Origin of the sequence: Pseudomonas sp. UBA4617, assembly GCF_002386445.1 — a bacterium.
In the GTDB taxonomy this organism is placed as follows: Bacteria; Pseudomonadota; Gammaproteobacteria; order Pseudomonadales; family Pseudomonadaceae; genus Aquipseudomonas.
In genome coordinates, this window is the sequence record NZ_DGIR01000056.1 from 1 (window position 1) to 57671 (window position 57671).

Sequence of the window (57671 nt, forward strand, 5' to 3'; positions counted from 1 at the left end):
GTCCCGCGAAGAGGCCCGCACTGACGACACAAGGCTGCGCACTCACCGCCTCTCGGGTAAACTACGCCGCCCACGTGGAGGCATCATGCAAGACGACGATTTTTCCCTGTTCAAGGCTGAAGTGCGTGGCGTAAAGCCGATCAGGCACGACCGCGCCGACGTCGGCAAGCCCAAGGCCGACCGCCAGCAGCTGGCCGGCCTGCGTCAGGCGGCGACCGTGCGCAGTGACAAGGCGCTGGTGATCGATGGCATGTCTGACCAGTTCGTCATCGACGTCGGCGCCGAAGACGAGCTGCTGTGGCGTCGCGACGGCGTGCAGGAAGGCCAGTTGCGCAAGCTGAAGCTGGGGCAGATTCCGTTCGAGGGCAGCCTCGACCTGCACGGCATGACCGTGGAAAAAGCCCGCGAAACCCTGTGGGATTTCATCGCCGAAGCCACCCGGCTGGAGGTGCGCTGCGTGCGGGTTACCCACGGCAAGGCCGCGCGCCTGGACGGCAAGCGCCCGATGATCAAGAGCCACGTCAACACCTGGCTGCGCCAGCACCCGCAGGTACTGGGGTTTGCCTCGTGCAACGCCCGCCATGGCGGCACCGGCGCAGTCTATGTGATGCTCAAGCGAACCATGCTCGAAGGCCGCGACGAGTAACGCCGCGCTTGCAGCGCCGCCCTCGCCGCCGTACCCTTCGCCTTTGCGATTTTTTCCCACAGGTAGATCCATGTCCCTGGAACAGAACTACACCGAGATCCTCAGCCAGCTTGGCGAGGACGTCTCCCGTGAGGGCCTGCTCGACACGCCCAAGCGGGCTGCAAAGGCGATGAAGTACCTTTGCCGCGGTTATGAGCAAACACTGGAAGAAGTCACCAACAACGCGCTGTTCAGCTCTGACAACAGCGAAATGGTGCTGGTCCGGGACATCGAGCTGTATTCGATGTGCGAACATCACATGCTGCCGTTCATCGGCAAGGCCCACGTTGCCTACCTGCCCAAGGGCAAGGTCCTGGGCCTGTCGAAAGTGGCACGCATTGTCGACATGTACGCCCGCCGCTTGCAGATCCAGGAAAACCTCAGCCGCCAGATCGCCGAGGCCGTGCAGCAGGTTACCGGTGCGGCGGGTGTGGCCGTGGTCATCGAAGCCAAGCACATGTGCATGATGATGCGCGGTGTCGAGAAACAGAACTCGACCATGATCACCTCAGTGATGCTGGGTGAATTCCGCGAAAACGCCGCCACCCGCAGCGAGTTCCTCAGCCTGATCAAGTGACCGGCTGTCGCCCCAAGCCGACCCCGCCGGGTCGGCTTTTTCATGTTCAGGAGTTGCCCATGATCGTCAAAGCCCTGCGGGTTGGCCTCGGCCAACTCATCGTGTTCGGTGACTGGATCAGCCGCCCGGCCAAGCGCAAGCGCGACGCCGCTGCCCAGGCCCGCGTCGAACAGGCGGCCAAGGGCCTGGCGCTGTATCAGTTCCATGCCTGCCCGTTCTGCGTCAAGACCCGTCGCACCCTGCACCGCCTGAACGTGCCGGTGGCGCTGCGTGATGCAAAGAACGACCCGGTCCACCGCCAGGCCCTGGAGGAAGGCGGTGGCCGAGTGAAGGTGCCGTGCCTGCGCATTGAAGAGGCCGGCAAGGTGACCTGGCTGTATGAATCCAAGGCCATCATTGCCTACCTGAATGAGCGGTTCGCGTCGGCCTGACGCTTTGTAGGCAGCCTGTGCCGGCCCTTTCGCGGGTAAACCCGCGAAGAGGCCGGCACACGTTAAAGATCAGCCCGCCATCGGCACATGCCGCGGATGGTTGCTGACCCGCTCCAGCCAGGCCCTCACCGCCGGGTAATCGGCCAGCTCGAAGCCGCCCTGGTGCGCCACGTGGGTATAGGCATACAACGCCACGTCGGCAATCGAGTACTGCTCACCGACCAGGTATGGCGTCATCTGCAACTGCCGCTCCATCACCCTCAGCGCCTTGTAGCCGCCCTTGTGCAGCTTGCGATACTCGTCCACGCGTTCATCCGGCAAGCCCAGGTAGAACTGGATGAAACGCGCCACGGCAATGTACGGCTCATGGCTGTACTGCTCGAAGAACTGCCACTGGAGTACCTGCGTACGCAGGCGCGGCTCGGCAGGCAGGAACTCGCTGCCGTCGGCCAGGAAGTTCAGAATGGCATTGGACTCCCACAGGTAGCTGCCGTCTTCGAGCTGCAGTACCGGCACCTTGCCGTTGGGGTTCATCGCCAGAAACTCGGGCGTTTCCGTCTCGCCCTTGAGAATGTCCACCGGGTGCCACTCATACGGCCGGCCCAGCAGGCTCAACATCAGCTTGATCTTGTAGCAATTGCCCGACTGGTAGTCGCCATAGACCTTGTACATCGCCCCTTCACTCCCAAGCAGTTCTGCATTTGCGCCCAATAGTTGGCGACTGTACGGCTAAAAGCAATGGCCGCTGTATGGCAAGGATCATTCTTGCGCGCTGTAGTCTGAAAAAACTGCTTACACCTTTACAAGGATTTTGTTCATGACCGATGCCACTTCCGCTCGCCTGCGGCCACTGGCGGACAGCTCTCCGTCGGCGATCGTCGCCGGTTTCATCGCGATGCTCACCGGTTATACCAGTTCGCTGGTGCTGATGTTCCAGGCCGGCCAGGCGGCCGGGCTGACCAATGCGCAGATTTCCTCGTGGATCTGGGCGTTGTCGATCGGCATGGCGGTGTGCAGCATCGGCCTGTCGCTGCGCTACCGCACCCCGATCACCGTGGCCTGGTCCACCCCGGGTGCCGCCCTGTTGATCACCAGCCTGGGCGGGGTCAGCTACGGCGAAGCGATCGGCGCCTACATCACCTGCGCCGTGCTGGTGCTGGTCTGTGGCCTGACCGGTAGCTTCGAGCGCCTGGTCAAACGCATCCCGGCCTCACTGGCCTCGGCGCTGCTGGCCGGCATCCTGTTCAAGATCGGCAGCGAAATCTTCGTGGCCGCCCAGCACCGCACCTTGCTGGTACTGGGCATGTTCTTCAGCTACCTGCTGGTAAAGCGTCTGTCGCCGCGCTACTGCGTGCTGGCCGCGCTGCTGGTCGGCACGGCATTGTCCGGCGCCCTGGGGCTGCTGGACTTCAGCGGCTTCCGCCTAGAGGCCGCCACGCCGGTGTGGACCACGCCGAGCTTCTCGCTGGCGGCGACCATCAGCATCGGCCTTCCGCTATTCGTGGTGGCCATGACCTCGCAGAACATGCCCGGGGTGGCCGTGCTGCGCGCAGATGGTTACCAGGTACCGGCCTCGCCGCTGATCTCGGCCACCGGCCTTGCCTCGCTATTGCTGGCGCCATTCGGCTCGCACGGGGTCAACCTGGCGGCGATCAGCGCGGCGATCTGCACCGGGCCACATGCCCATGAGGACCCGGCCAAACGTTATACTGCGGCGGTGTGGTGCGGGATTTTCTATGGTATTGCCGGGGTGTTTGGCGCGACCTTGGCGGCACTGTTTGCGGCGTTGCCGAAAGAGCTGGTGCTGTCGATTGCTGCGCTGGCGTTGTTCGGCTCGATCATGAACGGGCTGACCGTGGCCATGAGCGAGGCGCGTGAACGGGAGGCGGCGGTGATTACCTTCATGGTTACCGCTTCGGGGCTGACCTTGTTCTCGATCGGTTCGGCGTTCTGGGGGATTGTGGCGGGGGTACTGGCCTTGATGATTCTCAACCCGCGCAGGGCCTGAAGGTGTTTGTTGCCTGTACCGGCCTCTTCGCGGGGTAAACCCGCTCCCACAGGGATCACTCATTATTCAGCCTTTTGGTATTCCTGTGAGAGCGGGTTTACCCGCGAAGAGGCGGGGACAGGCAACACACAGTTCAGGCACAAGTCACAATCTGAAATGCCCCACCATCCCCTTCAGGTCGGTACCCAACTGCGCCAGCTCGACACTCGACCGGGCATTGTCCTGCATTGCCAGGGCCGCCTGGTCGGCACTGCTGCGAATCTGCGTGACGCTGCGGCTGATCTCTTCCGCCACCGAGCTCTGCTGCTCGGCCGCTGCCGCAATCTGCTGGTTCATCTGCTGAATCAATGACACTGCCGCAGCAATGCTGCCCAGCGCGCTTTCAGTCTGCAATACATCGGCTACTGCCAGGCGCACCAACTCGGTACTGCCACGGATCTGCGCCACCGACTGCTGGGCATTGCCGCGCAGGCTGGCGACCAGGGTCTCGATCTGTTCGGTCGATTGCCGGGTACGCCGCGCCAAGGCGCGTACTTCATCAGCCACCACGGCAAAACCACGCCCCTGCTCACCTGCCCGGGCCGCTTCGATAGCCGCATTGAGCGCCAGCAGGTTGGTCTGCTCGGCCACGCTCTTGATCACTTCCAGCACGTCGCCAATGGTATGAATCTCGGCACTGAGGCTGTCGATGCCGGCGCTGGCCGTTTCCGCTGCCGCTGCCAATTGCTCGATACGCTGCATGCTCTGGCGCACCACCTGCTGCCCGGAATCGACCTTTTCGTCCGCCGCCTGGGCCGCCTGGGCCGCCTCCTCGGCGTTGCGCGCGACATCGTGAACGGTGGCGGTCATCTGCTGCATGGCCGTCGCCACCTGTTCGGTTTCATCCTTCTGGCTACCCACCTCGCGGTTGGTCTGCTCGGTCACCGCCGACAGCGCCTGGGCATTACCGGCCAGTTGCTCTATCCCCTGCTGCAAACCGCTGACGATCCCCGACAGCCCCTCCGCCATCTGCTGCATGGCCTGCATCAGCTGGCCCACTTCATCACGCCGGGGCGCCTGGGCGTCAAACCCCAGCTCACCGGCAGCAATGCGCTGCGCACGGGCGATCACATGCTTGAGCGGGCCGACCACGGCACGGGTAATCAACCAGGCGGCCAACACACCGACCAGCAGCGCCAGGGCTGTCGCCAGGCCAATGGCCACGGCGTTGCGCTGCAGTTCGCCCTGCAGCGCCTGCTCCTGTGCCTGGTAGGCCTGGTCGACGCGGCCGGTGACCCGCTCGGCACTGGCCTGCAATTGCGCCTTCAGCCCTTGCTCGCGGGCCAGCTGGTCCGTGTATTCGTTGAGTTTTTCCGAGAAACTGCCAATGTGCCCGGCCACTTCACCCAGCACGCTCTGGTAGCCGGCGTCGCTGACCGCGCCCTGCAACTGGCCGACCAGGCTGGCAGCCTCTACGGTCTGGGCGATGCGCTCCTGGCTGACGCCCTCTTCACCTTTGCGGCTTTTTTCCAGGCGTACACGCGCTTCGTCCATGGCCTGCAGCATCAGCCGCGACACCTGCGCCACCTGCGCAGCCTGTTCCAGGAAGGTACCCCCCTCCTGGCCTTGGGACTGCTTGAGGGTATAGACGCCATCGTCGGCCAGTCCGGCCTGCAGCACATCGAGGTTGTTGGCCACGCTGGACACCGACCAGCTGGCCATGTCCAGCGCCAGCTCCTTGGCCTGCACCGCCTCGACAAAGGCTTCGAACGCCTGCCCATACGCCGTCAGGTCGGCCTCCGCAGCAGCCAGTGCCGGCAGGCCCCGCGCGCGTTCGGCCAGGCTTTGCAGGCCGCTGCGCAAGGCCTCGGCCTGTTTTATGTCAGAGCGCAGGGCAAACGCCTGCTCATGTTGACGCAGGCGCAGCAGGTCGGTATTGAACTGGGCGAACTGGCGCAGGCTGTCGAAGCGCTGGCCAACGCTGTGCAGCGCAGCAATGCCGATGGCCGCCACCGCCAGGGTCAGCACCAGCACCAGGGCAAAACCCAGGCTGAGTTTGCGGGCCATGCCCAGGTTGGCCAGCACACCGTGCTTGCTCGCGCCCATTGCCGATTCCCCTTCTGCTGGCGAGGTTATCTTGAAGGTCCAAGGGTGGCAACGTTGCCAGCCGCTGAACAAGGGCCTGACGTCAGAATAGTGTCAAATAGCTATGAGCGTGTCGCTATCAGCTTTGCAGAGGTCGCCCTGCGTGCTGAAAGAAGGCTTGCGCGCGGGCGTCCTGCCCATAGGCGACATTGATGCGCAACCAGGCGCTGGCAGTGCCCTGGTAATCAAAGGCGCTGCCCGGGGTCAGCAGTACCGCATGCTGCAGCGCCAGGCGCTCCAGGCTGGCAAAATCGCGGCCTGGCACACACGCCCAGACGAACATGCCGCCATAAGGTTCGCAGAACACTTGCCAGCCCGCCAGTTCCAGCTGGCCAAGTATTTTCGCCATGTGCTGCCCCAGGCGTACGCGCAGGCGCTGCATGCTCTTGCGGTAGCTGCCGCTGGCCAGCATCTGCCCCACTACCTGCTCGGCAAAACGCGAGGTGCCGATACCGCTGACCATCTTCAACTCGGCCAGGCGCGCCACCAATGCCGGGTCGGCGACCAGATAGCCGACCCGCAGCGAGCTGCTGAGGGTTTTCGAGAAACTGGACATATAGATGACCCGCTGCTCGCTGTCGAGGGTGGCCAGGCGGGTAGCCGGCCCTTCCTGGAAGTCGGCATAGATATCATCCTCGATGATGCGCAAGTCGTGCTCACGGGCCAGCTCCAGCAGGCGGTACGCCACCTTGGGCGTCAGGCTGGTGCCAGTGGGGTTGTGGTACAGGCTGTTGATGAACAGGCAGCGTGGCTTGTGCGTGTCCAGCAGAGCTTCCAGGGTTGCCAGGTCGGGCCCCTCGGCGCCACGCGGAACTGGCAGCATCTGCACCTGGTGCTGGCGCAGCAGGTTGTAGAGGTTGTAGTAACCGGGGTTTTCCACCAGCACCGTGTCGCCAGGACGCAGAAAGCTGCGCACCAGCAGGTCGAGGCCATGGCTGGCGCCTTGGGTGGTGAGGATTCGTTCAGGGCCGGCGGCGACGCCCTGTTGCGCCAGGCGCTTGTGCAACTGCTGGCGCAGGCTGGCAAGGCCCAGGGGTGGGCAGTAGTCGAACAGGTCCTGGGGGTTGCCGCGGCTGACCTGGCGCACCACCTGGGCCAGCTCGGTGGCGGCGCGCCAGCTGCTTGGCAGCCAGCCACAACCCAGCTTGAGCAGTTCGTCATGGCCTTCGCGGAATTGCCGCCAACTGCCGTCTGCGGCTTCGCCCCAAGGTTGGGTGTCGTCTGCTGCCAGGCCCGGTTTGCGCTCGGCGACGAAAAAACCGGTGCCGTGACGCGCTTCCAGCCAGCCACTGGCAACCAGACGGTCGTACGCTTCGATCACACAGGACGCGCTGACCGCCTGGCTGCCGGCCAGGGCGCGGATCGACGGCAGGCGTGCGCCAGGGCGCAGGCGCTGCTGGTCAATCCAGGTTTGCAACTGGTCGGTGAGCTGCTGCACCAAGGGCGTGGGACTGGTGCGGTCGAGGGTCAGGTGCATGGGGCAAACTGTTTGCTGGTTTTGAGCGAACAGTTAAGCATAAATGCGGTAAGGGTGTATCTGGCGAGTGGCATGGGCAGGCACCAGAGTAGGCAGGGCCGGCCCTTTCGCAGGTAAACCCGCCAAGGTGGCGGCGCAAATACGACAAAACCAGGACCCTACCCATGCCTTTCGCTCCGACCCGCCTGGCCTTCGCCCTCTGCCTGATCACCATGGCCGTCAACCTGCCGGCCCCGCTTTATATCACCTACGCCGACCTTTCCGGCCAGGGCGCCGGGGCCACGGCAGTCGCATTCGCCGGCTATGTACTCGGGGTACTGCCGGTGCTGCTGGTCTTGGGCGGCCTGGCAGACCGGGTCGGACGTCGGCCGTTGATCCTGACCGCCCTGACCCTGTCGATGGTCGCCACCGGGCTGATGCTGCTGGCCCCCGGCTTGCAAACCCTGGGCCTGGCGCGCATGTGCCTGGGCCTGGGCACGGCACTGGCCACCGCTACGGCAACCGCCTACATGGGCGAGCTGATGGGCCGCGAGCATGGCCCGCGCGCCGCCACCTGGGTGACGGCCAGCACCTCGCTGGGCTTTGGCCTGGGCGCAGCGCTGACCAGCCTGTTCCTGCTGCGCGGCCCCAGCCTGACCCCAGGCAGCTTCTATCTGCAGTTGTTGCTGGCGGCGTCGGCAATGTCGCTGGTGTGGCGCCTGCCCGACCCTCGGCCGGCACAGCGCCTTCCCATGCTGCGCCTGCCCTGCTACCCGCGCGGCAGCGTGGGCTATGGCCTGGCCATCCTGCTGGCGTGGGCCTGCTCGGGGCTGGTCATCGCCCTGCTCCCCGGCATCCTGCGCGAGCATGGGCTTAGCGTCTGGTCGGGGTTCTCGACCTTTTGTGTCATCAGCTGCGGATTGCTGTTTCAGCCGATGGCACGCCGCCTGAGCAGCCGCAAGGCAACCTTGCTGGGGCTTCTGATATTGCCGTGCAGCTATGCCGTTCTGGCCTGGGGCGCGGCCAGCGGGCAGCTGGGGGCCGTGCTGCTGGGTGCGATAGCGGCCAGCAGTGCGTGTTACGGGTTTATCTACCTGGGCGGGCTGGCGGCGGTGAACCAGCTGGCTGGCAGCGAGAAGACCCGGGCCAGTGCCGGGTTCTTTCTGCTGGCGTACCTGGGGTTCAGCTTGCCGGTGATCTTCACCGGGCTGCTGAGTGACCGGCTCGGATCGCGGTTGGCCTTGCTGGTGTTCGGTGGGGTGCTGACGGTTGGGTGCGTGGCGCTTGGGCTGGCCTTGCTGTCCGGCTCGCTGAAAACCGCCCAGGCGGCACGCTCGGTCTAGGAGCCTGCGATACAGCGGCTCAGATCGCCGTAGCCCCGCCATCCACCGTCAGGCAGTGCCCGGTGGTAAACGCTGCGCCGTCACTGCACAGGTACAGGACGGCGCTGGCAATCTCCTCGACCTTGCCAATTCGCCCCACCGGGTGCATGGCAGCGGCGAACTCGGCCTTGCGCGGGTCGGCCTGGTAGGCACGGCGGAACATGTCGGTGTCGATGACCGCCGGGCACACCGCGTTCACACGAATACCCTTCTTGGCATATTCAATGGCAGCCGACTTGGTCAGGCCGATCACCGCGTGCTTGGAGGCGCTGTAGATGCTCATTTTCGGTGCCGCGCCAAGCCCCGCAACCGAAGCGGTATTGACAATCGCACCAGCGCCTTGGGCCAGCAGCAGCGGCAGCTGGTAGCGCATGCACAGCCACACGCCTTTGACATTGACGCCCATGATGGCATCGAACTCGGCCTCGCTCCCCTCGGCCAGGCGGCCCTGCTCGATCTCGATACCGGCATTGTTGAAGGCATAGTCGAGCCGGCCATAGGCGGCAATCAGGCGTTCGTGCAACTGGCGCACCTCGGCGTCGCGGGTGACGTCACACGCAATGAACAGCGCCTCGCCACCCGCCGCACGGATCAACGCCACGGTGGCCTCGCCGCCGGCCGGATCGAGGTCGGCCAGCACCACCTTCAGGCCCGCCTGGGCGAATGCCAGGGCGGTTGCCCGGCCGATGCCGGCGGCACCGCCGGTGACCAGGGCGACCTGGCCGGAAAAGGTCATGCTCATCGCGTGCTCCTGAGAGTACTGGGTGGGGTCCAGAGCATAGTCAGCCAGCACCCGGCCGGGCAGCATCATCACCCCTCCGGTTGGGCTACCATGCTTGTCAGTGATGTTACGGACCTGCCTACATCAACAGGGTAGATTGGATGCCTAACCTCCACACCGCCCACAAGGACCTGCCATGACCCAGACCAACCGTCGCTTCCTGCTCGCCAAACGCCCGGTCGGCGCCGTGCGCCGTGATGACTTCAGCTTCGAGACGGTTCCCGTCGAACAACCCGGCGAAGGCCAGGTATTGGTGCGCAACCTGTATTTGTCGCTGGACCCGGCCATGCGCGGCTGGATGAACGAAGGCAAGTCGTACATCCCCCCCGTGGCGCTGGGCCAGGTGATGCGAGCGCTGGGTGTTGGCGAGGTGGTCGCCTCCAACCACCCCGCTTTCAAGGCGGGCGACCATGTTAGCGGCGCCCTTGGCGTGCAGGACTACTTCACTGGCGATGCCCAGGGCCTGCACAAGATCGACCCCAGCCTGGCCCCCCTGCCCCGCTACCTGTCGGCACTGGGCATGACTGGCATGACCGCCTACTTCGCCCTGCTGGAAGTCGGCCAGCCCAAGGCCGGCGACACAGTGGTGATTTCTGGTGCGGCTGGCGCGGTGGGCAGCATTGTCGGACAGATCGCCAGGATCAAAGGCTGCCGTGTGGTCGGCATTGCCGGCGGGGCCGAGAAATGTCAGTACCTGAAAGACGAACTGGGCTTTGACGGGGTGATCGACTACAAGGCCGAAGAAGTGCTGGCCGGCCTCAAGCGCGAATGTCCCAAAGGCGTGGATGTATATTTCGACAACGTGGGTGGCGACATCCTCGACGCCGTGCTGACCCGCATCAACTTCAAGGCACGCATCGTGATTTGCGGCGCGATCAGCCAGTACAACAACAAGGAGGCAGTGAAAGGCCCGGCCAACTACCTGTCACTGCTGGTCAATCGCGCACGCATGGAAGGCTTTGTGGTAATGGACCATGCCAAGGACTATGGCAAGGCCGCGCAGGAGATTGCCGGGTGGCTGGCCAGTGGGAAGGTGAAGAGCAAGGAAGATGTAGTGGAGGGGTTGGAGACCTTCCCCGAGACGCTGCTGAAGCTGTTCAGTGGCGAGAACTTTGGCAAGTTGGTGCTGAAGGTTTGATTGCGGGGTTGGGCCTGTAGGTTTAGGGCTTGGGCGGTTTTGCGCCTGGTAGATCGAGCGCCGCGCTGGCGGCGCTCGGTTTCGCCGGCACTACGGCGCTCAAGGCGAGCACCTCAGGCAGGCAACTTACCCACGAATCTCCGCCACCACCGCGGCCAGCGCCTGCGCCGGGTCGGCGGCCTGGCTGATCGGCCGGCCGATCACCAGGTAATCCGAACCGGCATCCAGCGCCTGGCGCGGGGTGAGGATACGGCGCTGGTCATCCTGCGCACTGCCCGCCGGGCGAATGCCCGGGGTGACCAATTGCAGCGACGGGTGCGCTGCCTTCAGCGCCGGGGCCTCCAGCGCCGAGCACACCAAGCCGTCCATGCCAGCCTTCTCGGCCAGCGCCGCCAGGCGCAGCACCTGCTCCTGCGGGTCGATATCCAGGCCGATACCGGCCAGGTCTTCACGCTCCATGCTGGTCAGCACGGTCACGCCAATCAGCAACGGCTGCGGGCCGCTGCGCTTGGCCAGCTCCTCACGGCAGGCCGCCATCATGCGCAGGCCACCGGAGCAATGCACGTTGACCATCCATACGCCCATCTCGGCCGCTGCCTTCACCGCCATTGCGGTGGTATTGGGGATGTCATGGAACTTGAGGTCCAGGAACACTTCGAAACCCTTGTCGCACAGGGTTTCGACAATGCCCGAAGCGCTGCTGGTGAACAGCTCCTTGCCGACCTTGACCCGGCACAGCGCAGGGTCAAGCTGGTCAGCCAGCTTCAGGGCGGCCTCACGGGTAGGGAAATCCAGGGCGACGATCAGGGGCGTCTGGCAGGCGGACATGGCAGGGTCTCTTGGCAAGTCGAAAACGGCGCGCATTGTAAACGAACTGGCGCAGGCTTTGGGGCCCGCGGGTCACGGAATTGGCCCGGGACGGCCTGGCTCCTATAATTGAACCAACGGAACGGGTAATTGCTCAAAATTCGTACAAGCGCTGCCCCTCATCGGTAAAGGAGAACGACACATGCCCTGGTATGCCTGGCTGATACTCATCATAGCCCTCGGCTCTATCGTTGGCGGGCTGATGCTGCTGCGCGACACGGCCAAGAAGCTGCCGCTGACCGAGGAGCAGCTGCGCAAGGTGCACGAGCGCAATGCCGAAGCGGATGCCAAGGATGCACAGGATCGCTGAAGACCAAAGCCAATGGACTGAAAGCCCGACGTGTCAGATAGCACTTTGACGCGCTGTGCAGGTAAAAATAACTCCTTGTTTTCCCTGATATTTATTGCCTGTGCTTTGCACCCTGCCACGACAAAAGGCCGCTCCTGCAAAAGAATGATCCATTACGAGAGCGGCCTTGCACCGGACTGGCTTGTAAAGCGGCCTGAGGTTAAAGGCAACCTCAACGCAACAGCCGCCTCCCCCTTCCGCTTACTTCACCGTCAGCTTGTCCCGATTCCGCTCCAGCAGTGCGTTGCCAATGCCCTTGATCTCAAGCAGCTCATCCACCGAGGCGAAGGGCCCATTGGCCTCCCGATAGGCCACGATGGCCTCGGCCTTGGCCTTACCAATGCCATTCAGCTCCTTCTGCAAAACCGCTGCATCAGCCGTGTTCAGGTCCAGCCGCTGCGGCTGCTGGGCCTGATGCTCACTGACCATGGGTACCGGCTCGGGCGTTGCCGTTGCGCTGGCGGGGGCCGCGCTGACGGAAAAGGACAGGCTGGCGAACAGGGGCAGCAAAAGGTACGACAGTACGTTGTTACGCATGGTGAACACTCCTTGGGTTGGTCTTTTCCAGCAGCCGCTCTCCTTCGGCTGCGTAATCAACCCTAGCGGTTGTTCGATAATGCAAACAGGTTAGCGCGTGGGTTATTCGTTACTGAATCCGACAATAAACAAACCAAGTTCGACCACTGCAAAAACAATGGCATTACGCCATATTTCCGGTTAACTTCATGAAACCGGTGCGATGGCAAATCGCCTGCAGTTAAATTCTCGTTTAACCACCGTTTCATTCAGTCCAAAAGCCGTTGCTTTTCCTACAACCCTTATCGGTTAAGGCTTCCATCCATTCGTCGTATGTTTTCGTCGTATCAACCTTATTGGCATGATGCCTGAATAACATCAAACAATCGTTTTTCCTGATTTAACCTAACAGAATTGGATCCAATTATCCGATAGCAATGGCCAATTTCCTACACAAGAAGGAAAAAAACGTGCCAGAGAGGGTGTCACAGAGATGACGAAATGATAAATTTGCGTTCATTGGACGACCGCCACGCTTGAAGGATCCGAGCTCAGATGAATTTTTCTTCATGCCCCTCCAGGCTTCCAGTTCGCTTCGGCGTGCATGGAGTAGCCCAGGCCACCCCCCTTGGCCGTTTTGTGTAACACCCTCGAGCTTCACCCGTAGCACCCGATCCAACCGCCTTTACCCCCATACACAGAAGACCGTCGCCGTGCCCCTCAAGACCCTCACTGTATTCGGCACCCGCCCAGAAGCCATCAAGATGGCCCCGCTGGCCCTCAACCTTGCCCAAGATGCCCGTTTTGAGTCGCGCGTCTGCGTCACTGGCCAGCACCGCCAGATGCTCGACCAGGTATTGGAGCTGTTCGAGATCTCGCCCGCCTATGACTTGAACATCATGAAGCCAGGCCAGGATCTGACCGATGTGACCACTGCCATCCTGCAGGGCCTCAAGCCCGTCCTGGCCGAATTCAAACCCGACGTGGTGCTGGTCCACGGCGACACCGCAACAACCTTGGCCACCAGCCTGGCCGCCTACTACCAGCAAATTCCTATCGCTCACGTAGAAGCTGGCCTGCGGACCGGCAACCTGTATTCGCCCTGGCCGGAAGAAGGCAACCGCCGCCTGACCGGTGCCCTGGCCGCCCTGCATTTCGCACCAACCTCCACTTCGCAGGACAACCTGCTGAAAGAAGGCATCGACGCCGCGGCCATTCATACCACCGGCAACACCGTGATCGACGCGTTGCTGGAAGTGGTGCGCAAGCTGGAAAGCCCCCAGCTGAAAAGCCAGTTCGAAACCCGGTTCAGCTTCCTTAACCCGCAGCGCCGCATGGTGCTGGTCACCGGCCACCGCCGCGAAAACTTCGGGGGTGGCTTCGAGCGCATCTGCCAGGCCTTGGTACAAACCGCGCGTCAATTCCCTGACGTGGACATCGTTTACCCGGTGCATCTCAACCCCAACGTACGCGAGCCAGTCAACCGGCTGTTGGCTGATGTCAGCAACATTCATCTGATCGAGCCACTGGATTACCTGCCGTTCGTCTACCTGATGACCCGCTCGTACCTGATCCTGACCGACTCCGGTGGCATTCAGGAAGAAGCCCCTGCGCTGGGCAAGCCGGTACTGGTGATGCGCGATACCACCGAGCGCCCTGAAGCCGTCGCCGCCGGTACCGTCAAGCTGGTCGGCACCGACGTCGAGTCGATCACCGAGCACCTGGCGAAACTGCTAACCGACGATGCGACCTATCGCGAGATGAGCTTTGCCCATAACCCCTACGGCGATGGAAAAGCGTGCGCGCGAATCCTCGACGCACTCTCCGCTTTCTCTAACCCCAAGGACGCTGCATGAGCTTCAACAAGATTTCTGTCGTAGGCCTGGGCTATATCGGCCTGCCAACCGCTGCCGTTTTCGCCGCCCGCAAGAAGCACGTGATCGGTATCGATGTGAACCAGCATGCGGTCGACACGATCAACCGCGGCGAAATCCATATCGTCGAGCCTGAATTGGACATGGTGGTACATGCTGCCGTCACCGAAGGCTACCTGCGCGCCTCTACCGTTCCGGAAGCAGCCGACGCTTTCCTGATTGCCGTGCCAACCCCGTTCATGGATCACCACCAGCCGGACCTGAGCTATATCGAGTCCGCCAGCAAGGCCATTGCGCCAGTGCTGAAGAAGGGTGACCTGGTTATCCTCGAATCCACCTCGCCGGTCGGCGCTACCGAGCAGATGGCCTTCTGGCTGGCCCAGGCCCGCCCGGACCTGAGCTTCCCGCAAACTCACGGTGAAGATTCCGACATCCGCGTGGCCCACTGCCCTGAGCGCGTATTGCCAGGCCATGTGCTGCGCGAACTGGTGGAAAACGACCGGATCATCGGCGGCATGACCGCGAAGTGCTCGGAAGCGGCCGTGCGCCTGTACCGCACCTTCGTTGAGGGTGAGTGCATCGTCACCAACGCGCGCACTGCCGAAATGTGCAAGCTGACCGAAAACAGCTTCCGTGATGTGAACATCGCCTTCGCCAACGAATTGTCGATCATCTGCGACAAGCTGGACATCGACGTGTGGGAGCTGATTCGCCTGGCCAACCACCACCCGCGCGTCAATATCCTGCAGCCTGGTCCTGGCGTGGGCGGCCACTGCATTGCCGTCGACCCTTGGTTCATCGTCAGCCAGACCCCGGAGCAGGCGCGCCTGATCCGCACCGCCCGCGTGGTCAACGACAGCAAGCCCGAATGGGTGATCGACAAGGTCAAGATGGCCCTGGCCAACTTCCTCATCAAGAACCCGAGCAAATCGGCCCAGCAAGTGAAAATCGCCTGCTACGGCCTGGCCTTCAAGGCCGACATCGACGACCTGCGCGAAAGCCCGGCGCTGAGCATCGCCGAGCGCCTGGGCAACGAGCTGGAAGCCACCCTGCAACTGGTCGAGCCGAACATCGAAGCCCTGCCGCAGCGCCTGGCGCGCCACGCGCACGTGGAATTCGACTATGCGCAGGACAGCGCAGACATTCACGTACTGCTGGTGAAACACCGCGAGTTCCGCGGCACCTTCAACGTGCGTGACGCAGCATTCGTGATCGACGCCGCTGGCGTTACCCAGGCTTGATGGACCGAACCGCATGAACAACCCCACGCTTGAGACCCCTACCGTGAACACTGAGCTGCCTTCACCTTTGGCCGACATTCATGACCGCGTGATGGAAGCCTACTACGGCAAGCTGGGGGATCAGTTCATGCGCGAAACGCAGTCCCGCATCCACTGGATCTGCGCCCAGGTCAAAGGGCGTCGGATCCTGGATGTCGGTTGCTCGCAGGGCATCGTGCCCCTGCTGCTGGCACGGGAAGGCTGCCAGGTCATCGGTGTGGACACCAGCCCCCAGGCCATCGAAGAAGCCAAGGGCTACTTGTCCGCCGAACCGGCCCATATCCAGCAGAACGTCACGTACATCAATTCAGACTTCCTCGCGCTGGACACGCTCGAGGTTGAACCGGACACCGTCGTCATCAGTGAAGTGCTCGAACATCTGGTACGCCCGGAACTGTTCGTTGAAAAAGCCCATGAGCTGCTCAAGCAGGGTGGCCGGTTGGTGATCACCGTGCCGTTCGGGGTCAATGAGTTCATTGACCACAAACACACGTTCTACCTGATGGAACCGTTCCGGCTGCTGGCCGAGCATCTGCAAATCATCGAAGTGAAGATGCTTGGCAAATGGCTGGGTATCGTTGCGGTGAAGAGCGAAACGCACAAGCCAGGCGTTATCGACTCGCTGGCTATCGAACGCGTGCGTGAGCTTGAAAAAGCCTTCGAATCCATCGAGCGCGCTTTGCGTGGAAATCTTGGTGCGATCGCTAAGCAACTGGAAGATACGAACAGAAAGTATCGTACCGCCAACGAGCAGATTGCCCAGCTCAAGACCGAAGCCCAGAAGGCTGAAGCGCTTTCCAGACAGCTACAAAACCGCGATGCCGACCTTGCGGCACTGCAACAGTCCAGTGCGCGCAGTATTCAAGAGCTCAATGAAGTACTCAATTCGCTCAGGGCCGAGTTGAGCGAGGCGAATGAAAAGGCCCTCGCTACTGCCCAGCAGTGTGCTCAATTGGAACAGCAAAACGCCGTAACCAACGACCTGCTGGGACAGCGGAATCAGGAACTGGAGACTCTGCAGCAGTACCTCCGCAACCTTGAAAAACAACTGTCTTGCGCAAACCAGCAGCGTGTTGCGGCTGAAGGACTGGCAGCAGCATCCTCCGAGCAACTGCTGCAGGCCCGCCAGATCAACGACGGACAGGTAGAAACCATCACCAGACTTCGTGCGCAGCAAGCCGCCTTGCAAGCCAGGCTGGAAAATCAGTTGCAAGCGACCACTGAGCTGCGGACTCAGGCCGAGCAAACCAATGCTGGCCACATAGATACCATCACCGCCCTTCGTGCTCAACAGGCAGCGCTGAAAGCTGCCCTCGAAAGCCAGCGGCAAATGTCAGCCGCAACGCAGGCCGAGGCAGAGCAGGCAATGAGCCAGCTGCGAAACGCGAGCAATCAGGAGATTGCCGAAAAAGATGAGTGCATCACTACGCTGCGCATGCGCCAAGCGGAATTGGAAGCCGAACTTGAAAGCGAGTTGGAGTATATGAACGAATTGCAGGCCCAAACCCAACGGGCCGACGCTGCACAGGCCGAAACCATTGCCCTGTTGAAAGCACGTCAAGCCGAGCTGGAGGGCCAGTTGCAGGCTATGAGCGAAACACAGGCACGCAGCGAGCGTGAGCATGCCGCCCAAGCCAACACCATCAATACCTTGGTGGAGGTGCGCAATGGCCTGGAGGAGCAATTGCATGTACTGATGCAGGCAAGCACCCAAGCACAACAAGCCCAGGCAGAACAGGCAGAAACCATTGCCTTGCTGAATCAGGCAAAAGATGAGTTGGTCGAACAGCTGGCACTCGAAACTGCCAGTCGCCAGGCCGCGGAAGCGAGCCTGGCGGCTACCAATGAACAATGGCAGGTCCTGCGGATGCAGCTGGAAAGCGAGCTGAACTCGTCAAAAGCAGGCTTGGGCGCCGCAAATATGAAGTACCGTGCCCTGAGCAGTGAACAGATTCCGCAACTGAAGGCCAACCTCAATCAGTTGCTGGAGCGCAGCGCGGCACAACAGCGCAAGATCGACGAGCTCAACGCAAATCTGGAGCGTGCCAACACGCAACGCCATCTGGCTGAACAGCGGCTGGTCAAGACACGTGCCAGCATGACTTACCAGCTCGGCTACCAAATAAAGAACAGCGCCACTTCATTGAGCGGCCTGGTAAAACTGCCAGTGCGCTTGTTACGTCTCTACCGCAAAGCCAACCAGCAACGCCAGCAGAGTGAACAGAAACGTATTGCCAGCGAACCGCTGAAGGCCCTGCTGCCGCCAGCGCCAGTCGTCCAGGATGAGAATTACCTGAAACTGCCAGAAGCCTTGGAGACCAGCGCACAAAGCCGCTCTGCGCTGTTACGCCAGGCCGATCAGCCGGTAAGCCGCCTGAAAATGGCCTGCGTGATGGACGAATTCACCTTCGGCTCCTATCGCTACGAATGCGACCTGATGCAGCTCACCCCGAACAACTGGAAAGCAGAACTTGAAGCTTTCCGCCCGGAACTGCTGTTCATCGAATCAGCCTGGCGTGGCAAGGATGATCTGTGGGGCAGCAAGGTTGGCCATAACAGCCAGGAACTGCAGGACATCCTCACCTGGTGCCGTCAGAACAAGGTGCCCACCGTGTTCTGGAACAAGGAGGATCCCGTTCATTTCGAGACCTTCCTGACCACCGCCAAGCAGTTCGACCATGTGTTCACCACCGATATCGACTGCATTCATCGCTATAAAGGCGCTCTCGGTCACGAGCGTGTCTACCTGCTGCCTTTTGCCTGCCAGCCCGCGCTGCATAACCCGATCGAACTGTACAAGCGCAAAGACGCCTTCTGTTTCGCTGGCGCCTACTATGCTCGTTACCCGGAGCGCACCCGTGACCTGGGCAACTTCGTTTGCGAGTTGCCGAAGTTCCGTCCGCTGGAAATTTTCGACCGAAACTTCGGTAAGAACGACATCAACTACCAGTTTCCTGAGGAATACCAGCCGTATATCGTAGGCACCCTGCCCTTCGAAAGAATCGACACGGCATACAAAGGCTACCGCTACGCAATCAACCTGAACTCGATCAAGCAGTCGCAGTCGATGTTTGCGCGTCGGGTGTTCGAACTGCTGGGTTGCAACACTATTACTGTCAGCAACTTCTCGCGCGGTGTACGCTTGCTGTTCGGCGACCTTGTTGTCACTACTGACAATGGCGAAGAGATGTTGCGCCGCCTGCAATTACTGGCAGAAGACCCGCTCAACAGTGACAAGCTCAAGCTCGCCGCCCTGCGCAAAGTGATGCAAGAGCACACCTACACCCAGCGCCTGGATTATGTGCTCAGCATGGTGACAGGCACCGCCAAGGCCCAGCGCCTGCCGGAGATCGTCGTCGTCTGCGAAGCGCAAGATCGTCAGCAGTTCGACATGCTGCGCGCCCACCTTGACCGCCAGGCCTACAGCCAGGTCCGCATGGTCATCATCACCGATGCCTATCAAAGCAGCATTGTCAGTGATGACCCTCGCATTCTTGTGCTCAAACCGGCCCAACTGAAAAAATCCAGCCTTGGCGAGCTGGTCGGTAGTACGCCGTGGATTGCCGCGTTTGTACCGGGCGATTATTACGGCCCCAACTATTTGATGGACCTGGCGCTGGCGACACGCTACAGCAATGCACAGGTGATTGGTAAAGCCGCTCATTTCACCTGCAAGGGGCCGAATGCTGAGCTGCTGTCGGCTGAACTGGCATACCATCCGGTTCCGTCCCTGAGTGCACGACGCGCGTTGGTGGCGACCGAAATCGTTGCCGGTCAGCCATTACTCACCTGGTTGAAGAGCCTGCCATCGCTGACGTATGCGCATGAGCAAGGCTTGGCTATCGACCCATTCAACTATTGCGAGAATGGTGCGGCGAAACACGAAAAGATCAGTGTCAAGGTCGATGACCTGCAACTGGACCTGGGCATGACCATCGATCAATTGCAGGCTCGCGCCCAAGCCATTGCGCCGTTGAAAGTCAACCATGACTCGCCGGAAATCAGTGGCCGGGCCTTGGCCGACATCTTCGGCGCCAAGCACAACAAATTCCTCGACCTGAGTGTCGATGTGGATAGCTGGCGTGTAAATTCCAAGCTGGCAGATGGCAAACATGAATATGTATATGCACTGAACGAAATCAGCCTGGACGAGCTGAATATCCAGGACCGAAAGCTCAAGCTGTACCTCGACTGCTCGCCTGGCCTGAACCTGCAATTGGTGGTGCTGTTCCTCGATGCCGAAAAGCAGCGAATCAGCCACGTGATGCAGCATGCCAACCGTAATCAGACTTCCGAAGTGCCGCCCGAGGCCGCCTTCGTGCGTTTCGGCCTGCGCGCCTATGCCTCCGGCAATACCGAAATCAAGGCTTTGGTGCTTGGCCACCGCAACTTGCAACCTTCAGAGATGCTTGGCCGTTCGCAACACTTGGTAGTCACCAATCATTACCCGGCCTATGAAGACCTGTATCGCAATGGCTTTGTGCACAGCCGAGTAATGGCGTATCAGGAACAGAACCTGAACGTTGACATTTTCCGCCTGCGCAAGAATGAAGCCGTCAGCTATCACGAGTTCCAGAACGTGGACGTGGTAACCGGATGCCAGACCACACTCGTCAAGATGCTGGAAAGTGGCCAATACAAGAGCGTACTGGTGCACTTCCTGGATCCCGATATGTGGGCAGTGCTCAAGCGCTTCACCCACCTTGTCAAGATAGTGGTGTGGGTACACGGCGCTGAGATTCAGCCGTGGTGGCGTCGCGAGTACAACTATTCGGACGAACTTCAGTTGGCCCTGGCGAAAGTCGAGAGCGAAAAACGTATGGCGTTCTGGCGTGAGACGCTGACCAATATGCCAGCCAACCTGAAGCTCGTCTTCGTATCTCGCTACTTCGCTGAAGAGGTCATGGAGGATGTGGGCTTCCGCATTCCTGAGGATCGCTACGAAATCATTCATAACCCCATTGATACGGAACTCTTCTCGTACCAGGCCAAGCCAGATGCGCAGCGTATGAAACTGCTGTCCATTCGCCCCTATGCGTCGGCCAAGTACGCGAACGACCTGAGCGTCAAAGCGATTGAGTTGCTTGCCGGAAAACCCTACTTCAAGGACCTTGAGTTCCGCATGATTGGTGATGGCAACTTGTTCGAGGATACCCTCGCCCCACTGCGCAAATTCAGCAACGTGACCATCGAGCGCGGCTTCCTCAAGCATCAGGAAATTGCAGCACTGCACAAACAGTACGGCCTGTTCCTCTGCCCGACCCGTATGGATGCCCAGGGGGTTTCACGGGATGAAGCGATGGCCTCCGGTCTGGTCGCCGTGACCAACGCTGTTACGGCTATCCCTGAATTCGTCGATGACGAATGTGGGGTTCTTGCACCCGGTGAAGATGCCCAGGCGATGGCAGACGGTATCGCCCGGGTGATCGAATCACCGGAACTGTTCCGCAGACTGTCCGCTGCGGCTCGTATGCGTGTTGAAAAACAAACTGCCAAGCATTCAATCATCACCCGTGAACTTGAGCTGATTCGATAAGTGATCCGGGTGCCTAGCCAACTGCAGGTACCCTCGGCCGCGCGGCAGCAACACTGCCGCACCTGCCCTCGAGCAGCTGTCAGCGCCTTGTAGCGCCACTGGGGGCAGTGCCCTTTTTTTACTTTCAGAAAACACTACAAAGACATGCTTAAGATAATCCGCGACCACTTCTTGAAGGAAGATGAAATCGAGGCTACACCCATACCCGCGCTGGACAAGCCGGCGTTGGACTTCCTTTCCGACCGGGACATTCTCGACTACAGATCGTTCTGCAATCACGGCAGCGAAATCGACGAGCCTTTTAACCTTCAAGGCTTCAGTGGCAATGCGCGCGCCGCCATGCTGGATGGCAATCCGGTGTTCACTTTCAATGGCAACGCGAGCGTTTACCAGCTTCGTTTCAAGCTGCCACGGAGCTTCCATGGAAATGGTCTACACCTGCGGTTCCGCATCTCCGATTGGGAAAAGCTTAACTACGTCGGCGTGGGCTACACCTTCAAAGGCAGCTACCGCCATGTGAAGATCGTGAATGCCGCTCGACGCGAGTGGGTCGATTTCACTATCGGGCACAACGATTTGGCATTCGGCATCCAAAATGACTGGGATGTCCCAACCGCCTGCGATTTCGAGGAAATAAAGCTCTATTTCAAAGGTCAGCCGCGACATGAAGGCTCGACAGTGGAAATCGAGCGCCTCACCTGCTGGTACGAAAACGACAAGCCCCCTGCCTGGCTGACCGAAGGGTTCGCCAAAGAGCCACTGCCCGAAGCACTTCGCGATTCCCTGTATGCCTACATGGAGAAATGCTTCAAGGACGTACCGACTCAGGCCAATGATTACCTGCAAAAAGGCGTTTGCCCACTCTACGGAAACATTGGTCTGGACTGGGGCTGGCAGCTGACTCTGCCGGACGACCTTGATTCGGTTGGCACCTATCGTTTTTCGTGGCATTCGCTGCATCCAGCAATCATCCTGATGCTGCACGCACGGCAGGAAGGCAGCATCGCGCCGCTGTTCCCGGCGCGTGAATTCGTCAGCAACTGGCTGGAACGGAGCTATTTCAACGCTGATGAGGACCGGAAGTTTGCCTGGTATGACCACGGCACCGCCGAGCGATTGCTGGCATTCTTGATGATCTGGGATGTTGGTGCCCTGCACCAGTTCGACAACCGCTTCATGGTGCGCCTGCGCGCAGCCATCTTCAAGCATGCCCAGTTGCTGGCTTCGGAGATGTTCTACGCCTCTCACCAGGCATCTCGCTACCACAATCACGCCTGGTTCCAAGACATGGCGCTGCTGGCGACCAGCCTGGCCATGCCCGACTTCCCATGCTCCGAACGCTGGCAGTCACTAGCCTTGTCACGCCTGACCGATCAGCTGGACACCTTGATCGTTCGCGATAACGGTTATGCGGTGTTTGTAGAAAATTCCATCGGTTACCACCAGGGCGTGCAGCGGTTAATCGCCTTCGCTGGCGAACTGGCTCAGCAGAGCGCCCATACCACAACCATTCCAACGGTCGCTGAAGAGCTACTCAAGTTCTCTGACTTCTTGCGCTATCCGGACAATCGCTCCCCGGCACAGGGCGACACGTTCCGCCGGGCTAATCCGGACCTGGAAACGGTCCGTAACAGCAGCAATTACCCAACACCCTCCGCAACGATACTGCCAACCGCAGGATACGCGATCATCAAGGGCAACCACGCACAGACCGCTTACATGCTGACCCTGTTTGCGACCTCGCTGTGTAAAACGCACAAGCACCAGGACAATCTGTCTTTCACATTGTTCATGGATGGTATCGAGTGGCTCATCGACCCAAGCTTCTACTCGCACGAGTATCTCAAGCCAGTACAGAGTTTCCTGAGGGGTCCCTATTCGCACAACAACCCGGTTATCGGCGATGTACCCTATAGTATTGAACCTGGGCACGCTCAACTTATGGGGGAAGTCATTGGCAGCAGCTTTGCCTTGCATGGCTCGCATGACGCCTTTGCCGATACCGTCGTCAAACGCAGTATCACAGGTCACCTGGACCGCTTGCAGCTCGATATCAGCGACGAGATCCATACAGCGGTCAAGGACAAGCTTATGTTCAGCCTTTTCCATTGTGGTGACGGCACACAAGTGACAAAGACACAAGACGGCATTGAGCTTCGTCATCCGGCCTCAAACTACCGAATGACCATCGTCTCGAACTGCCCCTGCAAGATTGTCACTGGCTGGAATGATGATGAACTTGTCAAAGGCGTAAGCGGCATTGGTTTCATGCAACAGATGGATACGACGATGGTTGCATTTGAAATGAAGAATGCTATCAAAGCACAATTCACCATTACTGCTCACCAAAACTAAAGCTTCGGAAATAGTTATGAAGAAGATTGCTCTGTACTCGATTTTGGCCCTTTTCCTGACTGCTTGTAATGCACCTGACACGGCAGACATCAACCTCAAGGAAGGCAACAAGATTTCCTTCAGCAATGTCAAAAGCACGAAAAGCTACATGGCAACCAAGGATGATAAAGATCGTCAGTTCCATTACTTCGAAACCACTGCCGACCTGAAGACCGTTTACCAGGATTTCAGTCAAACACTGGAAAAAAGCGGTTACAAGGCAACCATTAAAAAACAAGACGACTCAAGTCTTCAGGCTTATTTCAGAAAGCCAAACGCCGCCATGATTGTTGCTAACTTCAAGCAATCCAACCCGAATAAGGCATCCACCCAGGCAGTAATTTCCTGGGCCGTAAACTAATGTAATGCCCCGGTATGTTCAGATGCGTATGAAACAAGGCCAGTTACCATGAGCGAAGCAAAAAGCGCACCCCTCAATTCAGGCCGCTGGATCTATTCCGTTGCTTCCAAAATAACTCGCAACATTCCGGGGCTGACTTTAACGATCATCACCTGCACTTTAGCGGCGCAGATCAGCTTATTGGCGGCTTCCTACCTGCCGTTGAAAGCCATTATTCTTATCGGCTCGCCCTCCATTCCTTCGTACTTTCCTGACTACCTCAAGGAATTTGAACAAAAGGATTTATTCATCGTACTCTGCGTTGCCGCCATTGCATTCTACCTGCTCTACCTTGCCTCTGAATCGATTACTAAAAAATTAACGACTCTCGGCAGCGAAAAGCTTGTCAGCAATAGCAGCAAACTCATTGTATTTGATGGACAGGACGATGTCGCACGTAAGGCATACCTCCGTCTGACACGTAGCTTGGCCGCTGTCGTATTTCTCGCACTGACCATCGCGGCTCTCGGGTTCATCTATCTAGAGCTTACGATTGCAGTCATCACGTTCTGGCTATGCATGGGCGTTGCAGCCAAAGCGATAACCGCAATAAAAAAGGGCCATCCAGCACCCATGACCGAGGGCACCCACGAACTTATCAACTCAATGGGGTCCTTTGGTTTCCTGGCAGCATTTTCGTATCTCGCTTATGACCTGCTCTCCGATACGCCTCCCAGTCTGCTGCCCGCCATCATCGGCGTATTGCTAACCCGTCAGATCATGCAGCGTGCCACGTTGCTCATCCAGGACGTGATGTTGCTCAAAGAACAGAAATTGCAGATCTCAGCCTTGTTTTTTAATGGTCATAAACTGACCACCGAATCCAAATCTAAAGCCACAAAGTTCTGGAACATTTTCACCCGAAGCCAGATTGACGAGTGGGTACCCGCTCTACTCAATCAAGCCACACAGAAATCATATACTGAACACCATGTGAACTGGCATCAAAGCGGCGTGCATGACGTTTTCGCTCTCGAGGTCATCTCCACGTGCCGCCTTGGAAGTGTGGACACACACCTTATCAAGATATTCAACACCAACCGAAGTACTTTGGCTATCAACGAAGCCACTTTGCTTTCCGAGCCCAATGTCCGCAACCTGCGTACCGTTCCTTTCATTCACGCAACTATCCTTGATGGCTTCCATTGTCATGTCTTCCGCCCAGAGCATCTCAACAAAATACCTGCGGTGGAGTTCGGCATACACCACCTTGAACTGACCAAGCTGCTAATGAGAAGTACGCCTTCTGCAGCACTGGTACAAAAATATACCCGCTCCAGGCCCCTGCTATGGGATCGCCTCAGCGATGCGGCCCTCGCCAATCTCGGCGAGGCACTCGACATCAGCAAGCACCAAGCCGCATTCGAGGTATTTATGCGAGACGTAGAAAGCATTCGCGTTCTGCTCCGCACACTTCCGCTCCATGTTTGCAACGCCCAGATAGGCAAGGACCAGATATTCATTTCCGATACCGGCGTCCTGACCGCCAGTTATTGGGGCAATTGGAGCCTAGAACCCGTCGGCGCCAGTTTGCAAGTATCCAGGAAGCTGGAACCGTTGCTACCAGAACTACTGTTTGATTTGAAGGAGCAACGTGCAGACATGCAGGACGTTACCGGACAGCATTTGCACCTTTCGGCATTGTGCTTCCAGCTCGATCAATGGCTGGTTAAGCAAAATTACTTATCGGCGGCGGAACTACTTCCGCAAATTTCACATTTGGTAAGTGCACTCAACCAAGCCGTGCCAGAGGGGGCCGCATGCAACGTATAGCCATGATCGTCTGGAATGAATTTCTTAATGATGCTCGTGTGCTGAAAGAAGCCCAAACCCTTCGGCACGCTGGCTATGAGATTAATGTCTTTGCTTTGCACACGCCGGGTGTTACCCGTCAACAAGAACGACTAAAAGATGGCATCAGCGTCTTTCGTGTTGCGCGTAGCCCATTATGGCGCTGGCGTAAGGGCAACAATGTTTCCCAGCAGCCCGCTCAAGCAAGCAAGATTCAGAACCCCGTAGGAAAACTGTCGCTCAGACATCAAGTGCTACGACTTGTCGCCCGAACCTGGACGCACGCCGCCCTTCTTTGGCATATGGTCCGGTATCGCCCTCACCTGGTGCACGCCCACGACGTGAACACGCTTCCAACAGCCTGGTTGGCAGCGCGTTTAAGCCGGGCTCGTCTGATTTATGACGCCCATGAAATCAGTACCAGCCGCGAAGGCTATCAAAGTTTTCGTCGCGTGGTGGGCTTCGTCGAAAAGCAGCTGATGCCGAAGGTAGATGGAAGCATAACTACCACCGACGCCCGGGCGAAGTACTTCGCCCGCGCCTATGGCGTAGCGCGACCTACGGTTCTACAGAACCGTCCCAGACTTACTCATTGCCGCGGATCCAACCGCATTCGCAACGAGCTGGGACTGAAAGCGCCATGGCCAATAATTATTTATCAAGGTGGTCTGCAGCAAGGCCGTGGGCTTGAAAAGCTCATCGAAACAGCGACAGCGGTGCCGAATGCCTACTTTGTGCTAATCGGCGGCGGTAGGCTGACTCAAAGCCTGAACCAACGCTGCGGAGAACTCGGCCTGCAGGAACGGGTGCATTTCATTCCGACAGTAGCCTTGTCAGAACTTCCAGAATATACGGCCTCCGCCGATATTGGCGTCCAGCCAATCGAAAACACTTGCCTTAATCACTACACGACTGATTCCAACAAGCTGTTCGAGTACCTGATCGCTGGTTTGCCTGTTGTAGCGACTGACTTCCCTGAAATACGTCGCATCGTGCGCAACAATAACGTTGGCATTCTCGTCCCCGCAAACAATCATGCTGCGCTAGCGCAGGCGCTAAACCAGCTGGTCACAAACCCTGACCTGCGCAAACGATTTGCCGACAACGCGCAACGCACCGCAAACACCTTGAATTGGGAAGAGCAGGAGGCTCGTCTGGTAAATCTCTACCAGCAAATACTCCCAGTAGCCACACCAGAAAAACAGGCCTGATGATGACTACGAAGATTCTTCTGCTGAGTTTCTATTATCCGCCAGACCTTTCGGCCGGCTCATTTCGTGCAGAAGCGCTGGTCAGCGCCCTACGGGCCGAATTGGGTGAGCAGGTGGACATAGACGTGATCACGACACGTCCTAACCGATACCATTCTTTTGTAGCCAATGCAGTGAGCCTCGAACGTTCACCGCTGCTGAGTATAAGACGGATCGATATTCCGACACATCGAAGCGGGATCAAAGACCAGGCCAAAGCCTTCGTCAGTTTTGCGAACAACGCGTTGAAGATTACGCGAAATCAGCACTACGATCTGGTCTTCGCCACATCGTCGCGCTTAATGACTGCATCGCTTGGTGCCCTTATCGCCCGGCGAAATGCGTGTGCGCTATACTTGGATATTCGTGACATATTCGTGGATACCCTACGCGATTTTCTGCCTTCCCGCTGGGGCCGTTTCGCAGCTTCAATTTTTTCGCCACTTGAACGCTGGACGATCAATAGTGCAACCCGGGTAAATTTGATTTCACCAGGTTTTTTGCCTTACTTTAATACCCGTTACCCCGGGCGAGACTTTACGCTTTACACTAACGGCGTCGATGATTTATTCATCAACCAACTCTCGGCCTTGCAGGCGCCGGAGCCCAAGACTCCACCTCGTCGAATCAAAGTAGTGTATGCCGGCAACATCGGAACCGGACAAGGGCTTCACCAGATACTTCCCGAACTTGCAAAAAGGCTTGCCGACCAGGTGGACTTTCATCTGATCGGGGACGGCAGCACATTGGAACACCTGAAAAATGCCTTGAAGCAGGCCCAGGTTGATAATGTATCCATTTCGCCACCGATGAAGCGAGATGAACTGCTTCGTGTTTATCATCAAGCAGACGTCCTTTTTTTGCACCTGAATAACCTGAAAGCTTTTCGCCGCGTTCTCCCCTCGAAATTATTTGAATACGCCGCCACGCATAAACCGATCTGGGGTGGCCTTTCCGGTTACGCGGCTCGCTTTGCACAAAAGCGAATTAAAAACGCTGCAATCTTTGGACCTTGCGATGTTGAGGATGCCATTGAAGCATTCCAGCGTTTGGAAATGCAGCAGATCTCACGGTCTGAATTTGTCGAGCAATTCTCCCGCCACAATATCAAGAAGGAGATGGCCAAGGACATACTGCAACTATCGTCCAAATACGCAGCTCGACCCACCTGCCAAGTGACCAAAAGCCAATTGTAGCGGATCAGTTATTTTGATGAATACGAACAGTTCGTGCTGAGTCGCCACCAATTTTATTGGCTTGATATCATTATTTGTGCTCTCCAGCTTACCCCCGCCCTGCCTTCACCGCTGCAGCGCTCGTGAAAGCTCAGGATAAGCACCCGCACCAGCACTTTCAACCAGGGCCGAAGTGAACTCTTAGCCCTCTCGTGGGTCTCATCCTGACGGCTGTGCCGGTATCACGCGATCGAGAGTTCACCAGACCGACCTGAGGGCCTGGCCGCACCCGATTTTATTATTGTGACGTACCATGAATTTTGAGTGCCTCGCAGGCGCCGCAGGGTCGTTGCATTCCCTGTTCCTGCTCGGGATAATGCTTTACCAGATCCCGAAGGGTGAAAATTGGATCCTAATATGACCGCCACTACTATGCAGCCCAATGAGTATCGAACGCGTAAGCCCTGCGCCAAGATTGCCCGTTCGGTTACGCCTCACAGCCTTATCAGCTTCGTAGTAGCGTCGTTTGATGCATGCCCAAGCTGCATCACTCCAGAAGGCTAAAACAAGACAGTGACTAAGAATTTAATTATTTACGGCAGCTGCGTTTCCCGGGATATATTCAACCTCGAAGAAAACAGCGACTTCAATCTGCTGGAATACTACGCCAGATCTTCCATGGCTTCGCTTTGCAGCGAGGCTTATGCCAACGAAGACGCATTACAACGTATTCCTTCTGCCTTTCGGCGCCGCATGGTCGCCTACGATTTTTCCAAAGCAATGTTTTCCGAGGCCAACCAATTCAACGACTCGGATATAATTTTAATTGATCTTATCGATGAAAGATTTGATTTAATAGCTTTACCTTCTGGCCAATTGATAACGCTTTCGAATGAACTCACCGAGAGCGGCCTCCTCGAAGATCCCTCCATAACGGGTTACAAAATAATTTCTCATGGGTCCCCGGAGCGCCGCAAACTTTGGCTCCAAGGAATGCAAAAGTTATTTTCCTTTTTAAAGGACCGGAACAAGCTTGACCGTGTCATTGTCAATAAAGTTTTCTGGTCATCGCGGTTTGAGAAGGAAACCGACACCCCCTTTCCGGTAGCCCCCACGGTCGTTGAAAAAGCCAATGCCGAACTGAACTGGATGTATAATGCATTGGCGCATGAATTGGCGGAGCAGCAATTCATCAGTTTTTCGCCTTCACTTCTAACTGCTGATGAACAACACAAATGGGGCGTTTCGCCTTTTCATTACTGCGAAGGCTACTACATAGAAGCGCTCACCCAAATCAGAAGAAAATTTGCGAATCTGCACGAGGCAGTTGCCGAATCCTCTTTCGTTCCCCGGCCACATCCGCCACTGATCTCCGGCGATGCAAAGCTGACCGTAGCCGCATTCCAAGCCGACGAAGAAGTCTTTGCACATTGCTCGTTAGTAATCGACGGACAGCTCCAGGAAAACGGAAATTTTGCTTTTTACCTTGTCATTGATGGCGCGCGTAGTGATGTACGCTGGTACGAAGCCTCGCCGGACGCCCGTTTTCGGATTCCTGGGAAGTACGACACATTGGAAATTATGGCTTTCTACAAAGATGCAGCCGAAGATCAGATATCCGCAAAATGCACGGTGGAACAGATCGGCGACTTTCAATGACCCCTGGCGATACTGTAAACGAGGCGTTTGCTAAACTTTAAGTGCTAACTCCTCCCGGACGACAAAGGCGGCTGGCCAGCCGCCTTTTCAGTTTCTATTTTTTAGAAAGCAATCCAGGCACATTTTTATCGGCAATGGATAGGCGCCCAATCTGCTCTGAGCCTGCCATGCTCAAGTGGCCAAGGTCAAAATAGATTGGTTTCCCTAGTAAATAAACAGAACACGTACCGTTATTGCATATATAGTCTCGCAACGTAAAAGTCTTCACATTGTTGTAGTTTTGGGCAATTTCGATAATCTGGTTATTTATCTCGGTTTCACCCGTATCGGCGTACTCACCCCGTGTCAGGCAATCGACCCCTGGAATCTTCATAGCTTTGAGGTCACACGACCTATCATAGGACTTGAAGATCGGGACCTTCAGGCCAATGATGATGTTCTTCCCGGTAGCTGATAGTTCCCTGATCAGGCCACTAATGTCTTCCACATAGTTTTTTGTTCTGTACCTGTAACCTTGCCAATCCGCACTCACAATGATGGTATCGTAGTCATCAAAATGTTCCCTGACTTGCGAATTGAACTTCTGACACGAGGCCCGGCTAGCCGCCTTTACATAAGGAAGACTCGTGCTACCTGCAAAGGGCACACAAGAATTGTGGGAGATATTGCGCATGGCGATACCACGGTCCTCAGCAATGACTTTCCAGTAGCCAACGTACTGGGCTGAATTCGAGTCACCAAAAATCAGCACACTTGGCTTTTTCCCGCCTGGGCCAATAATGCATCGCTCTTCCTCAATCAAACTGGCATCGTAGCGAGAGGTTTGACAATTGTACTCATAGCGGTAAGCCGCTTTGGTCTGATTGAAGTGCTCAGTCACCTTGGCATGATAACCCTCCGGCGAAAGCTCTTTTACAAGGCCTTTGGTACTGATAGCGTAATAACTAACGGAAACGGTCAGTACAGCAACCAGCGCTACCGCAAAGCCTTTGAGATTTAGCGGCCTTTGCGCAGGGCGCCGGAATGGCACTTCAACCAGGTAATAGGAGATCAACGTCATAGTTACCAGCAACACGACACAGATCAAATAGCCAGCGCCTGCCGGTTGACCATAGGCATAACGATAAAACGCCAAAATTGGCCAATGCCACAAATATAATGAAAATGATACAAGCCCGACAAACACAAGGAGACGCGTAGACAACAACGCACTGACTATGTTGTTACCCACCGCCCCGGCAAAAATCACACAGGCGACGCCTATTACCGGCAGCAGCGAATTGACGCCAGGGAAACCACCTGCCTCCGTTAGAAAAACCATTGACAAGCAGACTGCAAGCATGCCAATGACGGCCAAAACCTGGGAAATCTTTTTATTAACGCGGCCTTTCCATGCCTCGCTTGCGAACAATGCAAGCGCACCTATCAGCAATTCGCCCGCACGCGAAGGAAGCATATAATAAGCAAACTTAGGATCGGAAACCAGCTTGCTTTCAGCATATAGAACCGACACCGAGGCTAATAGCAGAGCAGTCAGGACCACCCCTTTCCGCCCCCCTAACCTATACAGCATCATCAGCAATGCAGGCCAAATCAGATAGAACTGCTCTTCTACACCCAGTGACCACATATGCAGAAGCGGCACCATATCTGAAGAGGCTGCAAAATAGCTTATATCCAAATACTTCCAGAAATATATATTTGCAAGCGAAACGGTTGAAGCGATTGCCGATGAAGCCAAATCCTTGGCATCCATCGGCACCATGAAGACCAACCCGAACAGCGTGGTAATAAAAATAAGAAAGAACGCAGCAGGGAAGATTCTTTTCATCCGCCTCAGATAGAAATTCGAAAAAGAAAACTCGCCTCTACGAACCTCTTTAAGAATAATACCCGTAATCAAATACCCTGAAATTACAAAAAATATATCTACGCCGACAAAACCACCTGGCAACCACCGTTTGTCAAAGTGAAAAATTACAACCGCCAATACCGCCAGAGCCCTTAAACCGTCTATATCTGGGCGGTAAGACATTTTTGCAACTTGCATCTGGGAATTCCCTTTCATAGGTCTTACGGTGAACCTGCAAATATACAGATTTGGCAGCGTTTACTACCTTTCTTTTTTAGAAAAGCGGCTCTGTTCTCAAAAATGGTGGCTGATCATGCGTTGGCGTATCGAGGCGGCATGGGTGAATCAGACATGCTCATTGGCTCTGCTGCGGGAGCAAAGGCGGTGATTTACCGCCTTATCGATTGGTCGCCCTGGGGTAGTTCAAGACGCCCTTCAATAAACGCGGTCCTGCACCAACCTCTTCAAATACTGCCCATAGCCATTCTTGGCCAACGGCTCAGCCAGCTTCAGCAACTGCTCCGCCCCAATCCACCCCTGCCTGAACGCCACCTCTTCCGGACAAGCCACCTTCAACCCCTGCCGCCGCTCGATGGTAGCGATGTACCCGCTGGCCTCCAATAATGAATCATGCGTCCCGGTATCCAGCCAGGCATACCCGCGCCCCATGATCTCCACCGACAACCGGTTCTGTTCCAGATAGGCGCGGTTCACGTCGGTGATCTCCAGCTCGCCCCGCGCAGACGGCCGGATTCCCTTGGCTATCTCGATCACATCGTTGTCGTAAAAGTACAAACCGGTGACGGCGTAGTTGGACTTGGGTTTGGCTGGCTTTTCTTCCAGGCTGATGGCCTTGCCCTGCGCGTCAAACTCGACCACACCGTAACGTTCGGGGTCTTGCACGTGGTAGGCAAAGACACTTGCACTGCCCTGCCGGCTCATGGCGCTGCACAGCAACTGCTGGAAGTCGTGGCCGTAATAGATATTGTCCCCTAGCACCAGCGCGGTGGGTGCACTGCCAATGAAGTGCTCGCCAATCAAAAAAGCCTGGGCCAAGCCGTCGGGGGACGGTTGTACAGCATAGGTAATATTGATACCCCAGCAGTGGCCGTCGCCCAACAATTGCTCGAAGCGCGGGGTATCCTGCGGGGTGGAGATGATCAGAATGTCGTGGATACCCGCCAGCATCAGCGTGGTCAGCGGATAGTAGATCATCGGTTTGTCGTACACCGGCAGCAGCTGCTTGGAAATTGCCAGCGTCGCCGGATGCAAACGGGTACCTGACCCACCCGCCAGAATGATGCCTTTACGCTTGATAGTGTTCATTTCTCATGTATTTCCGTAAGCATGCGAGCCACCCCCAGGCGCCAGTCTGGCAGGGTCAGGGCAAACGCTCTCTGAAGTTTGTGGGTGTCCAGACGCGAATTGGCCGGCCGCTTGGCCGGGGTCGGATAAGCAGCGGTGGTCAACGGGTTGACCTGTTCTGCATGGGCTTTCAGGGGCACGCCCTGGGCAGCTGCATGTTCCAGTACGTAGCGGGCATAGCCACACCAGGTGGTTTCGCCGCCAGCCGCCAGGTGGTAAAGACCGGCCAGGGCCGGATCGGCCTGGGTGGCAGTGATAGCGTGGGCGGTGATGTCGGCGATCAGCTCGGCGCCGGTCGGGGCGCCATGCTGGTCGTCAATCACCCCCAGGCTGTCACGCTCCGCAGCCAGGCGCAGCATGGTCCTGGCGAAGTTGTTGCCACGCGCGGCATACACCCAGCAGGTGCGGAAGATCAGGTACTGGCAGCCGGCAGCCTGAACGGCCTGCTCGCCGGCCAGTTTACTTTCGCCATAGACATTCACAGGGCCGACAAGGTCTTCTTCATGCCAAGGCCGGTTCCCCTGCCCCGGGAACACATAATCGGTGGAATAATGCACCAGCAAAGCACCGCAGTCGGCTGCGGCGCGGGCCAGTACACCGACAGCTTCGGCGTTTACCTTGAAGGCTTGCTCGCGCTCGCTTTCCGCCTTGTCCACGGCGGTATAGGCGGCAGCGTTGACGATTACATCAGGCGAATAGGCGCGTACAGTTTCGGCCAGGCCCGGCAGGTTGGCCAGGTCGCCGCAGTGCGCCTGGCTGCGTGAGTTCAGCGCCAGCAAATGGCCCAGCGGGGCCAGGCTGCGTTGCAGCTCCCAGCCGACCTGGCCGTCCTTGCCCAATAGCAGAATCTTCATGCCGAGCGCTCTGCATAGTTCTTCTCGACCCAGTCTCGGTAGCTGCCAGACTGCACGTTCTGCACCCACTCCTGGTTGTCGAGGTACCAGGCCACGGTCTTGCGGATGCCGGTTTCGAAGGTTTCGGCAGGTTTCCAGTCCAGTTCACGCTCGAGCTTGCGGGCATCGATGGCGTAGCGGCGGTCGTGCCCGGGGCGATCGGTCACGTAGGTGATCTGTTCGGCGTAGGGTTTGCCATCCGGGCGCGGGCGCAGTTCGTCCAGCAGGGCACACACGCGGTTGACGATTTCCAGGTTGGGCTTTTCATTCCAGCCGCCCACGTTGTACACCTCGCCGGTTTCACCGGCTTCCAGTACGCGGCGGATGGCGCTGCAGTGGTCCTTGACGTACAGCCAGTCGCGAATTTGCTGGCCGTCACCGTACACCGGCAGCGGTTTGCCGGCCAGGGCGTTGACGATCATCAGCGGGATGAGCTTTTCCGGGAAGTGGTACGGGCCGTAGTTGTTCGAGCAGTTGGTGGTAAGCACCGGCAGGCCATAGGTGTGGTGGTACGAACGCACCAAGTGGTCGCTAGCCGCCTTGCTCGCCGAGTATGGGCTATTGGGCTGGTACTGGTGGGTTTCGGTGAAGGCGGGTTCGTCGGCAGCCAGCGAACCGTAGACTTCGTCGGTGGACACGTGCAGGAAGCGGAATGACTGGCGTGCCTGGTCATCCAGGCCGCCCCAGTAGGCGCGTACCGCTTCCAGCAGGCGGAAGGTACCGACGATGTTGGTTTCGATGAAGTCTTCGGGGCCGTGGATCGAGCGGTCGACGTGCGACTCGGCAGCAAAGTTGACGATGGCCCGCGGCTGGTGCTCCTGCAGCAGACGGGCTACCAGCGCGGAGTCGCCGATGTCACCGTGTACGAAGATGTGCCGCTGGTCGCCTTGCAGGCTCGCAAGGGTCTGCAGGTTGCCTGCGTAGGTAAGTTTGTCGAGGTTGACCACAGCCTCATCACTGCCGGCCAGCCAGTCCAGCACGAAGTTCGCGCCGATAAAGCCTGCGCCGCCGGTTACCAGAATGGTCATGTTCGTCTGCTTCCGCTGTCATGGTCTGCTGTTGCATCTTCTGGATTCTAGCCGCTCGGCGCTGCAGCCGAGCAGGAAGATGATATCGTCGTGCTACTTCCCTACCCCTGCATGGACTGTTTGCTCAATCGAAGCAATCCAGATCCCGCAGCGCTGTGCCAACCTGGTCCTTGCCTGACAGCAAAGGCCGCTCGACAGGCCACTGAATACCGACGTTGGGGTCATTCCAAGCCAGGCAACGCTCGAACTTGGGGGCATAGTAATCTGTGGTCTTGTACAGGAATTCCGCATGATCGGACAACACGACAAAACCGTGGGCGAAACCTTCCGGAATCCACATCTGCTGCTTGTTGTGCGCTGAAAGACGGGCCCCGACCCACTGGCCGAACGTAGGCGAAGAACGGCGCAAGTCTACCGCGACATCGAACACATCACCGGCGACTACCCTTACCAGTTTGCCCTGTGGTTGATGCACTTGGTAATGCAAGCCGCGCAGTACATGTCGGCGCGAGCTGGAGTGGTTATCCTGGACGAAATTGACGGGGCGCTGTACCAGGCGCTCGAAAACTGTGTGGTTGAAGCTTTCGAAGAAGAACCCGCGGTCATCGGTGAATACGTTTGGCTCAAGCAGCAGGACTTCGGGTATTGCGAGGGGGGTTGCTTTCATTTAACTGCCTTGAAAAATAGTTACATGCCGGCTGCCCCCCGAAGGCACCGCGCAACGCCGGGGACAACTGGTGACCCTGGCGTTGCACTTCGGCGGGTCAGGGCTCGAGACGTCGTTGCTGGTAAATCCAGTCCACAATCTCGCCTTCCGGTGCATAGCCGCTGACGGTTTCACGCAGCAACTGGCGTACCCGCATGAAATCGTCTGCTTCCACTGCCGCCAACAACTGGCGCAGCGTGTCCTTGAGTGTGTCCCAGGGCAGGAAGTCTTCGTTGGCGCTCATGATCATCGGGTGGCGGGTAGCAATCACGTTATCGCCAATCAGCAGTTCTTCATAAAGCTTCTCGCCTGGCCGCAACCCGGTAAATTCGATGGCGATATCACCCATCGGGTTACGCTCGGAACGCACGCTGAAACCGGACAGGTGAATCATCTTCTCGGCCAGCTCCACGATTTTCACTGGTTCGCCCATGTCGAGCACGAACACATCACCACCCTTGCCCATGGAACCCGCCTGGATAACCAGCTGTGCTGCCTCGGGAATGGTCATGAAATAGCGGGTGATCTTCGGATGGGTGACGGTCAGCGGGCCACCGGCCTTGATCTGCTTGTGGAACAGCGGAATTACCGAACCCGACGAGCCCAGTACATTGCCGAAGCGGACCATGGTGAAGCGAGTCTTGTTCACCTGCGAGACATTGCCGCTGTCGCCGAACAGTACCGGCGCCACTTCGCGGCTCAGGGCTTGCAGGGTCATTTCCGCCAGGCGTTTGGTGCTGCCCATCACATTGGTCGGGCGTACAGCCTTGTCGGTTGAAATCAGCACGAAGTTGGCAACGCCTGCCTGCAATGCAGCCTGGGCAGTGTACAGGGTGCCGATGACGTTGTTCATCAGGCCTTCGGCAATATTGTGCTCTACCATCGGCACGTGCTTGTAGGCGGCGGCATGGTAGACGGTGTCAACCCGCCAGGTACGCATGATGTCGAGCAACTGCGCCTGGTTACGGACCGAGCCGAGGATCGGTACCAGGCACACCGACAGCGACTCGCGGGCAATGCGCTGTTCCAGTTCCGACAGGATGCTGTACAGGTTGAACTCGCTGTGGTCGAACAGCAGCAGGGTTTTCGGCGTCTGGCCCAGAATCTGCCGGCACAGCTCCGACCCGATCGAGCCTCCGGCTCCGGTTACCAGCACCGTCTGCTCAACGATGCAGCGCGCCAGCAGGTCAGCTTGCGCTGGCACGGCATCGCGGCCCAGCAGGTCGGCGATGTCCACCTCCTGAATATCATCGACCTTCACCTTGCCGCTGGCCAGTTCCATGAAACTGGGAATACTGCGCACATGCAACGGGAAGCCTTCAAGGAAGTTGAGAATCTCCCGTCGGCGAGTGCGGGTGGAAGATGGAATGGCCAGCAAAATTTCCTGTGCGCCGGTGGCATCGATCATCTCCTGCAACTGATCGGGGCGATATACCTGCAAGCCGGCAATTACCCGGTCGGTAATGCTGGGATCGTCGTCGATGAACGCCACCGGGCGCAACGCCCTATCCGCACGCAGCGCCGCTACCAGCTGGTTGCCGGCACCACCGGCGCCATACACGGCCACCCGGGGCAAGCCATCACGGTTGTTGCCGGTAAAGGGGACGTGTTGTACGGCGGCGGCAAACCAGTCACCGAGGAAGTACTGGCGCATGGCCAGGCGCAGGCCGCCCACCATGATCAGGCTCAACCACCAGTAGTTGAAGGTAATGGAACGTGGCACCACGTTCTGGTGGTTGCTTGCCCAATAGATGATAAAACCGAGGATCAGTGCGGACAGGGTTACGGCCTTGGTGATTGCAATCAGCGCGTCGGTGCCGAAATAGCGCAACACCGCACGGTACAGACCAAACCTGATGAACAGAGGAATGCCTACGACCGGCGCTGTGAGGAACAGCCAGCCATGATCCAGGATTGGGTTGGCCAAGTCATCAATACCAAGCCGAACCACGAATGCCATCCACAGGGCAACCCAGATCAGGACAACGTCGGTCAATACCTGCAGCAAGCGTTTGTGTCTACGTGGTAGAGCAAGCAGTTTAGCGCGCACGGTGTCCATCGCTCCTCTGAAACGTTTCCAGAAATTCCCTGACATCAAGTCGCTCACTTTACCTTTGGTGTCTATCTTCGATTTGACCTGCGCGGAAACGCACGGCCAGCAGCAACAACGGGATATAGGCCAGCACTACACCTGCGGCACCATCCAGGCCGAGCCGTGCAACGCAAAAGGCTATCGGCAGCAACCAGCACAGGTTCAATACCGCAACAGCCAATGTGACTGGCAAGTGCCTGCCAACCTCACGCGAAGCGAACTGGTAGGCGTGGCTGCGGTGAGCCTCGTACACCTTGTCGCCCCGCAACAAACGACGAACCAGGGTGTAGGTGGCGTCGACAATGAACACGCCGAGCAGGATCAACCAGCACCAGAGCATCTCAGGTGCCACCCAGGCGGCTTGCAGCGAAAGACCGCCCAGAACGATGCCGAGGAAGCCGCTGCCAGCGTCGCCCATGAAGATCTTTGCCGGGGGAAAATTCCAGAACAGAAACCCGGCAACTGCGGCGGCCAGCAGCAATGGCAGTACTGCATGGCTGCCAAGACCCGCCATCCAGTATAGCCAGGCGCCACCCAGGCACACAGTGATGGCTTCGATACTGGCGATGCCGTCAATCCCATCCATGAAGTTGTAAAGGTTGAGCAGCCACACCAGGTACACCGCAGCCAGTACGCCCCCCAGCCAGCCCAGGTCCACTTGCAAGCCGAACAGGGCCAATGGCGGCAATCCTCCCATCCAAGCCAGCATCCAGGCGGCGGCAATGAAATGCCCGAGCAGACGCCAGCGGGCCGGAATATGGCCGTGGTCGTCCATGAAGCCGATAACGGCAATCAGCGCACCGCTGCCGCCCAGTGCCACCAAGGTGCGGCTATCCCCCGCGCCGTCTAGCATGAGACCGGCGATGGCCAGCAGGAATGTCAATACGATTGCAACCCCGCCACCGCGAGGCGTAGGCACTGTGTGCGAGCTACGCCCGTTAGGCACGTCGATGATACTGCGCGCCAGCGCGTATCGACGCAGGCCGGCAGTCATCAACAAGGACAGCAGCAGTACTGCGGGTAAAGCCAAGAAAAGCGTCATTGGTGGTTGTTTTCCTGAAAATGCCTTGCTGCAGCCAGAAGCGCCGCATCCACCCGAACCGGAGGCTGCCAGCCAAGCAGTTCGCGGGTTTTACCGATATCGACCTGTAGCGAGCCGCACAATCGCTGGGAAAGCGCCCCTTTGCCGAGCGCCTTGGCGCCACTGCTTAGCAACCAGGCTGGCACCGGTAGCAGGCGGGCCGGTTTGCCGAGCGCCCTTGCCATGCGAGTAAGCAGTTCGGTCGTGGACAGGTCCTCTCCATCACTGACCAGAAACACCTGGTTGGCTGCGCCCGGGTGATCAATGCACCTCAGAACCAGGTCTACCAGATTGTCCAGCGCCACCAGGCTCCGACGATTATGTATGGCACCGAAGGGCAATGGCACACCACGGTCCAACCAGCGCATCATGCTGAGAAAATTGGCTTTCACCCCCGGCCCGTATACCAACACTGGACGAATGATGACAATTTCCATCCCTGTTTGCGCGCCGAGCGCCAGCAAACCTTGTTCCGCTTCATGCTTGGAAATGCCATAGGGATCGACCGGGTGCGGGGTGTCGTCGGCACGGTAGGCAGCGCCAGGGCGGGTCTGTTCGCCATTGACCTTGATTGAACTGACAAACACGAACCGGCGGGCGCCGGCCGCGCTGGCGGCCCGGGCGAAGGCCAGGGTACCGTCAACATTGATGCGGCGAAACTCTGCCAGCGGGTCGCTGGCGGTATCGCTCATGACGTGCACGCGCGATGCGCAGTGCACCACAACATCGGGGCGGTGAACCTGTAACTCGGCGCTCTGGTCATCGGCAAGGTCGCCAATCGGGTAACTGGCAACGCCGGCAGGCATCTCCAGCAAAGGTGAACGCAACGGTAGGACCGTTTCAACGTTTGCGTTGCGACTGAGCGCTTTCAGAACCGCCCCTCCGACGAAGCCGGACGCACCCGTCAAAATTACTTTCATTCTCACCTGATCGCTTATTGGGTTTATTGATGTCTACTATCGGACAGATCGCATGCCAACGGAAGACACGTCGGCAACTCTCAGAAATTACTGACAAATATCCCTCGAAAACGCCAACACGGCAGTGTGTAGCGCGGGGTGAACACGGTAGTTACTCGAGACCCTAATGAATCTGGAGCAAAACTACAAATCGGCTGTCCGAATACCCGGCCTGGCCCTGATCGATATCAACTCCCCTGATGTCGAAGCGTCCAGAGCATGGACAGCCCATGCAAAACAAAACAGAATCCGTCCTCCCCCAAAGGTATCTATAAGAACTCATGTCCACAGGGAAAGTCACCAACGCGCTTTCTTCTCCGATCGCGGCAAGCATAGCTGCGATATTTGGCCGATTCCTGTTGTTGGGCACCGGCGCCCTGACCGGCATCATCATTCCTCTGACCATGTCGCAGACTTCGGTCGGGTTGTTCTTTCTGGCCCAATCGCTTATCGCTGCACTGGCCACCTTGGGCCAGCTCGGCCTGAGCATTACCGCGCCTGCCTGCATCTCCACCGCGCAGGGGCACCGCGACGGGGGCCAGGTAAAGCAGCTGTTACGCCGCACTCTGCTGTTGGCGGTGCTGTCGACCATTGCCCTGGCAGTGGGGTTCAATATTTTTATGCAGGTACTGTCACGTTACGAAGGTGACGACCTGCTGCGGATGCTGCATGGCATTGCCCCGCTGGTGTCGCTAAGCATGATCCTGGCGGCGATCAGCACCGTTCTGGCCGAGCAGCATCGTGCCTTGGGCCATTTCGTGCAGGCCAGCTTCCTGACCACCGGGGCCAGTCTGGCCAGCGCGGCTACGGTTATCCTGGCCTGGCGCGGCGAGCTGCACATTGAACTGAGCACGCTGATCCTGGCTGGCGCCGTGGGCGCCGGCTGCACCACCTTGCTCGGGGCCTGGAGCCTGTGCCAATGGTATCGGGCGCAACCCCGGGGCAAGCCGAATACCAGTATCGGCTATAGTACATTGCTGCGAGAAACCCGGCCCAATCTGACAACCACCGCAGTGCTGTTCGTAATGTCGCAGGCCGACCTGTGGATCATCGCCTGGTTCGGTGATGCGCCCGGGCTGGCCATCTATGGTCTGGCTTCACGCCTGGCAGCCTTGGTACTGATCCCGCTGGCAGTGATCAACACCGTCGTCGCGCCCTCGATTGGGCGTATCTGGGTGCGCGGCAAGAAACGTTATCTGCAGCGCGTAATGGGGGTAGGTGCGGGAGCGGCGACGCTATTGGGGCTTGCAGGCTATCTGCTGTTCATTGCGTGTGGCCAGTTCGTGCTGACGCATGTGTGGTCCAGTGAATATGCCGATGCATACTATATATTTGCCATCTTGGGCATTTCGCAACTGGCGCAGACTTACGCCGGTACTGCCGGCTTCGTGCTGATGATGCTACAGAAACAGCACGTGGCCATGCGTATTTCGGTCATCAGCGGGCTATGCATGATTACCGCCGGACTGCTGGCAATGTGGTTGTATGGAATCATCGGTTTGGCCGTGGTATACAGCCTCGGCGGTATCTGCCAGTCGCTGGCACAGATTCACTGCGTGAAACGGATATTCAACCTCAGCACCACCGCCGATTACGTTTCATTGAGCCGGTTCGTGCACCTCTATTACCGTCGAAAGGTATCTCATGGTCGCTAGCAACATACAGCCCAAGGTTTCGATCGTCATTCCTACCTACAACACCGGGCGCTATGTACTGGATGCGATCGACAGCGTGCTGCAGCAGACCTATCCGAACGTGGAACTGATCGTCGTCGATGATGGCTCCACAGACGACACTCCTGGGCTGCTGGAGCAACACCCGGGCCATTTCATTCGCCACCGTCAGGCCAACGCTGGGCAGAGCGCGGCGATGAACTTCGGCTGGCAGCAGAGTACGGGCGAGTTGCTTGGCTATCTGAGCGCCGATGACCGCTTGCACCCGCGTGCCGTCGAGGCCATCGTCGCAGCCATGGCCAAGGCCCCTGAGGCTGTGCTGGCCTACCCGGACTTCTGCGTCATTGATGAACATTCCAAACATGTGCGAACAGTTCAAACTCCCGATTACGAAGAGCGGCTGCTGATCGCCAACTTCCAGTGCCTGCCTGGCCCCGGTGCGCTGTTCCGCCGCGCCGTGTGGGACAAGGTCGGTGGCTGGAACACCGGGCTGCGCAACATTCCGGACATGGACTTTTTCCTGCGTCTTTGCCAGTACGGGCCATTTATTCGAGTAGCCGAACCCCTGGCGGACTTCCGTATTCACTCAGGCTCGACCACCTATAACCCGTGCAACGCCGAACGCTCCGACGAGCCACTCAAGGTAATCAACAGCCTTTACCAGACCAATGGCCTCTCGCCCTCCATTCTTGGCTGGAAACGCAAGGCCATTGCCAATGCCCATATGCTTTCCGGCTTCATGCACGGGTTTTCCGGGCGCTATGCGATGTTCTTGGTACGCATGGGCAAAGCCGCTCTGCTGGATCCTCCGTCGATTCTTTCACGCAAAATGGTCAGTTACGTACTAACCATTTTCAGGCCCAAGTCCAAAGCCTGAAGCCTGCTGCAGTATCTGTGGGTGCAGCGGTCCCACAGGTACCGAGACACATCTAAACAGCTATTCCCCACTTGGAGTGCGCGGATGAATCAGATCGTGCAGGCTCACCCGCTGGATAACCGCTACCTGCAAGCCAGTGCGTTACTGCTGATTGCCATGGCGACCCTTGCCGCAGCCGCAAGTTACCCGGCGTCCCTGACACCGCTGCTGCTCAATGGTGTTCTGGCCGGCTTGCTGGTACGCAGCGTGCTGACCAACCGCACCAGCTTCTTCTCGTTCTTCCTGCTGACTTTCCTGATTCTCGGTTGCTGGGCAAAGCTGGTTCTGCACTTCATTTTTGCCACGCAGTTCATCGAGCCGATCGGTGCCTTCGATAACACACCGCAGGCTTGGGACTCGGCCATGCTGGCCCTGAACACTGCATTTGCCACATTACTGGCTTGTCAGGCCTTTGCCGCGCGCCTGCAACCGCCTGCGACCATTTCCATCGATCGGCCACGCGCGTTGCTCAAACCGTCCATGTGGTTGGCAGTTTTGCTCACCGTCGTGCTGCTGGCCGTCAATTTCAGGTTCGCTGTTCTAAAGGTCGGTACCGAGCCTACGCTCAAGCTACACAGCTACGTCTACGTACTGGTTTCGTTCATGATTGCCTGGGGCAACCTGATCCTGCTCGCCACGCTGGGCTATTGGTTGGTACAGACGCGCCAGATGAAACTGGAAACACTTTTCTACATTCTCATCGTTGAAGGCGCGGTTACGGCGGTGTCCATGGGCAGCCGGGCGCAGATGATTCTGCACGTGGCCGCACCGTTGGTGGTTTATCTGGTACATGGTCGCGATCTGGCAGCGGCATTGCGCCTGGTCCAATGGGTCAGGATCCTGCTGGTGACCGGGGTATTGTTCGTGGCATCACTGCTGCTGGTGTCTGCTGACCGCCTGCACTCCTTCGCCCAGGCCCGGCCAATCACGACGCCAGTGATTAGCAGCGAGGAGCCGGCGAGCGATATCAGCCTGACAGCTGCTCGCCCTGTGAGCAGCCTGCTCATTACCTCAGCCGAGTCAGCACAGGCGATCGCAGGTGTATTGGTTCCGGCGATGCCTCTGTTATCCATGATCGCCAATCCTGTAACAATCGCGCCTGTCGGCGCGGAGCCGGATCCTGTGACGGTAGCTCCCGTTGCCGAAACTACTGAGCTAAAGCGTGCCCGCTGGAAAGGTATGCTATTGGAACTGAGTAAGCTGGTAGTGGACCGTTGGGTTGGCCTTGAGGGTGTATTGGCGGTGGTCAGCCACGAACAAACCGGCTGGCCACTATTTCAGCGCAGCCTGACCGAACGCCCGGAAGCCGGCACTCAGGCCATCTACCAGCGCATGTCGAACGCGCAGTATCAGACCTTCGAAAACTTCACTTTCATGACCATCCCCGGCCCGCTGGCCATCTTGCTCTATAGCGGCAACCTGGCCGTACTGGTCGTAGGTCTGGCGCTGTTGTTCTTCGCTGGCATTCTTGTCGAACGGTTTGCAAGCCTGCTGGTCGGTAATATCTTTACTCGCGCTGCCATTGGTGTGGCCCTGGCCTATCTGCTAGTACAGACCAACTTCCCACGGGTGCAGATGTTCTTCCTTATAGAAATACTCGGGTTCATCGCCGGCTTGTATCTGGCACGCATTATTGTCACCTCCCAGACAACCGAAAACGTCGCGCTCATACCAACCCTTTAGTGCATTCATTCCTTTAAAAGACAGAAAGGCTTTGCCGTAGGTATCCGACGAACGTGGGGTGGAAGACTGCACCCTTGCGCTCGCTCCTTGTCACAGTCAGGTCAACCTCCCAATCCTGAGCCGGGTCAAACCCGAGATTGTCCGGTAGTCGGCATGGCTCAGATTTGATAAGGCAGGACCCCTCACGATGACAGTAGCTATCAGGACTTATGGTAATTTCGCGGCCATTGACGTCATGCTGGCACCGCTTTTTGCGCTTTGCGCCTGGGTAACGTTGAATCCGTATTTTCTCTGGCATTCGCTGCGTCATATGGCCATCGCTGGCATGGTTTCCGGTTGCCTGGCCATTGTTGCCCTGCTGCTCGGCGACCGACCGCGGCGGGGTGAGGTTCCCGGTTTTATCCTGATCTGTCTGTTCGTGCTTTATATAAGCATGTTGCCAAAGATTGATGGCAGCACGACGCGCTGGTATTTCGTACTACCAACCCTGTTTGCCCTCGCAGTATTCTCCGACCAGCGTCGCGGCAAGATACTGCAATGGTTTGGCTGGTTCTTCGCGCTCAGCCTGATCCCGGGCATCTTGGTGTCGCTGTGCAAGATTGTCGGCTTGCCACTGCAAATGGACCACCTGCCTCTCCTCAACCCTGCAATGGCAGAGGCCGGGGGGTTCTACTTGCATGCGCCGGGGGCACTGTTGTTGTCTGGCAACCACTTGTCGCTGCCTTGGGGGGGCGAACTCTACCGGCTGTGCGCAGTGTATGACGGACCCGGCATGGTCGGCACGTTGTCAGCATTCTTGCTGGCGGGCAACCGCTTCCGACTCAAGCCTTTCCCCTTTTTCGTCATCTTCATTGGTGGTGTGCTGTCGTTTTCCCTTGCCTTCATCGTCATGGCTTCCCTCGGTTTCCTGTTCCGCCTGGTACAAGCCCGCTCGCCACTACCCCTGCTGCCGCTCGCCATCCTCGGGCTTTTCGGCTTGCTGGTACTGGGCATCCTCAAGCCCAAGGGGCCAGACCCGCAACCAGCTCTGCCTGTGGCAACGCAGGCACGGTTAATGGAACCGGACCCTTCCCTGCAGGAAGAACGGGTTGACCCCTTGGGTAAACCAGCCTCGTCATCGGCGGCCAGCACTGGCACCGCAGTGCCTATCGCACCGCTTGCAGTGCAACAGCCAGAACCTGACCAACAATTGCGCCAGACCCAGTACATCAATAACCGCTCGTTACCGGAGATGGACAAGCTCTTCGCTCGCTACCTGGATGCAGACACCCGCACCCTGCTGTTCGGCATGGGTGCCGATTCCAGTGTGGTCCATGGCGGCGTATCACAGGTAGTGACTCGCATACTCACAGACTTCGGCCTGATCGGTGCCCTGCTGTTCGCGCTGGCCATGATCAGCCTGAGCCTGGCCATAACCCATAGCGCCAAGCGCCGCTTGTGGGTATTGCTGTTCTTCGCGCTGTTTGCACTGAGCATCTACCAGCGCCCGATAGTATGGATGCCTTATGCATTCACAATGTTCATCTGCAGCTCAACCCTGGCTGGGCGCCGCAAGTCGACCAGCGAAGCGCAACCGGCAAGCTGAGCCTCATTTTGCAGCGCTCAGAACGACGCTTGCGTCGTCAGCCAACGCTGGCGACGTGGCCACTTCCGGGTGCGGACCTCTGGCGATAGCCAGCGCAAACAGCGATGCCAGCAATGTGTCATAAGCCGGGGTCAGTAAAACCACCTCGAAAAGGCTCCACAGCAGCGTAACGGCCGCCCCTATGAACACCGAGCGCCAGAATGTCGAGCTGCTTGCCAATTGCGAAAACAGCCGCATGACGCAGTAAAGGTAAAACAAGTACACTGCAGTACCGCCTACCCCCAGCAACAGAAGCATGTTCAACACCGAATTATGCGGATCCCATGCCAAACCGTTGAAAATATAGAAGTATTCAGAGCGTGGTGTGCCGATCAGTGGATGATCGACAATGTGGTATACCGCTGCATGCCATAGGCCCACGCGAATGGACAGAGACTCCGGCAGCCCACCTTTCATGAAAAAAGCAGTAAGGAACACCATCAGGCTGCAGATAATGAACGCGAAGGCAAAAAAGCGCGGATAACGGGAAAGCAGGGTTGTTCTGGTGTCGAGCAACCAGATGGCCACCGCGATGACCAACATCGCGTACCCGGTACGCGAAAATGTGAACATGAACGCCCCAACCAGTGCAATGGCACAGAGGTACTGCCTGGCATACAAGGCCACCAGAATGCCAAGCAGCAGGAACACGGCCAGATAATTGGAGCTGCCCAGAGGCGTCGCAACCAGGTTTTTCAAGGTGTAGAAATCGAGTTGCTCACGGTAACCGAGCCCGATATGTGACAGCATGATGAACGCAATCAATACACAGCCGAAGAGCATGCAGTTCTGCACTAGTAACTCGCCGACGCTACACCTGCTTACCACCATGATGGCTACCGCAGAGTAAAAAAAACAAAAGTAGACGGAGATATCATTCTTGATAGGCGGATACCCGCCGAAAAATTGAAATACCACCGGTAGGCAAGCCAGCGCAGGCAATACCGCCTGCCACCTGAGCGACCTGATCGGCCTGATCTTCAGGCGCAACGCCAGGAGCGGCAGGATATACATCGCAAGCGGTAGTGTGACCCTTGCATAGACATTTCCATAAAATATCGCCATGAAAAATAACGCCAGCAGCACGTGCTCCTGGGTAGCTCTTTTATACCAACGCTCAAGCACCGACATTTCAAACCTGACCGCCATGAACCATTAATTGGACAGCTGCGCCCCTTTATCCGGCGTTGCCGAAGATCACACTGCGGCGATGGCCGTCAGCGGAGCCGTCGGGCGCGCCTACTCCACCATCGACCCCGTACGCAACAGCCGGGCAAAACGCTGCAACATCACCTGCACCATGGCTGACCAGGTGTAATGTTCGGTAATGTAAGCCTTGAGTCGCCCGCCTTTTGCCCTGAGCTCGGCAGGGTCAGCCAACATACGCTCAAGACCCGAAGCGATGCCCGCTGCACTGGCTGGAACCACCAGCCCTCCTTGCACCTGCTCGACCTGATTGAAACCACAGGTGTCGGTGAGCAAAACCGGTAACCCGACAATCCCGGCTTCCAGTGCGACCAGCGACATGGCCTCCGAACGCGAAGGGATGACCAGCATCATTGCCTGACGGTACACCTGGGTACGCTGTGCTTCATCAAGAAAGCCGATGAAGTGAATGCGTCCAGCCAGCCCCGAGGCATCCACTTGAGCCTGCAGGTCCTGCTGCATGCCAAAGTCCGGCCCAGCCATCACCAAGGGGTATCGTTGCGCCGCAGGCGTGTCGAGATAGGCCTGGATCAGGAAGTCAGGCCCTTTGACTGGTGCCAGCCGCCCCATGAACAGGATAAAGGGCTCGCTCGGCAGTTGTACAACCTCTGTCCGTCGCGCCGGAGCTGGGTCAGCCACGGCGTTGCCGATAACCGGAATGGAAGCTGCCGGCACGCCTGCCACCTGCGCAATCAGCCCTTGTTCCAGGTCGGTAATGGCGATAAAACCTGCGGCCCCCTTGATCAACCAGCGGCCCAGCAGCAGGTGAAACACCTTCATGATCGGACGCGGCGAACCCACTGACGCGAATTCGCCTGCCGGACACAGGATATAAGGGCGCCGACCCAGCAACGCCAGCAGGCCCATGGCGATACTCAACAGGTTCCAGTAGCCCATGATGTGCAGTACATCCGCCCTGCGTACAGCGCGCCAAGCTCGCCAAGGGTTGAGCAACGGGATCGGGAAGCGCGAACCGATTCTCCCCGTGACGTAGCTTTTTACCCCCTGCTCATCAAACTCCCGTTGCCATGAATTGCCGGTCATGGCTACGGCTTCGCAGGTGCTACCGGCTTTGGCCAGGTGCAGCGCCAGGTGCCGGGTGCGCTCGGCTGTACCACCGCCAAGCTTGGCATCCAGCGAAATATTCACCAACAATACCCTCATGCCGATGCCCTCAGCAGGGCAATGTAGCGCTGCAATTGTTGCTTGAAGTCTGCCGTGGGCGGCTGCTGCCACTCGGCAAGCCGCTGCTCGCTGAAGCGACGCATGGGGTTGGCATTGCTGATACGGCGCATACGCAACAGCAAGCCGAGCAATGCCGGCGGCAGATGCGGCAAGTAGCTGATCGAGGGCCGGCCAAACGCCTGCATCAAGGCATCCTGCAGGTGACCAAAGTTGTTTTCCGGCGCCGCATCATCCGTTACTAGCACCACTTCCCCTTGGCTTACCTGTGGCACGTAGGCTACGAATGCCAAGGTTTGTGCGACCTTTTCCACACTGACCAGATGCATGCGGCGCGGGCCATAAAGGATCCGCCGCAACGCCAGCTTCCAGACGGGCGCGACGGACACCTCACGAACAAACGACACGATGTTCAGCCCACCATCACCAAACACCGCGCCCAGACGCAACACCAGCACTTCGAAGCTGTCAGCCGGCACCATGCGCGCCAACGCTTCAGCAGCGGCGTGCTCACGTTCATAAGGCGTCCTGGGTTCGAGCTGCGTGTCGGCGTCGACCACGGCGTCCGGCGCAGCACCGAATACATCGATACTCGATACGTGCACATAGCGCTTGATGCGTGCTTCGTTGCAAGCGGCGAGCACATTGGCGATAGCCGGCTCGAACCAGCCACTGCCATCGGGCCGCAACAGGTTGATCACTGTGCAGCCGGGCACCAGTATGGCTGCGAGGCTCGTGGATTCATTCACGTCAAAGCGGGCCACTTGCACCGTGGCATTGGTCAACCATTCGGGTTCGGTACGGTGGACCGCATAGATGACTTCCGTGTCTTTCAACGCGTCGCATACAGTCAGGAAATGTCGGCCAACAAAGCCGCTTCCCCCAATTACCACCAGCGTGTTCATAGGCCGTTCGCTTCTCCATCAGCCAAGGCGGGGTACAGTGTGGGCCTGATACCTGTCAGCAGACCAGAAGGGCCACTTCGCCGCCCAGTGTCGGCAAGCCCGACAGAGAGCTCGCCATCGACAATTTCTGCTCATTACTTGTGGCACCGGCTTGCCGGGCAATGGGCTGCAGAGCAGCACCGATCAGCGCGGGGTGACGGGATCAGCCTCGGGTCGCTTACTTGGACCACACCGTACGATTGATGTAATCGGTGTAGCTGTACACGATCCGTACCACCTGCTTGGAAACCGGCCCGCCCAGGTAATCCTGCACCACCGGGATCACCCGCTGGTTGCGGTCATGTTGGCTGATCACCACGCGCACCGCGTCCAGCACACGGCCCGGTGTCAGGCCGCACATGATCAGGGTGCCTTCATCCATCCCCTCCGGTCGCTCATGGGCGTTGCGGATGGTGACCGCCGGCAGGTTCAGCAAAGAAGCCTCTTCGGTGATGGTACCGCTGTCGGAAAGCACGCAGAGCGCCCCCATCTGCAGCCGGATGTAATCCAGCAAGCCGTAGGGTTTGACAAAGCGGATCAGTGGGTGGTCCAGGCTTTCGCCCAGGTCCTCGAGGCGCTTGCGGGTACGTGGGTGGGTGGAAAAGATGATCGGATGGCCATAGCTGTCGGCCAGGGCGCGCAGCGAGGCCAGCAGGTCACGCAGGTTCTGCGGGGTATCGACGTTCTCTTCGCGATGCGTGCTGACGATGAAGTACTTGCCCTCTTCCAGCCCCTCGCGTTCGAGCACCGTGGAAGCGTCGATCCGAGGCCGATAGTAGTCCAGCACTTCCTGCATGTGCGAACCAGTCTTGATGATGGTTTCCGGACGAATGCCTTCATCCAGCAAATAGCGCCGGGCATGCTCGGTCAGCACCATATTGATGTCGCTGAGGTGATCGAGCACCTTGCGGTTCAACTCTTCCGGCACGCGTTGATCGAAGCAGCGGTTACCTGCCTCCATATGGAACACAGGGATCTTTCGGCGCTTGGCAGCGATCACCGCCAGGCAGGTGTTGGTGTCGCCGTACAGCAGCAAAGCGTCGGGTTTTTCCAGCTCGAAGATTTCATCGGACTTGGCGATGACTTCGGCGATGGTCCCGGCAGCCGTGGCTCCCACTGCCCCCAGAAAATGGTCCGGTTTGCGAATACCCAGGTCATCAAAGAATACCTGGTTGAGCTCGTAATCGTAGTTCTGGCCGGAATGCACCAGCACATGGTTGGCCTGCTCGTCGAGCTCGGCGATGACGCGGCTCATCTTGATCAGTTCAGGCCGGGTACCGACCAAGGTCATGACCTTAAGCATTGAGTTGTTCCTGGATATAGTCGAGTTTCAGCAACAGAGCCTTGATGCCATCGATGTCGAGCCGCTCGGTGTTGTGTGAGGTGTAGTCGTCCAGCTCGGAGATATGCTGCTCACCTTCGACAAAGTACTTCTTGTAATTCAGGTCACGGTTATCGGCCGGAATACGGTAGTAACGGCCCATGTCGTCGGCCTTGGCCATTTCCTCACGAGATATGAGCGACTCGTAGAGTTTCTCACCATGCCGGGTACCGATTACCTTGATCGGGTTTTCCCGCTTGAACAGCTGGCGCAGCGCTTCGGCCAGCTCCTGCACAGTGGACGCTGGCGCTTTCTGCACGAAGATATCACCTTGCTGGGCGTTCTCGAAAGCGTGCAGCACCAGATCCACCGAGTCCTCCAGCGACATCAGGAAGCGAGTCATGTTCGGGTCGGTCACGGTCAGTTCATTGCCGGCCTTGAGCTGATCGACAAACAGCGGAATAACCGACCCTCGTGAGGCCATTACATTGCCGTAACGGGTGGCGCAAATCACCGGGCCGTTCTGCGGAATCATCCGCGATTTGGCAACCATCAGTTTTTCTGCCATGGCTTTGGAAATGCCCATCGCGTTGATTGGGTATACCGCCTTGTCGGTACTCAACACCACCACGCGCTTCACCCCGTTGGCGATGGCCGCGTTCAACACGTTTTCGGTACCGATGACATTGGTCTTCACGGCTTCCATCGGGTAGAACTCACAGGACGGCACCTGCTTCAACGCAGCAGCATGGAAGATGTAGTCGACCCCGACCATGGCCTCTGACACGCTTTGATAGTCACGTACATCGCCGATATAAAACTTCACCTTGTCGTTGGACAAGGCAATACGCATATCTTCCTGCTTTTTCTCGTCGCGGCTGAAAACACGTATTTCCTTGACGTTGGTGTTGAGAAAACGCTTGAGGACAGTATTACCGAAAGAGCCGGTACCACCAGTAATCATCAGGATCTTGTTATCGAACACGGGTACGCTCCTTGTTGTTCGTTATTGACGCTGTGCGTGCATGAATTGTATGAGCGCCGGCCAGGAAGGTGGCTGGTAGCCCGCATCCGCGCGGAAGCGAGTAGAGTCCAGCGAACGATCGATTACCAGTTTGTCATCCGGTACGATCTGGGTATCCTTGCCATAAACCTTCGCCACTTGCTTGAGCAGCTCATACTTGTCGATCGGCTCTGCAGAAACGTGGTAAAGACCCTTCAGCGAAGGATTGGGAAGAACGTAGTCCAGCATCACCCGAGCCAGTTCGGCAGTCGGCAGGCCTGAAAAAATTGCCTTGGTAAAGCCTTTGACGCAGCCTTGCTGAGAGAGGAACCAGTCGACCAGCGATGCATTGCTCTGCAACTCATGGCCAATAATTGATGTGCGCAGGGTTATGGCGTGGTCCAGGTCATGCAATTCGCCAATGTATTTGGATTTGCCATACAAGTCGGTGCAGTCCGACTCGTCCTGTTCCCGATACATGCCCTTGGTACCCGAAAACACACAGTCAGTACTGACGTGGATCAGGCGCGCACCAGCTACCCGGCACAGCGTTGCCAGACGATGCGGAAGCATGGCGTTGATCGGCAGCGCGGTGAGCGGGTCCTTGGCATCAGCAAGTTGCTTGATCAAGCCCACGCAGTTGACCACCACATCCGGCCGGGCCTTGGCGAAGGCCGCCATCAGCGCATCGGCATCGAGCACATCTACACCACAGAGCAGATGCTCGGCCTGATCTGGCGTGAAAAACCTGCACCCGGACGATGAACGCAACGTGCCCATCACCCGGTGTTGCGAATTGGCCGAGAAATACCGGAAGACGGCGTTGCCCAGCATACCCGAGACACCCAGTACCAAAATGTTCATTGCGTCGCCTTGTCCTGTTCAATCCGTTGTTCAAACATACGCACCAGCGCCTTGCATTGGGCCTTGAGTTCGAAATGTTTCAAGAAGTAGTCCCTGGCCCTGGCGCCCATCTGCTCTCGCTGAGCTTGCGGCATGGCCAGCATCGACTTGATGCACGCCGCGAGCCCGGTCGGATCATCGGCAGGGCAGGTAATACCGGCACCGGCTTCGTTGATGACGCGGGCACCTTCGCCATCCAGGCTGCCAATTATCGGTCTGCCCGCTGCCAGGTAAGCCTGCACCTTGCTTGGGATGGTAAAGCTGAAAATCTCGTCTCGCTTGAGTGTAACCAGTAATACGGCACTAAGTTCGAACAGTTCGGCCATCGCCGAGCGTGGATAAGCACCGGCAATGATCAAGTTGTCCAGGCCCCACTTACGCTTCTCCTCTGCCAGCCATTCAGCCTTGCTGCCGGTACCGACCATCACGATACGGGACTGTGAATGTTCGGCTTGCAGCAATCGCGCCGCCCCGACAACAGTGGCCAGCCCTTGCGCGCTGCCCAGGTTGCCGGCGAACACGACGCAGAAGTGATCACGCAACAAAGTGGTCAATGACTCAGGCAACCTGCCGATCTCGCCGGAATCATCCTGCTGCAGATAAGAGTTGGGGTAGTAGCTTATTTTGTCTGCCCGCGCGTAGCGCTTGACCGGGTCGATGAATGCTCGTGACTGCACCAGCAGCACATCCACGGCCCAGTACAGACCGCGTACCAGCAAGCCCACGATCGTTAACAGGTACTTGTTACGTACGAAACCGGTGGCAGCCAGGCTCTCCGGCCACAGGTCCTGCACCCAGAGGAAGACGGGGGCAGGATGGGCACGCTTCATGGCCAATGCCGGAATTACAGAAATGATGGGCGACGGTGCGAACACGAAGTACACATCGAATTTTCCGCGTCTGGCATGACGAGTGAAATGCCTGACGCCATTGGCGACAAATGAAAAATAATTAAGAATTAGATTTTTTGCTCCGCCTTTTTTACGCGGACGCAAAGGCGCCCGATGAACAACCACGTTCTCGGCAAAACGATCTTCAACTGCACCGTGAGCGGTATATCCGGGAAAAACCTCACCCGCAGGGTAGTTAGGCTTACCGGTAAAAACTTCAACATGCACACCCATCGCGCTCAGTTCCTGAACAATATCATTGATAATGAAGTTCTCAGGAAAAAAATACTGGCTGACCACAGCAATTTTCAAAGGTACTTGCGTCACACTGACTTATCCTTCTGCGTGTGGCGATTTCGGTGCTGCATGAAATGCCTGAACCCTCGCGGCGGCCCCGCTTGATGGCGAGACTGAATCTGGGCGGCTGTTTTGCCGCCATTCCAGGAAACACGGAAAACCAGGAGACAAGCCTCCCACCACCATCCCCGGGATCAATTCCGATGTTGGCGCATGTTATTGCAGTTATCGGGTGACCGCCATCCTTTGGCCATCATAAAAGTATGTAGCTTGCTATGTTTTGTCGTATCCGCTGTGACGCGGTCATCAAACTACTATCCTGCGCGACTCGCATCAAGCCCCGGCCAGGCATCCTTGGTAAGTCAGTGCCTTCATCGGGCAAGTTCCTCGACCGCTCGAAAAAAAGTTGCCACCCATCGGATGGATCGGCATGCGCGGCTGCTGCGCCTGTTACGCGCATTACAGCATCTGCACTATGGCACGCTGACCGTGACCTTACGGCCCTGCTGACTGAACGCCGTCTCGATAGCCCTGCGCAACGCAACCTTGGCACCGGCGTCGCCGTGGACCAGCACCACAAGCCCGGCGGGTTCTTTACCTCGCGAAGCAAAAGCGAGCAATCCTGCCTGATCGGCGTGCCCTGAATAACCACCCAATGTAAGTACTTTGGCGCGAATCTCATACATCTGCCCATCCAGGTCAATCTGCACAAACCCTTCCGCCCCTTCACTGGCCTGTATCACCGCACCTGGCGTGCCCTTGGCCTGGTAGCCGACGAACATCACCTCATGCCGTGGATCCCCCAGCATGGCCTTGAGGTAATTGACGATGCGCCCACCCGAGCACATGCCATTGCCAGCAATCACGATCGCCGGCCGCCCGGTGCTCTTCAGGTAATTGACAACCTGCTGATGGCGGGCGTGGGAGTCCACGCTGACAAGCTGGCTGAAACCGAGCGGGTCGCGCCCATCGGCAAGACGCACCCGTGCTCCGGCATTCCAGTAGTCGTGCAGCTCCCGGTATACAGCGGTAATGCGCTGGGCCAGGGGTGAATCCAGAATGATAGGCAACTGCGACCAGTCGAGCGGTTCGCCATAGGGGGTCGGGCCGGCTTTGTTCAGCAAGGCTTTGCGGTGAAGAATGCCCTCGAGCTCGTACAGCAGCTCCTGGGTGCGGCCGAGGCTGAAGGCCGGAATGAGCAGCGTGCCCTGGTCTGCAAGGGCGCGGTCGATGGCAGCTTCCAGCCGCTGCTCGCGATCGCCCGCAGGCGGGTGCAGGCGGTCACCGTAGGTGCTTTCCAGCACAAGCACGTCGGCCCGTTCCGGGGGTTGCACGGGACGCAGCAAGGGGTTGCCGCAAGCCCCCAAGTCACCGGAGAACACGTAGCGGGTGCTGATTTGTTCATACTGCATGTCGCATTCGACATAGGCCGAACCGAGCAGATGGCCAGCGCGCTGCAGGCGGATGCGGCAGGTGACGTCGGGGCACTCGACCAGGGTATGCCACCGCTGGAAAGGCAGGGGCACAATCAGGTCGTGGATGAATTCCAGATACTTCGCTACATGGGCGGGCTCACTGCTGATACTCAGCTTGTAGGCATCCTCCAGCACCAGTGGCAGCAGCCGGGCGGACGGCTCGCTGCACAGGATCGGGCCACGGTAGCCCGCAGCCAGCAATGCCGGAATGCGACCTACGTGGTCAAGATGCACATGAGTTATGATCAGGGCCTGGATACCCTGCACGTCGAAGCCCAGCGGCGCCGATGCTGCGCCTGGCGCGGCATCGGCGCCCTGCTCCAGTCCGCAATCGATCAGCAGGCTGCTGGACGGGGCGAGGTGTAGTTGATGGCAGGAGCCGGTGACGCCGCGAACACCACCGTGATGTGAAAGGAACGGATACTCCATGCTGCGCACACTCGTCTGGGCCGAAAAATGTAGTCCGCTATTACTCCATGACGGTTGGCGCTAGCATAGGTGATACTTTCCTAAACTAATGTAGGAAATGCCTTTAGTTACCGTTCAATGCCGCCTGGCGGGCAGAAGCCTTGATCTTGCGCTTGCTGCGCTGCACGCTGTAGGCCCCCAGCAGCGGGCCGACTGCAAGGCCGATGACCAGAGCGGCCAGGACCAGCACGGCGACCGGCATGGCCGGGGCTGCCCAACCGAACAGGACCAACGAGACGGTTTGCTGGTTCTCCAGCACGAAGAACAGCACCACAGCCGCCAACAGCAGCACGAACACCGCCGCCAGGGCGCGCTTGAGGTTACGCATCAGATTGCTCCTTGTGGAATCAGGTGTGGGCCTCATGCTCTTCTTCATTGACCCGGTCGCGCAATTCTTTGCCGGGCTTGAAGTGCGGCACGAACTTGCCTTCGAGGCTGACCGATTGGCCGGTCTTTGGGTTACGACCGACACGCGGTGCACGATAGTGCAGAGAGAAGCTGCCAAAACCGCGGATTTCGATACGATCACCGGTGGCAAGGCATTGTGACATCTGTTCAAGCATGGTCTTGATGGCCAACTCCACGTCCTTGGACGAGAGCAGCCCCTGATGGGTGACAATACGTTCGATCAGCTCCGACTTCGTCATATTTTTCCCTTCGTTATCAAGCAGCTAGATCATTGCTTAACCAGTTTGTAGCACGCTGGGAAGGATTTGAACAGGGTGGTTCTTGACTTAATAAAAAAATTCAAGATTGAAGTTTTGTCGGAATGGTCTAGCTGGCGGGGCTTGGCGGGGTGGGGTTTTGGCTGGTTAGCGCTCGGCGCACGAGAGGTGGCGCTTGGGAGATCGCCTGCTGCGCGGGCGGCGCTCGGCCTCACAGGCGTACCCCCCTTACGAGGAACACCTCCTGCCCCTCCAAACTACCCAGTAGAAGCGCAAAAAAAAGGGTGGCCCGAAGGCCACCCTTTTTTACCGATCAAACAGAACTCAGTTCTGCTTGGCCATTGCTTCGCGCAGCAGCGCAGCCATGGTGGTGTCGGCAGCCGCTTCCGGAGCGTTTTTCAGGCTCTGGATGGCTTCGCGCTCTTCAGCATCGTCCTTCGACTTGATGGACAGGCTGATAACGCGGGACTTGCGGTCAACGCTGATGATCTTGGCTTCGATCTCTTCGCCTTCCTTCAGGACGTTACGCGCGTCTTCAACGCGGTCACGGCTGATTTCGGAAGCTTTCAGAGTAGCTTCGATGTCGTCGGCCAGAGTGACGATGGCGCCTTTGGCGTCAACTTCTTTCACGATGCCCTTGACGATAGCGCCCTTGTCATTGACAGCAACGAAGTTGGAGAACGGATCGTCTTCCAGCTGCTTGATGCCCAGGGAGATGCGCTCGCGCTCTGGGTCGACCGACAGGATGACGGTTTCCAGCTCGTCGCCCTTCTTGAAACGACGTACGGCTTCTTCGCCGGTTTCGTTCCAGGAAATGTCGGACAGGTGAACCAGGCCGTCGATGCCGCCGTCCAGGCCGATGAAGATACCGAAGTCGGTGATCGACTTGATGGTACCGGTGATCTTGTCACCCTTGTTGAACTGGCCGGAGAAGTCTTCCCATGGGTTGGACTTGCACTGCTTGATGCCCAGGGAAATACGACGACGCTCTTCGTCGATGTCCAGAACCATGACTTCCACTTCGTCGCCAACCTGAACGACTTTCGACGGGTGGATGTTCTTGTTGGTCCAGTCCATTTCGGAAACGTGTACCAGACCTTCAACGCCTTCTTCCAGCTCAGCGAAGCAGCCGTAGTCGGTCAGGTTGGTAACGCGAGCCTGTACGCGAGTACCTTCTGGGTAACGGGCAGTGATAGCTACCCACGGATCTTCGCCCATCTGCTTCAGACCCAGCGAAACGCGGTTGCGCTCACGGTCGAACTTCAGAACGCGTACGTCGACTTCGTCGCCAACGTTAACGATTTCCGACGGGTGCTTGATGCGCTTCCAGGCCATGTCGGTGATGTGCAGCAGGCCGTCGATACCGCCCAGGTCCACGAAGGCGCCGTAGTCGGTGAGGTTCTTGACGATACCCTTGACTTGCTGGCCTTCCTGCAGGGTTTCCAGCAGGGCTTCGCGCTCGGCGCTGTTCTCGGCTTCCAGCACGCTGCGACGGGAAACGACAACGTTGTTGCGCTTCTGGTCCAGCTTGATGACCTTGAATTCCAGCTCTTTGCCTTCCAGGTGGGTGGTGTCGCGCACAGGGCGGACATCAACCAGAGAGCCCGGCAGGAACGCACGGATGCCGTTAACGTCGACAGTGAAGCCGCCCTTAACCTTACCGTTGATAACGCCCTTGACCACTTCTTCGGCGGCGAAAGCTGCTTCCAGAACAATCCAGCACTCGGCGCGCTTGGCTTTTTCACGGGACAGCTTGGTTTCGCCAAAGCCGT

Annotated in this window: 45 protein-coding genes and 1 pseudogene (1 of these 46 running past the window's edge); 20 read left to right on the plus strand and 26 right to left on the minus strand. The window is 58.0% G+C overall.

The genetic code is table 11. The annotated features are described in order from the left end of the window. Positions 1–85: 85 nt before the first annotated feature. The 3 genes from B4L76_RS23185 to B4L76_RS23195 all read left to right on the plus strand — a co-directional run bounded on the left by B4L76_RS23185 (position 86) and on the right by B4L76_RS23195 (position 1693). The gene (locus B4L76_RS23185) at positions 86–646 is read left to right on the plus strand and encodes a Smr/MutS family protein (RefSeq protein ID WP_225776814.1); all 561 of its coding nucleotides are present in this window, start codon (positions 86–88) and stop codon (positions 644–646) included. A 70-nt stretch (positions 647–716) separates the two neighbouring features. Next, complete coding sequence (gene folE, locus B4L76_RS23190) at positions 717–1262, plus strand: GTP cyclohydrolase I FolE (RefSeq protein WP_170028840.1); 546 nt, start codon at positions 717–719, stop codon at positions 1260–1262. Between the two features lie 59 nt (positions 1263–1321). Further along, positions 1322–1693 (plus strand): glutaredoxin family protein, encoded by a 372-nt coding sequence (locus B4L76_RS23195; RefSeq protein ID WP_296235406.1) that lies wholly within the window; start codon positions 1322–1324, stop codon positions 1691–1693. 69 nt (positions 1694–1762) lie between these two features. On the opposite strand, the gene B4L76_RS23200 is transcribed toward B4L76_RS23195, so the two are convergent. Then, positions 1763–2365, minus strand: coding sequence for a glutathione S-transferase family protein (locus B4L76_RS23200; protein ID WP_296235407.1), 603 nt, complete (start codon positions 2363–2365; stop codon positions 1763–1765). Between the two features lie 145 nt (positions 2366–2510). On the opposite strand from B4L76_RS23200, the gene B4L76_RS23205 reads away from it, so the two are divergent. Then, entirely contained in the window at positions 2511–3701 is a 1191-nt protein-coding gene (locus tag B4L76_RS23205) for a benzoate/H(+) symporter BenE family transporter (protein WP_296235408.1), read from the plus strand. A gap of 144 nt (positions 3702–3845) precedes the next feature. Here the strand turns inward: B4L76_RS23205 and B4L76_RS24460 are convergent, their stop codons facing one another. The 3 genes and pseudogenes from B4L76_RS24460 to B4L76_RS23215 all read right to left on the minus strand — a co-directional run bounded on the left by B4L76_RS24460 (position 3846) and on the right by B4L76_RS23215 (position 7302). Next, positions 3846–4727: a methyl-accepting chemotaxis protein gene (locus B4L76_RS24460; protein WP_414707279.1), complete on the minus strand. Its 882-nt coding sequence runs from the start codon at positions 4725–4727 to the stop codon at positions 3846–3848. A gap of 24 nt (positions 4728–4751) precedes the next feature. Beyond that, positions 4752–5786, minus strand: a pseudogene (locus B4L76_RS24465) (methyl-accepting chemotaxis protein); the annotation flags it as partial. A 118-nt stretch (positions 5787–5904) separates the two neighbouring features. Continuing rightward, positions 5905–7302 carry a PLP-dependent aminotransferase family protein gene (locus B4L76_RS23215; RefSeq protein WP_296235410.1) on the minus strand — a complete coding sequence of 466 codons (1398 nt, stop codon included), beginning with the start codon at positions 7300–7302 and terminating at the stop codon, positions 5905–5907. Between the two features lie 164 nt (positions 7303–7466). Between B4L76_RS23215 and B4L76_RS23220 the strand changes: the two genes are divergently transcribed. Further along, positions 7467–8624 carry an MFS transporter gene (locus B4L76_RS23220; RefSeq protein ID WP_296235411.1) on the plus strand — a complete coding sequence of 386 codons (1158 nt, stop codon included), beginning with the start codon at positions 7467–7469 and terminating at the stop codon, positions 8622–8624. Positions 8625–8643: 19 nt separating this feature from the next. Here the strand turns inward: B4L76_RS23220 and B4L76_RS23225 are convergent, their stop codons facing one another. Then, positions 8644–9405, minus strand: a complete 762-nt coding sequence (locus B4L76_RS23225) for an SDR family oxidoreductase (protein WP_296235452.1) — start codon at positions 9403–9405, stop codon at positions 8644–8646. Positions 9406–9580: 175 nt separating this feature from the next. On the opposite strand from B4L76_RS23225, the gene B4L76_RS23230 reads away from it, so the two are divergent. After that, positions 9581–10582, plus strand: a complete 1002-nt coding sequence (locus B4L76_RS23230; RefSeq protein WP_296235412.1) for an NADP-dependent oxidoreductase — start codon at positions 9581–9583, stop codon at positions 10580–10582. Positions 10583–10708: 126 nt separating this feature from the next. Here B4L76_RS23230 and pyrF read toward each other — a convergent pair whose 3' ends face one another. Then, a complete protein-coding gene (pyrF, locus tag B4L76_RS23235; RefSeq protein ID WP_186678047.1) occupies positions 10709–11410 on the minus strand; it encodes an orotidine-5'-phosphate decarboxylase in 702 nt (233 codons plus the stop codon). A 181-nt stretch (positions 11411–11591) separates the two neighbouring features. Here pyrF and B4L76_RS23240 point away from each other — a divergent pair, with 181 nt between their 5' ends. Continuing rightward, positions 11592–11759, plus strand: coding sequence for a DUF2897 family protein (locus tag B4L76_RS23240; RefSeq protein WP_010952850.1), 168 nt, complete (start codon positions 11592–11594; stop codon positions 11757–11759). Between the two features lie 240 nt (positions 11760–11999). Here B4L76_RS23240 and B4L76_RS23245 read toward each other — a convergent pair whose 3' ends face one another. Further along, positions 12000–12335 (minus strand): ComEA family DNA-binding protein, encoded by a 336-nt coding sequence (locus B4L76_RS23245; protein ID WP_296235413.1) that lies wholly within the window; start codon positions 12333–12335, stop codon positions 12000–12002. Between the two features lie 692 nt (positions 12336–13027). Between B4L76_RS23245 and wecB (B4L76_RS23250) the strand changes: the two genes are divergently transcribed. The 9 genes from wecB (B4L76_RS23250) (at position 13028) to B4L76_RS23290 (ending at position 29673) form a co-directional block, all read left to right on the plus strand. Further along, positions 13028–14170, plus strand: coding sequence for a non-hydrolyzing UDP-N-acetylglucosamine 2-epimerase (gene wecB, locus B4L76_RS23250; protein WP_296235414.1), 1143 nt, complete (start codon positions 13028–13030; stop codon positions 14168–14170). Continuing rightward, positions 14167–15429: a UDP-N-acetyl-D-mannosamine dehydrogenase gene (gene wecC / locus B4L76_RS23255; protein WP_296235415.1), complete on the plus strand. Its 1263-nt coding sequence runs from the start codon at positions 14167–14169 to the stop codon at positions 15427–15429. The genes wecB (B4L76_RS23250) and wecC overlap by 4 nt, the downstream gene beginning before the upstream one ends. A 13-nt stretch (positions 15430–15442) precedes the next feature. Beyond that, on the plus strand, positions 15443–21004 hold the full coding sequence (locus B4L76_RS23260; RefSeq protein WP_296235416.1) for a glycosyltransferase family protein: 5562 nt from the start codon (positions 15443–15445) through the stop codon (positions 21002–21004). Positions 21005–21148: 144 nt separating this feature from the next. Beyond that, positions 21149–23359: a heparinase II/III domain-containing protein gene (locus B4L76_RS23265; RefSeq protein WP_296235417.1), complete on the plus strand. Its 2211-nt coding sequence runs from the start codon at positions 21149–21151 to the stop codon at positions 23357–23359. Between the two features lie 16 nt (positions 23360–23375). Next, on the plus strand, positions 23376–23759 hold the full coding sequence (locus B4L76_RS23270; RefSeq protein ID WP_296235418.1) for a hypothetical protein: 384 nt from the start codon (positions 23376–23378) through the stop codon (positions 23757–23759). 48 nt (positions 23760–23807) lie between these two features. Beyond that, positions 23808–25571: a hypothetical protein gene (locus B4L76_RS23275; protein WP_296235419.1), complete on the plus strand. Its 1764-nt coding sequence runs from the start codon at positions 23808–23810 to the stop codon at positions 25569–25571. After that, the gene (locus B4L76_RS23280) at positions 25559–26800 is read left to right on the plus strand and encodes a glycosyltransferase family 4 protein (RefSeq protein WP_296235420.1); all 1242 of its coding nucleotides are present in this window, start codon (positions 25559–25561) and stop codon (positions 26798–26800) included. The genes B4L76_RS23275 and B4L76_RS23280 overlap by 13 nt, the downstream gene beginning before the upstream one ends. Positions 26801–26802: 2 nt before the next feature. Further along, positions 26803–28035, plus strand: a complete 1233-nt coding sequence (locus tag B4L76_RS23285) for a glycosyltransferase family 4 protein (RefSeq protein WP_296235453.1) — start codon at positions 26803–26805, stop codon at positions 28033–28035. Between the two features lie 552 nt (positions 28036–28587). Further along, positions 28588–29673 carry a DUF6270 domain-containing protein gene (locus B4L76_RS23290; RefSeq protein ID WP_296235421.1) on the plus strand — a complete coding sequence of 362 codons (1086 nt, stop codon included), beginning with the start codon at positions 28588–28590 and terminating at the stop codon, positions 29671–29673. Between the two features lie 94 nt (positions 29674–29767). Here the strand turns inward: B4L76_RS23290 and B4L76_RS23295 are convergent, their stop codons facing one another. The 8 genes from B4L76_RS23295 to B4L76_RS23330 form a co-directional block, all read right to left on the minus strand. Next, positions 29768–31723 (minus strand): acyltransferase family protein, encoded by a 1956-nt coding sequence (locus B4L76_RS23295; protein ID WP_296235422.1) that lies wholly within the window; start codon positions 31721–31723, stop codon positions 29768–29770. A 237-nt stretch (positions 31724–31960) separates the two neighbouring features. Continuing rightward, positions 31961–32842, minus strand: coding sequence for a glucose-1-phosphate thymidylyltransferase RfbA (gene rfbA / locus B4L76_RS23300; RefSeq protein ID WP_296235454.1), 882 nt, complete (start codon positions 32840–32842; stop codon positions 31961–31963). 5 nt (positions 32843–32847) lie between these two features. After that, entirely contained in the window at positions 32848–33744 is an 897-nt protein-coding gene (gene rfbD / locus B4L76_RS23305; protein ID WP_296235423.1) for a dTDP-4-dehydrorhamnose reductase, read from the minus strand. Continuing rightward, positions 33741–34811: a dTDP-glucose 4,6-dehydratase gene (gene rfbB / locus B4L76_RS23310; RefSeq protein ID WP_296235424.1), complete on the minus strand. Its 1071-nt coding sequence runs from the start codon at positions 34809–34811 to the stop codon at positions 33741–33743. The genes rfbD and rfbB overlap by 4 nt, the downstream gene beginning before the upstream one ends. A 124-nt stretch (positions 34812–34935) precedes the next feature. Then, positions 34936–35478 (minus strand): dTDP-4-dehydrorhamnose 3,5-epimerase, encoded by a 543-nt coding sequence (rfbC, locus tag B4L76_RS23315; RefSeq protein ID WP_296235425.1) that lies wholly within the window; start codon positions 35476–35478, stop codon positions 34936–34938. 97 nt (positions 35479–35575) lie between these two features. Continuing rightward, on the minus strand, positions 35576–37576 hold the full coding sequence (locus B4L76_RS23320) for a polysaccharide biosynthesis protein (RefSeq protein WP_296235426.1): 2001 nt from the start codon (positions 37574–37576) through the stop codon (positions 35576–35578). A 49-nt stretch (positions 37577–37625) separates the two neighbouring features. After that, on the minus strand, positions 37626–38651 hold the full coding sequence (locus tag B4L76_RS23325) for an MraY family glycosyltransferase (RefSeq protein WP_296235427.1): 1026 nt from the start codon (positions 38649–38651) through the stop codon (positions 37626–37628). After that, positions 38648–39610, minus strand: a complete 963-nt coding sequence (locus B4L76_RS23330; protein WP_414707277.1) for a UDP-glucose 4-epimerase family protein — start codon at positions 39608–39610, stop codon at positions 38648–38650. The genes B4L76_RS23325 and B4L76_RS23330 overlap by 4 nt, the downstream gene beginning before the upstream one ends. A 398-nt stretch (positions 39611–40008) precedes the next feature. On the opposite strand from B4L76_RS23330, the gene B4L76_RS23335 reads away from it, so the two are divergent. From B4L76_RS23335 to B4L76_RS23350, 4 genes are all read left to right on the plus strand, one after another. Next, positions 40009–41304 (plus strand): lipopolysaccharide biosynthesis protein, encoded by a 1296-nt coding sequence (locus tag B4L76_RS23335; RefSeq protein ID WP_296235429.1) that lies wholly within the window; start codon positions 40009–40011, stop codon positions 41302–41304. Further along, positions 41294–42199, plus strand: coding sequence for a glycosyltransferase (locus B4L76_RS23340; RefSeq protein WP_296235430.1), 906 nt, complete (start codon positions 41294–41296; stop codon positions 42197–42199). The genes B4L76_RS23335 and B4L76_RS23340 overlap by 11 nt, the downstream gene beginning before the upstream one ends. 84 nt (positions 42200–42283) lie before the next feature. Then, a complete protein-coding gene (locus B4L76_RS23345) occupies positions 42284–43921 on the plus strand; it encodes a hypothetical protein (protein WP_296235431.1) in 1638 nt (545 codons plus the stop codon). A gap of 187 nt (positions 43922–44108) precedes the next feature. Then, complete coding sequence (locus B4L76_RS23350; protein ID WP_296235432.1) at positions 44109–45506, plus strand: hypothetical protein; 1398 nt, start codon at positions 44109–44111, stop codon at positions 45504–45506. Between the two features lie 3 nt (positions 45507–45509). On the opposite strand, the gene B4L76_RS23355 is transcribed toward B4L76_RS23350, so the two are convergent. From B4L76_RS23355 to rpsA, 11 genes are all read right to left on the minus strand, one after another. Beyond that, positions 45510–46676 carry an O-antigen ligase family protein gene (locus tag B4L76_RS23355; RefSeq protein ID WP_296235433.1) on the minus strand — a complete coding sequence of 389 codons (1167 nt, stop codon included), beginning with the start codon at positions 46674–46676 and terminating at the stop codon, positions 45510–45512. Positions 46677–46784: 108 nt separating this feature from the next. Further along, complete coding sequence (locus B4L76_RS23360) at positions 46785–47915, minus strand: glycosyltransferase family 4 protein (protein ID WP_296235434.1); 1131 nt, start codon at positions 47913–47915, stop codon at positions 46785–46787. Then, complete coding sequence (locus tag B4L76_RS23365; protein WP_296235435.1) at positions 47912–48838, minus strand: NAD-dependent epimerase/dehydratase family protein; 927 nt, start codon at positions 48836–48838, stop codon at positions 47912–47914. Before B4L76_RS23365 ends, B4L76_RS23360 begins: the two co-directional genes overlap by 4 nt. Before the next feature lie 217 nt (positions 48839–49055). Next, entirely contained in the window at positions 49056–50180 is a 1125-nt protein-coding gene (gene wecB, locus B4L76_RS23370) for a non-hydrolyzing UDP-N-acetylglucosamine 2-epimerase (RefSeq protein ID WP_296235436.1), read from the minus strand. After that, complete coding sequence (locus B4L76_RS23375) at positions 50173–51183, minus strand: polysaccharide biosynthesis protein (RefSeq protein WP_296235437.1); 1011 nt, start codon at positions 51181–51183, stop codon at positions 50173–50175. The genes wecB (B4L76_RS23370) and B4L76_RS23375 overlap by 8 nt, the downstream gene beginning before the upstream one ends. A gap of 21 nt (positions 51184–51204) precedes the next feature. Then, complete coding sequence (locus B4L76_RS23380) at positions 51205–52065, minus strand: dTDP-4-dehydrorhamnose reductase family protein (RefSeq protein ID WP_296235438.1); 861 nt, start codon at positions 52063–52065, stop codon at positions 51205–51207. Further along, positions 52062–53321 carry a glycosyltransferase family 4 protein gene (locus tag B4L76_RS23385; RefSeq protein WP_296235439.1) on the minus strand — a complete coding sequence of 420 codons (1260 nt, stop codon included), beginning with the start codon at positions 53319–53321 and terminating at the stop codon, positions 52062–52064. The genes B4L76_RS23380 and B4L76_RS23385 overlap by 4 nt, the downstream gene beginning before the upstream one ends. A gap of 443 nt (positions 53322–53764) precedes the next feature. Next, positions 53765–55195, minus strand: coding sequence for an MBL fold metallo-hydrolase RNA specificity domain-containing protein (locus tag B4L76_RS23390; protein ID WP_296235440.1), 1431 nt, complete (start codon positions 55193–55195; stop codon positions 53765–53767). A 103-nt stretch (positions 55196–55298) separates the two neighbouring features. Then, a complete protein-coding gene (locus B4L76_RS23395; protein ID WP_296235441.1) occupies positions 55299–55562 on the minus strand; it encodes a lipopolysaccharide assembly protein LapA domain-containing protein in 264 nt (87 codons plus the stop codon). 19 nt (positions 55563–55581) lie between these two features. Next, positions 55582–55881 (minus strand): integration host factor subunit beta, encoded by a 300-nt coding sequence (gene ihfB, locus B4L76_RS23400; RefSeq protein ID WP_013971456.1) that lies wholly within the window; start codon positions 55879–55881, stop codon positions 55582–55584. Between the two features lie 342 nt (positions 55882–56223). Then, positions 56224–57671: the 3' portion of a 30S ribosomal protein S1 gene (gene rpsA / locus B4L76_RS23405; protein WP_003252673.1), read on the minus strand. Its footprint extends 229 nt past the window's final position; only the last 1448 of its 1677 coding nucleotides appear in the window; its start codon lies off the right edge, out of view — the gene reads right to left on this strand; it ends in the stop codon at positions 56224–56226.

What these genes read in the sequence shown, in the direction of transcription:
- B4L76_RS23345 (WP_296235431.1), top strand. Translation starts at nt 42,284, where the DNA reads ATGAATCAGATCGTGCAGGCTCACCCGCTGGATAACCGCTACCTGCAA.
- B4L76_RS23265 (WP_296235417.1), top strand. Translation starts at nt 21,149, where the DNA reads ATGCTTAAGATAATCCGCGACCACTTCTTGAAGGAAGATGAAATCGAG.
- B4L76_RS24460 (WP_414707279.1), bottom strand. Translation starts at nt 4,727, where the DNA reads ATGCAGGCCATGCAGCAGATGGCGGAGGGGCTGTCGGGGATCGTCAGC.
- rfbB (WP_296235424.1), bottom strand. Translation starts at nt 34,811, where the DNA reads ATGACCATTCTGGTAACCGGCGGCGCAGGCTTTATCGGCGCGAACTTC.
- B4L76_RS23295 (WP_296235422.1), bottom strand. Translation starts at nt 31,723, where the DNA reads ATGCAAGTTGCAAAAATGTCTTACCGCCCAGATATAGACGGTTTAAGG.
- B4L76_RS23260 (WP_296235416.1), top strand. Translation starts at nt 15,443, where the DNA reads ATGAACAACCCCACGCTTGAGACCCCTACCGTGAACACTGAGCTGCCT.
- B4L76_RS23205 (WP_296235408.1), top strand. Translation starts at nt 2,511, where the DNA reads ATGACCGATGCCACTTCCGCTCGCCTGCGGCCACTGGCGGACAGCTCT.
- B4L76_RS23275 (WP_296235419.1), top strand. Translation starts at nt 23,808, where the DNA reads ATGAGCGAAGCAAAAAGCGCACCCCTCAATTCAGGCCGCTGGATCTAT.
- B4L76_RS23225 (WP_296235452.1), bottom strand. Translation starts at nt 9,405, where the DNA reads ATGAGCATGACCTTTTCCGGCCAGGTCGCCCTGGTCACCGGCGGTGCC.
- folE (WP_170028840.1), top strand. Translation starts at nt 717, where the DNA reads ATGTCCCTGGAACAGAACTACACCGAGATCCTCAGCCAGCTTGGCGAG.
- B4L76_RS23360 (WP_296235434.1), bottom strand. Translation starts at nt 47,915, where the DNA reads ATGAGGGTATTGTTGGTGAATATTTCGCTGGATGCCAAGCTTGGCGGT.
- B4L76_RS23280 (WP_296235420.1), top strand. Translation starts at nt 25,559, where the DNA reads ATGCAACGTATAGCCATGATCGTCTGGAATGAATTTCTTAATGATGCT.
- B4L76_RS23240 (WP_010952850.1), top strand. Translation starts at nt 11,592, where the DNA reads ATGCCCTGGTATGCCTGGCTGATACTCATCATAGCCCTCGGCTCTATC.
- B4L76_RS23340 (WP_296235430.1), top strand. Translation starts at nt 41,294, where the DNA reads ATGGTCGCTAGCAACATACAGCCCAAGGTTTCGATCGTCATTCCTACC.
- pyrF (WP_186678047.1), bottom strand. Translation starts at nt 11,410, where the DNA reads ATGTCCGCCTGCCAGACGCCCCTGATCGTCGCCCTGGATTTCCCTACC.
- rfbC (WP_296235425.1), bottom strand. Translation starts at nt 35,478, where the DNA reads ATGAAAGCAACCCCCCTCGCAATACCCGAAGTCCTGCTGCTTGAGCCA.
- B4L76_RS23325 (WP_296235427.1), bottom strand. Translation starts at nt 38,651, where the DNA reads ATGACGCTTTTCTTGGCTTTACCCGCAGTACTGCTGCTGTCCTTGTTG.
- B4L76_RS23245 (WP_296235413.1), bottom strand. Translation starts at nt 12,335, where the DNA reads ATGCGTAACAACGTACTGTCGTACCTTTTGCTGCCCCTGTTCGCCAGC.
- B4L76_RS23350 (WP_296235432.1), top strand. Translation starts at nt 44,109, where the DNA reads ATGACAGTAGCTATCAGGACTTATGGTAATTTCGCGGCCATTGACGTC.
- B4L76_RS23215 (WP_296235410.1), bottom strand. Translation starts at nt 7,302, where the DNA reads ATGCACCTGACCCTCGACCGCACCAGTCCCACGCCCTTGGTGCAGCAG.
- B4L76_RS23185 (WP_225776814.1), top strand. Translation starts at nt 86, where the DNA reads ATGCAAGACGACGATTTTTCCCTGTTCAAGGCTGAAGTGCGTGGCGTA.
- B4L76_RS23285 (WP_296235453.1), top strand. Translation starts at nt 26,803, where the DNA reads ATGACTACGAAGATTCTTCTGCTGAGTTTCTATTATCCGCCAGACCTT.
- rfbD (WP_296235423.1), bottom strand. Translation starts at nt 33,744, where the DNA reads ATGAAGATTCTGCTATTGGGCAAGGACGGCCAGGTCGGCTGGGAGCTG.
- B4L76_RS23200 (WP_296235407.1), bottom strand. Translation starts at nt 2,365, where the DNA reads ATGTACAAGGTCTATGGCGACTACCAGTCGGGCAATTGCTACAAGATC.
- B4L76_RS23270 (WP_296235418.1), top strand. Translation starts at nt 23,376, where the DNA reads ATGAAGAAGATTGCTCTGTACTCGATTTTGGCCCTTTTCCTGACTGCT.
- B4L76_RS23380 (WP_296235438.1), bottom strand. Translation starts at nt 52,065, where the DNA reads ATGAACATTTTGGTACTGGGTGTCTCGGGTATGCTGGGCAACGCCGTC.
- B4L76_RS23320 (WP_296235426.1), bottom strand. Translation starts at nt 37,576, where the DNA reads ATGGACACCGTGCGCGCTAAACTGCTTGCTCTACCACGTAGACACAAA.
- B4L76_RS23390 (WP_296235440.1), bottom strand. Translation starts at nt 55,195, where the DNA reads ATGGAGTATCCGTTCCTTTCACATCACGGTGGTGTTCGCGGCGTCACC.
- B4L76_RS23355 (WP_296235433.1), bottom strand. Translation starts at nt 46,676, where the DNA reads ATGTCGGTGCTTGAGCGTTGGTATAAAAGAGCTACCCAGGAGCACGTG.
- wecC (WP_296235415.1), top strand. Translation starts at nt 14,167, where the DNA reads ATGAGCTTCAACAAGATTTCTGTCGTAGGCCTGGGCTATATCGGCCTG.
- B4L76_RS23395 (WP_296235441.1), bottom strand. Translation starts at nt 55,562, where the DNA reads ATGCGTAACCTCAAGCGCGCCCTGGCGGCGGTGTTCGTGCTGCTGTTG.
- B4L76_RS23330 (WP_414707277.1), bottom strand. Translation starts at nt 39,610, where the DNA reads ATGAAAGTAATTTTGACGGGTGCGTCCGGCTTCGTCGGAGGGGCGGTT.
- B4L76_RS23230 (WP_296235412.1), top strand. Translation starts at nt 9,581, where the DNA reads ATGACCCAGACCAACCGTCGCTTCCTGCTCGCCAAACGCCCGGTCGGC.
- ihfB (WP_013971456.1), bottom strand. Translation starts at nt 55,881, where the DNA reads ATGACGAAGTCGGAGCTGATCGAACGTATTGTCACCCATCAGGGGCTG.
- B4L76_RS23365 (WP_296235435.1), bottom strand. Translation starts at nt 48,838, where the DNA reads ATGAACACGCTGGTGGTAATTGGGGGAAGCGGCTTTGTTGGCCGACAT.
- B4L76_RS23220 (WP_296235411.1), top strand. Translation starts at nt 7,467, where the DNA reads ATGCCTTTCGCTCCGACCCGCCTGGCCTTCGCCCTCTGCCTGATCACC.
- wecB (WP_296235436.1), bottom strand. Translation starts at nt 50,180, where the DNA reads ATGCTTAAGGTCATGACCTTGGTCGGTACCCGGCCTGAACTGATCAAG.
- B4L76_RS23195 (WP_296235406.1), top strand. Translation starts at nt 1,322, where the DNA reads ATGATCGTCAAAGCCCTGCGGGTTGGCCTCGGCCAACTCATCGTGTTC.